Origin of the sequence: Cohnella suwonensis, assembly GCF_042655365.1 — a bacterium.
GTDB lineage: Bacteria > Bacillota > Bacilli > Paenibacillales > Paenibacillaceae > Cohnella > Cohnella suwonensis.
The window spans coordinates 135,512-193,182 of the sequence record NZ_JBHSMH010000113.1 but is presented as its reverse complement, the minus strand read 5'-3'; the positions used below and the strand labels follow the sequence as shown (position 1 = coordinate 193,182).

At 57.2% G+C, this 57,671-nt stretch carries 54 protein-coding genes (2 of these 54 running past the window's edge); all 54 read right to left on the bottom strand.

Annotated features, from left to right (window positions below; translation table 11 throughout):
* A protein-coding gene (locus tag ACFPPD_RS25670) for an FtsK/SpoIIIE family DNA translocase (protein WP_417286516.1) crosses the window boundary here: on the bottom strand, positions 1-1,977 show its 5' portion. 768 nt of this gene lie to the left of the window's left edge; 1,977 of the gene's 2,745 nt are visible here — the first part of the coding sequence; the start codon lies at positions 1,975-1,977; the stop codon falls past the left edge of the window.
* Between the two features lie 72 nt (positions 1,978-2,049).
* The gene (locus tag ACFPPD_RS25665) at positions 2,050-2,313 is read right to left on the bottom strand and encodes a YlzJ-like family protein (RefSeq protein WP_209746766.1); all 264 of its coding nucleotides are present in this window, start codon (positions 2,311-2,313) and stop codon (positions 2,050-2,052) included.
* Positions 2,310-3,089, bottom strand: coding sequence for a ClpP family protease (locus ACFPPD_RS25660; RefSeq protein ID WP_209746769.1), 780 nt, complete (start codon positions 3,087-3,089; stop codon positions 2,310-2,312). The genes ACFPPD_RS25665 and ACFPPD_RS25660 overlap by 4 nt, the downstream gene beginning before the upstream one ends.
* A gap of 122 nt (positions 3,090-3,211) precedes the next feature.
* Positions 3,212-4,891, bottom strand: coding sequence for a ribonuclease J (locus tag ACFPPD_RS25655; RefSeq protein WP_209746772.1), 1,680 nt, complete (start codon positions 4,889-4,891; stop codon positions 3,212-3,214).
* 365 nt (positions 4,892-5,256) lie between these two features.
* Positions 5,257-6,132, bottom strand: coding sequence for a 4-hydroxy-tetrahydrodipicolinate synthase (dapA, locus tag ACFPPD_RS25650; protein WP_209746774.1), 876 nt, complete (start codon positions 6,130-6,132; stop codon positions 5,257-5,259).
* Positions 6,133-6,146: 14 nt separating this feature from the next.
* The gene (gene dapG / locus ACFPPD_RS25645) at positions 6,147-7,379 is read right to left on the bottom strand and encodes an aspartate kinase (protein ID WP_209746776.1); all 1,233 of its coding nucleotides are present in this window, start codon (positions 7,377-7,379) and stop codon (positions 6,147-6,149) included.
* A gap of 72 nt (positions 7,380-7,451) precedes the next feature.
* Complete coding sequence (locus ACFPPD_RS25640) at positions 7,452-8,048, bottom strand: dipicolinate synthase subunit B (RefSeq protein WP_209746778.1); 597 nt, start codon at positions 8,046-8,048, stop codon at positions 7,452-7,454.
* Positions 8,045-8,944: a dipicolinate synthase subunit DpsA gene (gene dpsA, locus ACFPPD_RS25635; protein ID WP_209747086.1), complete on the bottom strand. Its 900-nt coding sequence runs from the start codon at positions 8,942-8,944 to the stop codon at positions 8,045-8,047. The genes ACFPPD_RS25640 and dpsA overlap by 4 nt, the downstream gene beginning before the upstream one ends.
* 139 nt (positions 8,945-9,083) lie before the next feature.
* Positions 9,084-9,527: a dUTP diphosphatase gene (gene dut / locus ACFPPD_RS25630; RefSeq protein ID WP_209746780.1), complete on the bottom strand. Its 444-nt coding sequence runs from the start codon at positions 9,525-9,527 to the stop codon at positions 9,084-9,086.
* Positions 9,490-10,770, bottom strand: coding sequence for a M16 family metallopeptidase (locus tag ACFPPD_RS25625; RefSeq protein ID WP_209746782.1), 1,281 nt, complete (start codon positions 10,768-10,770; stop codon positions 9,490-9,492). The genes dut and ACFPPD_RS25625 overlap by 38 nt, the downstream gene beginning before the upstream one ends.
* Positions 10,771-10,835: 65 nt before the next feature.
* A complete protein-coding gene (locus ACFPPD_RS25620) occupies positions 10,836-11,846 on the bottom strand; it encodes a polysaccharide deacetylase family protein (protein WP_209746784.1) in 1,011 nt (336 codons plus the stop codon).
* 284 nt (positions 11,847-12,130) lie between these two features.
* Positions 12,131-14,239, bottom strand: a complete 2,109-nt coding sequence (gene pnp / locus ACFPPD_RS25615; protein ID WP_209746786.1) for a polyribonucleotide nucleotidyltransferase — start codon at positions 14,237-14,239, stop codon at positions 12,131-12,133.
* 281 nt (positions 14,240-14,520) lie between these two features.
* A complete protein-coding gene (rpsO, locus tag ACFPPD_RS25610) occupies positions 14,521-14,790 on the bottom strand; it encodes a 30S ribosomal protein S15 (protein WP_209746788.1) in 270 nt (89 codons plus the stop codon).
* A 169-nt stretch (positions 14,791-14,959) separates the two neighbouring features.
* The gene (locus ACFPPD_RS25605; RefSeq protein WP_209746790.1) at positions 14,960-15,946 is read right to left on the bottom strand and encodes a bifunctional riboflavin kinase/FAD synthetase; all 987 of its coding nucleotides are present in this window, start codon (positions 15,944-15,946) and stop codon (positions 14,960-14,962) included.
* 18 nt (positions 15,947-15,964) lie between these two features.
* Positions 15,965-16,927, bottom strand: a complete 963-nt coding sequence (truB, locus tag ACFPPD_RS25600) for a tRNA pseudouridine(55) synthase TruB (RefSeq protein ID WP_378083833.1) — start codon at positions 16,925-16,927, stop codon at positions 15,965-15,967.
* Positions 16,924-17,910, bottom strand: a complete 987-nt coding sequence (locus ACFPPD_RS25595) for a DHH family phosphoesterase (protein WP_209746792.1) — start codon at positions 17,908-17,910, stop codon at positions 16,924-16,926. Before ACFPPD_RS25595 ends, truB begins: the two co-directional genes overlap by 4 nt.
* 330 nt (positions 17,911-18,240) lie before the next feature.
* A complete protein-coding gene (gene rbfA / locus ACFPPD_RS25590; protein ID WP_209746794.1) occupies positions 18,241-18,597 on the bottom strand; it encodes a 30S ribosome-binding factor RbfA in 357 nt (118 codons plus the stop codon).
* Between the two features lie 65 nt (positions 18,598-18,662).
* Positions 18,663-21,866, bottom strand: a complete 3,204-nt coding sequence (gene infB / locus ACFPPD_RS25585) for a translation initiation factor IF-2 (RefSeq protein WP_209746796.1) — start codon at positions 21,864-21,866, stop codon at positions 18,663-18,665.
* Entirely contained in the window at positions 21,859-22,191 is a 333-nt protein-coding gene (locus tag ACFPPD_RS25580) for a L7Ae/L30e/S12e/Gadd45 family ribosomal protein (protein WP_209746798.1), read from the bottom strand. Before ACFPPD_RS25580 ends, infB begins: the two co-directional genes overlap by 8 nt.
* A complete protein-coding gene (gene rnpM, locus ACFPPD_RS25575) occupies positions 22,175-22,495 on the bottom strand; it encodes an RNase P modulator RnpM (protein WP_209746800.1) in 321 nt (106 codons plus the stop codon). The genes ACFPPD_RS25580 and rnpM overlap by 17 nt, the downstream gene beginning before the upstream one ends.
* An 11-nt stretch (positions 22,496-22,506) precedes the next feature.
* Positions 22,507-23,604, bottom strand: coding sequence for a transcription termination factor NusA (nusA, locus tag ACFPPD_RS25570; RefSeq protein WP_209746803.1), 1,098 nt, complete (start codon positions 23,602-23,604; stop codon positions 22,507-22,509).
* Between the two features lie 38 nt (positions 23,605-23,642).
* Positions 23,643-24,104, bottom strand: a complete 462-nt coding sequence (gene rimP / locus ACFPPD_RS25565; protein WP_209746805.1) for a ribosome maturation factor RimP — start codon at positions 24,102-24,104, stop codon at positions 23,643-23,645.
* 211 nt (positions 24,105-24,315) lie between these two features.
* On the bottom strand, positions 24,316-28,647 hold the full coding sequence (locus ACFPPD_RS25560) for a PolC-type DNA polymerase III (protein ID WP_209746807.1): 4,332 nt from the start codon (positions 28,645-28,647) through the stop codon (positions 24,316-24,318).
* A 314-nt stretch (positions 28,648-28,961) separates the two neighbouring features.
* Complete coding sequence (gene proS / locus ACFPPD_RS25555; RefSeq protein WP_209746809.1) at positions 28,962-30,410, bottom strand: proline--tRNA ligase; 1,449 nt, start codon at positions 30,408-30,410, stop codon at positions 28,962-28,964.
* A 66-nt stretch (positions 30,411-30,476) separates the two neighbouring features.
* Positions 30,477-31,745, bottom strand: a complete 1,269-nt coding sequence (gene rseP / locus ACFPPD_RS25550; protein ID WP_209746811.1) for an RIP metalloprotease RseP — start codon at positions 31,743-31,745, stop codon at positions 30,477-30,479.
* Positions 31,746-31,828: 83 nt separating this feature from the next.
* The gene (locus ACFPPD_RS25545) at positions 31,829-32,974 is read right to left on the bottom strand and encodes a 1-deoxy-D-xylulose-5-phosphate reductoisomerase (RefSeq protein WP_209746813.1); all 1,146 of its coding nucleotides are present in this window, start codon (positions 32,972-32,974) and stop codon (positions 31,829-31,831) included.
* 400 nt (positions 32,975-33,374) lie between these two features.
* Positions 33,375-34,166 carry a phosphatidate cytidylyltransferase gene (locus ACFPPD_RS25540; RefSeq protein WP_209746815.1) on the bottom strand — a complete coding sequence of 264 codons (792 nt, stop codon included), beginning with the start codon at positions 34,164-34,166 and terminating at the stop codon, positions 33,375-33,377.
* A 4-nt stretch (positions 34,167-34,170) separates the two neighbouring features.
* Entirely contained in the window at positions 34,171-34,971 is an 801-nt protein-coding gene (locus tag ACFPPD_RS25535) for an isoprenyl transferase (RefSeq protein WP_209746817.1), read from the bottom strand.
* A 91-nt stretch (positions 34,972-35,062) separates the two neighbouring features.
* Positions 35,063-35,617 (bottom strand): ribosome recycling factor, encoded by a 555-nt coding sequence (gene frr, locus ACFPPD_RS25530; RefSeq protein WP_209746819.1) that lies wholly within the window; start codon positions 35,615-35,617, stop codon positions 35,063-35,065.
* The gene (gene pyrH, locus ACFPPD_RS25525) at positions 35,617-36,345 is read right to left on the bottom strand and encodes a UMP kinase (protein ID WP_209746821.1); all 729 of its coding nucleotides are present in this window, start codon (positions 36,343-36,345) and stop codon (positions 35,617-35,619) included. The genes frr and pyrH overlap by 1 nt, the downstream gene beginning before the upstream one ends.
* A gap of 170 nt (positions 36,346-36,515) precedes the next feature.
* Positions 36,516-37,166 carry a translation elongation factor Ts gene (gene tsf / locus ACFPPD_RS25520; protein ID WP_209746823.1) on the bottom strand — a complete coding sequence of 217 codons (651 nt, stop codon included), beginning with the start codon at positions 37,164-37,166 and terminating at the stop codon, positions 36,516-36,518.
* 114 nt (positions 37,167-37,280) lie between these two features.
* Entirely contained in the window at positions 37,281-37,979 is a 699-nt protein-coding gene (rpsB, locus tag ACFPPD_RS25515; protein ID WP_209746824.1) for a 30S ribosomal protein S2, read from the bottom strand.
* Positions 37,980-38,196: 217 nt separating this feature from the next.
* Positions 38,197-38,772: a hypothetical protein gene (locus ACFPPD_RS25510; protein WP_209746826.1), complete on the bottom strand. Its 576-nt coding sequence runs from the start codon at positions 38,770-38,772 to the stop codon at positions 38,197-38,199.
* Positions 38,765-39,352 (bottom strand): hypothetical protein, encoded by a 588-nt coding sequence (locus ACFPPD_RS25505; protein ID WP_209746828.1) that lies wholly within the window; start codon positions 39,350-39,352, stop codon positions 38,765-38,767. Before ACFPPD_RS25505 ends, ACFPPD_RS25510 begins: the two co-directional genes overlap by 8 nt.
* A 28-nt stretch (positions 39,353-39,380) precedes the next feature.
* On the bottom strand, positions 39,381-39,701 hold the full coding sequence (locus tag ACFPPD_RS25500; RefSeq protein WP_209746830.1) for a hypothetical protein: 321 nt from the start codon (positions 39,699-39,701) through the stop codon (positions 39,381-39,383).
* 29 nt (positions 39,702-39,730) lie between these two features.
* The gene (locus tag ACFPPD_RS25495) at positions 39,731-41,140 is read right to left on the bottom strand and encodes a FapA family protein (protein WP_209746832.1); all 1,410 of its coding nucleotides are present in this window, start codon (positions 41,138-41,140) and stop codon (positions 39,731-39,733) included.
* Between the two features lie 18 nt (positions 41,141-41,158).
* Entirely contained in the window at positions 41,159-41,947 is a 789-nt protein-coding gene (locus ACFPPD_RS25490; RefSeq protein WP_209746834.1) for a FliA/WhiG family RNA polymerase sigma factor, read from the bottom strand.
* Positions 41,948-41,963: 16 nt separating this feature from the next.
* Positions 41,964-42,398, bottom strand: a complete 435-nt coding sequence (locus ACFPPD_RS25485; RefSeq protein ID WP_209746836.1) for a hypothetical protein — start codon at positions 42,396-42,398, stop codon at positions 41,964-41,966.
* A 1-nt stretch (position 42,399) separates the two neighbouring features.
* Positions 42,400-42,891, bottom strand: coding sequence for a chemotaxis protein CheD (locus ACFPPD_RS25480; protein WP_378083819.1), 492 nt, complete (start codon positions 42,889-42,891; stop codon positions 42,400-42,402).
* Entirely contained in the window at positions 42,891-43,475 is a 585-nt protein-coding gene (locus ACFPPD_RS25475; protein WP_378083870.1) for a chemotaxis protein CheC, read from the bottom strand. The genes ACFPPD_RS25480 and ACFPPD_RS25475 overlap by 1 nt, the downstream gene beginning before the upstream one ends.
* Positions 43,476-43,512: 37 nt before the next feature.
* Positions 43,513-43,974 (bottom strand): chemotaxis protein CheW, encoded by a 462-nt coding sequence (locus tag ACFPPD_RS25470; RefSeq protein ID WP_209746841.1) that lies wholly within the window; start codon positions 43,972-43,974, stop codon positions 43,513-43,515.
* A gap of 30 nt (positions 43,975-44,004) precedes the next feature.
* Positions 44,005-46,092, bottom strand: coding sequence for a chemotaxis protein CheW (locus ACFPPD_RS25465; RefSeq protein WP_209746843.1), 2,088 nt, complete (start codon positions 46,090-46,092; stop codon positions 44,005-44,007).
* 40 nt (positions 46,093-46,132) lie between these two features.
* The gene (locus ACFPPD_RS25460) at positions 46,133-47,689 is read right to left on the bottom strand and encodes a protein-glutamate methylesterase/protein-glutamine glutaminase (RefSeq protein WP_209746845.1); all 1,557 of its coding nucleotides are present in this window, start codon (positions 47,687-47,689) and stop codon (positions 46,133-46,135) included.
* A gap of 61 nt (positions 47,690-47,750) precedes the next feature.
* Complete coding sequence (locus ACFPPD_RS25455; RefSeq protein ID WP_209746847.1) at positions 47,751-48,614, bottom strand: MinD/ParA family protein; 864 nt, start codon at positions 48,612-48,614, stop codon at positions 47,751-47,753.
* Positions 48,607-50,121: a flagellar biosynthesis protein FlhF gene (gene flhF, locus ACFPPD_RS25450; RefSeq protein WP_209746849.1), complete on the bottom strand. Its 1,515-nt coding sequence runs from the start codon at positions 50,119-50,121 to the stop codon at positions 48,607-48,609. The genes ACFPPD_RS25455 and flhF overlap by 8 nt, the downstream gene beginning before the upstream one ends.
* Positions 50,118-52,151: a flagellar biosynthesis protein FlhA gene (gene flhA, locus ACFPPD_RS25445; RefSeq protein ID WP_209746852.1), complete on the bottom strand. Its 2,034-nt coding sequence runs from the start codon at positions 52,149-52,151 to the stop codon at positions 50,118-50,120. The genes flhF and flhA overlap by 4 nt, the downstream gene beginning before the upstream one ends.
* A 23-nt stretch (positions 52,152-52,174) precedes the next feature.
* Complete coding sequence (gene flhB / locus ACFPPD_RS25440; protein WP_209746854.1) at positions 52,175-53,263, bottom strand: flagellar biosynthesis protein FlhB; 1,089 nt, start codon at positions 53,261-53,263, stop codon at positions 52,175-52,177.
* A gap of 30 nt (positions 53,264-53,293) precedes the next feature.
* The gene (fliR, locus tag ACFPPD_RS25435) at positions 53,294-54,079 is read right to left on the bottom strand and encodes a flagellar biosynthetic protein FliR (RefSeq protein WP_209746856.1); all 786 of its coding nucleotides are present in this window, start codon (positions 54,077-54,079) and stop codon (positions 53,294-53,296) included.
* A gap of 5 nt (positions 54,080-54,084) precedes the next feature.
* On the bottom strand, positions 54,085-54,354 hold the full coding sequence (gene fliQ, locus ACFPPD_RS25430; RefSeq protein ID WP_209746858.1) for a flagellar biosynthesis protein FliQ: 270 nt from the start codon (positions 54,352-54,354) through the stop codon (positions 54,085-54,087).
* Positions 54,355-54,387: 33 nt separating this feature from the next.
* The gene (gene fliP / locus ACFPPD_RS25425; RefSeq protein WP_209746860.1) at positions 54,388-55,134 is read right to left on the bottom strand and encodes a flagellar type III secretion system pore protein FliP; all 747 of its coding nucleotides are present in this window, start codon (positions 55,132-55,134) and stop codon (positions 54,388-54,390) included.
* Positions 55,131-55,673: a flagellar biosynthetic protein FliO gene (locus ACFPPD_RS25420; RefSeq protein WP_209746862.1), complete on the bottom strand. Its 543-nt coding sequence runs from the start codon at positions 55,671-55,673 to the stop codon at positions 55,131-55,133. Before ACFPPD_RS25420 ends, fliP begins: the two co-directional genes overlap by 4 nt.
* 27 nt (positions 55,674-55,700) lie before the next feature.
* Positions 55,701-56,063, bottom strand: coding sequence for a response regulator (locus tag ACFPPD_RS25415; protein WP_209746864.1), 363 nt, complete (start codon positions 56,061-56,063; stop codon positions 55,701-55,703).
* 21 nt (positions 56,064-56,084) lie between these two features.
* Positions 56,085-57,296 (bottom strand): flagellar motor switch phosphatase FliY, encoded by a 1,212-nt coding sequence (fliY, locus tag ACFPPD_RS25410; RefSeq protein ID WP_209746866.1) that lies wholly within the window; start codon positions 57,294-57,296, stop codon positions 56,085-56,087.
* Positions 57,286-57,671, bottom strand: partial view of a flagellar motor switch protein FliM gene (gene fliM, locus ACFPPD_RS25405; RefSeq protein ID WP_209746868.1) — the final stretch only. The gene runs 616 nt beyond the window's last position; only the last 386 of its 1,002 coding nucleotides appear in the window; its start codon lies beyond the right edge, outside the window; its stop codon occupies positions 57,286-57,288. Before fliM ends, fliY begins: the two co-directional genes overlap by 11 nt.

Genomic DNA, 57,671 nt, shown 5'->3' with positions numbered 1-57,671 from the left:
GATTTTCTTGAGCGCGAGGGAAGCGCGGCGAGGATCGGTCACGACCGGCGCGAGTAAGTGCGGAATGCCGTTGTACACGTTCAATTCGACCATCTTCGGGTCGATCATCAAGAACTTCACTTCGTCCGGCTTCGCCTTGTACAGCAAGCTCGTGATAATGCCGTTAATGCACACCGATTTGCCGGAGCCCGTCGCGCCCGCGACGAGCAGATGGGGCATTCTCGCCAGATTGCCGACGATCGGCTGACCGGAAATATCCCGGCCGAACGCAATCGTCAACTTAGCGCTCGACTCCTGGAACGGCTGCGTCTCCAGCACTTCCCGGAGCGTGACGACGCTGACTTCGTTGTTCGGCACTTCGATGCCGATCGCGGATTTGCCCGGAATCGGCGCTTCCATCCGGATATCCTTCGCGGCGAGGGCAAGGGCGATGTCGTCGGTCAAGCTGACGATCCGGCTGACCTTGACGCCGACGTCCGGTTGTAGCTCGTACCGCGTCACGGCGGGGCCGCGCGCGACGTCGAGCACTTTCGCCCGCACGCCGAAGCTTTCCAGCGTCGCTTCCAGCTTGCGCGCGGTACTCATATAATCCGATGCGTTGCCCGACTTGCCGCCTCCCGAAGGCTTGTCGAGCAAACCCGCTCCGGGGAGCTTATACGGTTTCTTGATCTTCTTCGGCTTGGCTGGTTCGGCGGATGCGAGCGCGGCGGTCGCGGCTATGCCGCCGGATGGCGCGCTCGCCGCGCCGACCGTGCCGGCCGTTCCCGCCGCGACGATCGGCAGCGCTTCTTCCCCTTCGAATTCGTCATCTGCGGACAAGCCGGCATCCGGCAAGTCTAGCGGTAACGTCTGCTGCTCCACTTCGCCGTCTTCCCCGTCTTCCCAATCCGGATACGTACCGGACGTGAAATCGGTAAAGCGCGGCTCGTTGCGCTCGTTCGCAGGCAATTCCGGGAAATCGTCGTCTTCGTCGTCCATGTCCGGTTGCATCGCATCCGCGGTAGCAGGCCCGGCTTGCGCCGGCGTTCCGGAACCGCGAAGAGGCTCTTCCCGCGTCCGGATATTCGCCGTCGGCGGAGCGACCTGCGCAGATGGTCTTCCCGAGTAAGAGACCGGCTCCTCGTCGTCCCAGTGCTCTTCCTGCGGCGCGTTCGTATCCCTCTCGGGCTGGCCGTGGAACAGTTGGAAGAACAACGGCGTCCGTCTCGGTCCCGGGACGAGCGCCGGCTCGTCCATGCCGTCGTCGTCGGGAACGGCCTGCGCGGGCGGCTGCGCCGCGGCTCCGCGACCCGATCTCCCTCCCGCGGGTTGCACGGGTATCGCCCTCGCGGACAAGAGCCTGCGTCCCGAAGAGAAGCGAGACGCCAGCACCGGCATGACCCTCTTCAAGAATAGGCGGATCGACTTTCCGATCTCGACGTATGAGCGGTTCGTGACGAGCATGACCGCGATCGCGATCTCGATGATCAAGACGAATTTCGCTCCATAGTACCCGAAGAGCCAGTAAAGGACGGAGTATTGCAACGCGCCTACGATGCCGCCCCCGACGTCGACCGCGAACATTTTTATGTTGCCTTCGGCCGGCGCCTGCCAAAGCATTTCCCTTAACTGCGACATCGTCTGGGTGACGATGTTCGACGGGGTCACGACGCCGAGCTGTCCGAGACTGTTGTCGATGGCGGCCATCGCGCTCCAGAGCGTCGCGACGAGGGAGACGAGAATGAAACCCGACCGCCTGGACGTCCAGCCCCGCGGCCAGCTTCTTTTAATCATGACGTATAAACCGACCCAGATGCCGGCAAGCGCTAACAAATAGTAATGTTTGCCCAGCAGAAAACCGAACAGCTTGGACATCGAGCGGCCCACGGCCGCTTCACCGGAGATGGCGATGACCGAAATCGTGATCAACACGATGCCGTATACTTCGTATTTCAAGCTCGAGGCGAACGAGGCCCGCTTTTTTTTCCTTTTGGCCAAATTTGCCACCTCCCGACTCAACATTATACCACAGTCGAAGGAAGGTTGGCAGTTCGTCCCGCCCTACGGGCCCTAGTCGGACAGACCCAAACCGGGACCCCCTTGCGGCGTGCCGGGGCCGTCCGGCAAGTAACCGATCGTTCGTCCGGGAGCGTACTCCGAACGCAAATAGAAATCGAGTGGAGCGTCGATCAGCCGGACGATTTTGCCGAGGCCGGGGCCGATCGGCTGCAATTGCATTTTCACGCCGCCGACCGTCGCCTCCACCGTCGCGGGCGGATCGTTCCACACGCCGTCCAGCACGAGTTCGAGCGGCATCGTCGTATGCAAGGTCATTCCGTTTTCACCTCTTCGGCGCTCGAAGATGACGTTTTGCGCTCTTTGATTCTTCTGTTCAGCTCTTTCAACGCGTCCCCGAGTCCGCCTACCGCGTCGATCAGGCCGTGCTTGACCGCATCGCCTCCGATGACCGTCGTTCCGATGTCCCGCGTCAGCTCGCCCGTTTTGAACATCAGTTGCTTGAACAACTCCTCCGTGATGCGGGAATGGCCGGTGACGAATCGCGTCACTCTCTCCTGCATTTTTTCCAAGTAATCGAACGTCTGCGGCACGCCGATGACGAGTCCGTTCATCCGGATCGGGTGAATCGTCATCGTCGCCGTCTCGGCGATGAGCGAGTAATTCGCGGACACCGAGATCGGAACGCCGATCGAATGGCCTCCGCCGAGCACGATCGTCACCGTCGGCTTCGTCATCGAACTGATCATCTCCGCGATCGCGAGCCCCGCCTCCACGTCTCCGCCTACCGTGTTCAGCACGATAAGCAACCCTTCGATTTTCGGATTTTGCTCCGCGGCGACCAATTGCGGAATGACGTGCTCGTATTTCGTCGTCTTGTTTTGCGGAGGAAGCATGAGATGCCCCTCGATCTGGCCGATGATCGTCAAGCAGAAGATGTTGCTTTCTCCCGACGGAACGGAAGTTTGCCCGAGCTGGACGATCGCCTCCGTCGCCGATACGGGCTTGCGCCCCTCGTCTTGTCCTCCCGGCGGTGCCGCCGACGGTTGCTGGGGCGGTTGTTCGGACGCGCCGTGCGTGAACGTTGCGCTCATGATGATGCCTCCTATGCTGTCTAGCTTGCCATAGTATGGACGGCGGGCAAAATAAAAAACCGTCCTCCGGCCGCTGAAGCGGTGGAAAACGGTTCGTTATGAGTGTGGTGTGAGGGGTGGCGCTACACTTCCATGATGATCGGCAAGATCATCGGTCTTCTTCTCGTTTGTTCGTAAAGGAAACGGCCGAGCGCGTCTTTGACGTTCGTCTTCAGCGACGCCCACTCGTTGACGTTGTCGTTCATGAGCTTATGCAGCGTGCTCGTGACGATCCGGTTCGCTTCCTCCAGCAATCCTTCGGATTCGCGTACGTAGACGAAACCGCGGGAGATGATGTCCGGTCCGGACAAAATCGTGCCGTCTTGCTTGCTGAGCGTCACGACGACGACGAGGATGCCGTCTTGCGACAGCAGCTTGCGGTCGCGCAAGACGATGTTGCCGACGTCGCCGACGCCGAGGCCGTCGATCAGGACGTTGCCGGCAGGGATTTTACCCGCTTTGCGCGCGGCGCCGTTCTGAATCTCGACCGTGTCGCCGATGTCGACGAGGAAAATATTTTCCTTCGGAATGCCGACGGATTCGCCGAGCAAGCCGTGATGGCGAAGCATGCGGTACTCTCCGTGGATCGGAATGAAATATTCCGGACGCATCAGGTTGAGCATCAGCTTCAATTCTTCTTGGCTGCCGTGACCGGAGACGTGAACGCCGGAAATCGAGCCCGGTCCGTAGATGACGTGAGCGCCGAGGCGCATAAGCTCGTCTACCGTTCGGCCGACGTAACGCTCGTTGCCCGGAATCGGAGTCGCGGCGATAATGACGGTGTCGCCCGGCAAGATGTCGACTTTGCGGTGCGTGGAACGCGCCATCCGCGTGAGGGCGGACATCGGCTCGCCTTGGCTGCCGGTCGACAGGATGACGACGCGGTCGGCCGGAAGCTTGTTCACTTCTTCCGGTTCGATCAGCATGCCTTCCGGAATGTTCAAATAACCGAGTTCGGAAGCAATGCTGACGACGTTGACCATGCTGCGTCCGACGACGGTCAGCTTACGGCGCGTTTCCGCCGCTGCGTTGATGACTTGTTGCACGCGATGGACGTTCGAAGCGAACGTAGCGACGACGACGCGCTGTTTGGCGGAACGGAACAGCGATTCGAATTCTTTGCCGATGTTGCTTTCCGAAGGCGTATAGCCCGCGCGTTCCGCGTTCGTGCTGTCGGACAGGAGCGCGAGCACCCCTCTGCTGCCGATTTCAGCCATTCGTTGCAAGTCGGCGAACTGGTCGTTCACCGGCGTATGGTCGAATTTGAAGTCGCCCGTGTGGACGACGTTGCCTTCCGGCGTTTCCAGGCAGACGCCGACGGAATCCGGAATGCTGTGGTTCGTGCGGAAGAAAGTCGCTTTGATCGTTCCGAACGTCAACTCCGAGTCTTCGTTTATCAGATGGCGTTTCGTATCGCCGAGCAATCCCGCTTCCTTCAGCTTGTTCTCGACGAGGCCGAGCGTCAGCTTCGTTCCGTAGATCGGCACGTTCAATTGCTTGAGCACGTAAGGCAAACCGCCGATGTGGTCCTCGTGTCCGTGCGTTAACAAAATCGCTTTCACTTTATCGCGGTTCTCGAGTAAGTAAGCGATATCCGGAATGACGACGTCGATGCCGAGCATTTCTTCTTCCGGGAACTTCAATCCGGCGTCAACGACGACGATGTCGTTGCCGTACTGGATGCAATACATGTTTTTTCCGATTTCTCCGACTCCGCCTAGCGCGAAGATGAGCAATTTATCTTGGTTGTTTTTCTTTGACACTACTAGAACCTCCTAGATCCATTCGACGCACCCGATCGATATGAAATTTTCAATTTGCTATTATTTACTAGCCGCACCCAATCACTCTCAATCATTATACATGAAGCAAATCAGGAAAAACAAGCAAAAACGCCTTCCAAAGTGCCCGGCCGGGGAGCGGATTCGCGCAGGGATCGGATGAACGAAAGCCCTTCTAAAGCCCGCCGAAAACGGATGAATGCCGAATCGCCGAATCGTCCCCCTTATCTTTCCCTTCCCCGCACAAGAGATTCCCGGGCCAATAAACGCGAAAAACCGGCGTCCGGAGGACGTCGGTTCCCTTCACGCGGCGACTGGGCGACGGAACGACCGGCAATACTCCTGAATTAACCGAGCAGGTTGCGAAGGAATTGCGCTTCCGCTTCCGTAGCGCCCACGAGCGGCAATCGGACGCCGCCGACCGGCAACCCGCGGAGGCCGAGCGCATACTTGACCGCAACCGGATTCGGCACGGGATTCGGGCAATTGAACAGCCCGTCGAACACAGGATACAATTCCGCATTGAGCGCGCGCGCGTCTTGAACGCGGCCGTCGAGATAAGCCGCCATCATGATCTTCATTTTGGCGCCGACGACGTGGCTGGCGACGCTGACGATTCCGTATCCGCCGACGGACAACGCCGGAAGCGTCAAGCCGTCGTCTCCGCTATAGAGCACGAAACCTTCGGGAGCGGCGCTGACGATTTCCGTCATCTGGCCGAGCGATGCGCATTCCTTCGTCGCGACGACATTCGGAATTTGCGCCAAACGTAGCGTCGTCGCCGTCGTCATGCTGACGACGGTACGGGAAGGCACGTTATAGAGGATGATCGGCAGCGAAGTCGCTTCGGCGATCGCGCGGAAATGCTGGTAGATGCCTTCTTGGCTAGGCTTATTGTAATAAGGAGCGACGAGCAGCGCGCCGTCGACGCCGACTTCTTCCGCTTTCTTCGTCAGCTGGACGGAATGGGCCGTCTCGTTGCTTCCGGTGCCCGCGATGATTTTGCAGCGTCCGGCCGCGTGCTTTACCGCGAAGCGGAACAACTCGACCTTCTCCTCGTCGGACAACGTCGGGGATTCACCGGTCGTTCCGGAGACGATGAGGCTGTCGGACTTCTGCTCTTCGATCAAATAGTCGATCAGTTTCCCCGTCGTTTCCCAGTCGATATTCAAGTTCTCGTCGAACGGCGTGACCATTGCTGTAATTAAACGACCGAAATTCATTTAGATATCCTCCTCTAAGTTCCCTGCGCTGGTGACAGATGCAAGCCGAACGCGGAGTGCAACGCTTGAAGCGCCTCCGCCAAGTTACGTTCGGCTATGAGCACCCAGATGGTGGCGTTCGAGTCCGCGGACTGGAAGATCGGTATGCCCGCGTTCGTCAACGCTTCCACGATTACGGCCATGACGCCCGGTTCCCCGTTCATTCCTCCGCCGATGACGGATACTTTGGCGCATCCGCGCCTGACGACGGGCTCGAAGTCCAATTGCCCGAGCAAGTCTACCGCCGTATCCGTATCGGCTTCCGATACCGTATAATGCACGCCCGTGGGCATGACGTTAATAAAGTCGACGCTGATGCCGTGCGTGGCCATCGCGCGGAATATCCGCAGCTGCAGGTCCGACGGCCCGTTGCCGTTGACGACGGCGAGTTGGGTAACGCCCCTGACGTGCGCGAGCCCCGTCACCGTCTTGTCGTACCAGATGCCTTGGCTTCTCAGCGACTTCGCGTTCGTGACGAGCGTGCCGACGCCGTCCGAGAACGTCGACCGGACGCGCACCGGAATGCCGGCTTTCATCGCGATCTCGACCGCTCTCGGGTGAATGACTTTGGCGCCGTTCTGCGCCATGTTGCATATTTCTTCGTAGCTGACCGCCGATAACGGCCTGGCGTCGCTCACCCACCTGGGATCCGCCGTCAAGATACCGTCGACGTCCGTGTAGATATCTACGATATCGGCGTTAAGCGCCGCGCCGAGCGCGGTCGCGGACGTATCGCTTCCGCCGCGGCCGAGCGTCGTCGTCTCTCCGCCCTCCGTGGCTCCTTGGAAGCCGGCGACGATGACGACCTGCTTGTCTGCGAGATGCTTCTGCATGCGGTCCGTCCGGATTTCGGAGATGCGGGCCGAGCCGAAGCGGCCGTCCGTGACGATGCCGGCTTGACCGCCGGTAAGCGCTACGGCCGGAATGCCTTCGGAGCATAACAGGCTGCATAACACCGTAGCGGAGATCAGTTCCCCGCACGAGAGAAGCAAGTCCTTCTCCCGCGGGGGCAACATGTCTCCGTTCGCGCGAACGAGCTCGAGCAAGGAATCCGTGGCGTAAGGTTCGCCGCTTCTCCCCATCGCCGATACGACGACGACGAGCCGGCTGCCGGCCTCGTGCTCCCGCGTAATATGACGGAGGACGTGCCGCCGACTCGATTCATCGGATAGCGACGTCCCGCCGAACTTCTGCACGATCAGGTCCATCTTCTCTTCCTCCGCTCATGCGATGAAGTGATCAACGAGGGGAACGAGATCGGATAGCTGCCGCGAATGATCTTACGCGTACAAGAAACGCTCGATGAGCATCGGTTGCAGTTGTTTGTTCTGAAGCGCCGCTTCGCAAGTTTCCATGACCAAGTCCATTCTCGCGACTAGCGAATTCGGCTTGGCGGCCGGATTGTCTTGCCCGAACGGCACGAAATAAACGTTCTTCATAATGAGCAGCTTGGCGATGTTCGCCGCGTTCAGGCCGAGTCCGTCGTTCGTCGAAATGGCGAGCACGAGAGGCCGCTGATTGCGCATTTGCGCCTTAGCGGCCATGAGGACCGGTCCGTCCGTCAGCGCGTTGGCAAGCTTGCTCGTCGTATTGCCGGTGCAAGGCGCGATTGCCATGACGTCCAGCTTCTTGGAAGGGCCTAACGGTTCGGCTTCTACTATAGAAGATATGATTTCATTACCGGTAATTTGACGCAAAGTTTGTTGCCAATGATTCGAAGCGCCGAACCGGGTATCCGTCGTCATGATCGTCTGAGACACGATCGGCACGACGTTCGCCCCCGCGTCGACGAACCGCTGGATTTGCGGCATGACTTCCTCGAGCGTGCAATGCGAACCGGATAACGCGTATCCGACCGTTAATCCTGTCCAGTTCATGGCTGATTCCCCCGTAGTCGGTCGTCTTCCAGAATGATCTGGGTGAGACTGTTCGCGATGATGCGACCTGCCGTCTTCGGCGCCACGATCCCGGGCAATCCGGGAGCGAGCATCGCTTTGATTCCGCGCTTCTCGGCGAAGCGGAAATCGGTGCCGCCGGGCTTGGAGGCAAGGTCGATAATACATGCGCGCAGGGGGAGTTGTGCGATCACTTGTGCTGTGACTATCATAGTCGGAATTGTATTAAAAATCAAGTCGATATTCCCCGCCTGGCGCGCCAATTCAGGCATATAGAACGGCTCGAAACCCATCTCGAAAGCTCTCGCGAACGACTCGTCTCGGCGTACCCCGACCTTCACTTTGGCTCCGAGCGCCTGAAGCGTTCGGGCCATCGTGAACCCCGTCCGGCCCAATCCGAGAACGATGCAATTCGACCCGTGGATCGTAATGTCGGTATTCTGGATCGCCATCATGAGCGCGCCTTCCGCCGTCGGGATGGAATTGTAGATGGCCACGTCGTCCCGTTCGAACAGCTCCGCGAGCCCGATGCGGTGTTTCTCGCACAGCTTTCGCAGGAATGGCTTAGCCATGCCCGTTATCACTTTGCCCGTTCTGGGCATGGCGGCGAGATGGGCGTCCGTCAGCTTGAGTTCCGCGTCGGAAAACAGAGCCGATATCGCCCCTTCGTCGTCCGTCCCTACCGCCGGCAGCACGAGCGCCGTCGCCTGACTCAGCAGAGCAGGCGTCCATTCGCCTTTGACGGCTCCGCTGAACGGAGTATCCAACCGGTCGAAGCCGACCATCGTCACCGTCGCGTCCAGCTCCGTCAGTCGTCGGATCACTTCCAGTTGTCGGGCGTCTCCGCCAGCGAGAACGATATGATGTCCCGTAAGGATCGTCGTCCCCTCCTTTCGGCATTGTTGCATAGATCATCGTATGCATGAGCCCAGTCCGGGGTGCCGGGAACGAAAAAACGCAACCGGTTCGGCTCTGCGCCGATCGGTTGCGTAGTCTGCTAATGACGATAATTGCGATTTACTTGCCGGTATGCCCGAAGCCGCCCTCGCCGCGAATGGTGTCGGACAGTTCTTCCACTTCTTCGATCGCGATTTGCGGCACCCGTTGGAATACCATCTGAGCGATCCGCTCTCCTCTTTCGATCGCGAACGGCTGCTGGCCGAGGTTCACGAGCAGCACTTTCACTTCGCCCCGGTAATCGGCGTCGATCGTTCCCGGGCTATTCAAGCAAGTAATGCCGTGTTTGTAAGCGAGCCCGCTCCGGGGCCGGATTTGCGCCTCGAGCTCCGCGGGCATCGCCATCGCGAATCCCGTAGGAATGAGCGCCCGTTCGCCGGGCGCGAGCACGACCGGCTCCGCGACGGCGGCATGCAGGTCGAAGCCCGCCGCCATATCCGACATCCGGCGCGGCAGCGCGACGTCCTCATTCCCCGGTAGTCTTTTCAACTGCACTGGAAACAATGAATTCCCTCCCGATTCCGGCGAGCGGCTTCTCGCTCGATCCGACGAGCGCGACCGAGCACGGTTGCGCCATGATCTCTTTCATGATAGCGTTCAAATGGGGCATCTCCACCTGGTCGATGCGCTCGAGCATTTCGTCCAGCGTATAATGGCGGCCGAGCATTAGCTCGTTCTTGCCGATCCGGTTCATCCGGCTGCTCGTGCTTTCCAAGCTAAGGATCAGGTTGCCTTTCAATTGCTCCTTGCCCCTCGTGAGCTCCGCTTCCGTCAACCCTTTGTCCGCGATCTCGTTCAGCAGCTCCATCGTGATTTCGTACACTTCGCGCGTCTGCTTCGGCGCCGTCCCTGCATAGACGGTGAACAAGCCGCTATCGGCGTAGGACGTATGGTAGGAGTAGACGGAATAAGCGAGGCCGCGTTTCTCCCTTACTTCCTGGAACAGATGGGAGCTCATGCCGCCGCCGATCGCGTTGTTCAGCAAGATCATCGCGTACAGGTTCTTCTCCTGAATGGAGTATCCGGGGAACGTCAGGCACAGATGGTTTTGCTCCGTCTTCTTCTTGTGGAACAGCGCGCGGGAATGGAACGACGGCACTTCGAGCGGCGTATCCGCACCATTCACGTCGAACGAACCGAAATGCTTCTCGAGCAGCTCGAGCACTTCTTCCCCGACGTTGCCCGCGAGGCTGACGACCGTATTGTCGATCCGGTAACGCTGGCCCATGTAGCCGCGCAGATCGGCGGAACTCATCGCGTTCAGCCGTTCCACCGTGCCGAGTATCGAATAGGCGAGCGGATGGCCGTCGTAAGCCGCCCTCGTCGCCAGGTCGTGCACCGTATCGTCCGGCGTATCCTCGTACATCGAGATTTCCTCGAGAATGACGTTCTTCTCTTTCGCGAGCTCGACGTCCGACATTTGCGATTCGAAGAACATGTCCGACAGAATGTCCACGGCGATCGGCAAATGCTGGTCCAGCACCTTCGCGTAATAACACGTGTATTCCTTGGCGGTGAACGCGTTCACGTTGCCGCCGATGCCGTCGAAGCGGTCGGCGATGTCCTTGGCGGAATGGCGTTTCGTCCCTTTGAACAACATGTGTTCGATGAAGTGGGAGATGCCGTTGTTGCTTTGATCCTCGTAACGGGAACCGGTTTTGACCCAAATGCCGAACGATACCGACCGACTCGTCGGTATCGATTCGATCATGACGCGCAATCCGTTTTTGAGTACGTATTTGTTCATCCGATTTCCCCCTTTGCCTCTTAAGGTACAGGCAGTAGTACCAATATATCAAATTACGACAACCGTCACAACCGAACGTCGGTCCTCTCCGACGACAGCGTCTCCGACACGGTCCCGGGGGTTAGTCCCTTGGCCCGTATCGCTTTGATCATCCCCGCGAGCGCGCCTCTCGACGTCGACGTCGGATGCATGAGAATGAGGCTGCCCGGTCCTACCTTGCGCGACACTTTCTCTACGACGGCGGACGGATCAGGCTTCATCCAGTCGATCGTATCCAGCGTCCACAACACGGTGCGCAGCCCGAATTCCGAAGCGACCTTCACCGTATTCGCATTGTAATACCCGGATGGCGGCGCGAACCACTCGTTGCGAACGCCCAACTTCTTCAGCAACTCTTCCGTTCTGCCGATTTCCTCGCGTTGGCGCGCGGCGCCCAACTTGCTCATATCGGGATGCGTGTACGCGTGGTTGGACACCTCGTGCCCCTGGGCGATAATCGCTTTCGCGGTATCCATATGTTTCGAGAGCCATGTCCCGTCGAAAAAAAACGTCGCCTTTACGCCCGCTTCTTTCAGAATATCGAGCATCGGCGCCAAGTATTCGTCTCCCCACGCGACATTGATCATCAACGCGACCGAAGGCTTACCCGCGTTGCCCTTGTAGATCGGTTGCACGGGCAAATCTTTAAGCGAGACTTTGGGCTTGATCGCTTTGTAAATCCACGGAAACCCTTTGTCTCCCGGAGACGCGCGGAGCGATTTCGCTTTGCCGTACGTCGCCTGCACGTCGACCGTCCTGCCGTCGTAACCCGGAATCGCTTTCCACACGCGGTCGATGACCGCGTCGACCGGCTGTTGCATGCGTTTATCCGCTTCGCTTTGAATATACGCAAGCAAGCGAGCGTCGTCCGATTCCGGTTCGGCGTTAGCGACCGCGATCACCGCGGCGTCCGCCGCTCCGCCTTGTTTAACGTCTTGAACGTATGAACGCAGGGGTCCATACGAACCCGCGAGCCATACCGCGCAACCGATCAACGCAAGCCCGGCCAGAAACCCGGCCGGCATTTTCTTCCTCATTCCGTTCACCCCGTCTTGTCCCGCGATCCCTGCCTCATCCTATGCCCGGAACGAGGTCATTATGTGTAAGCATCCCTAGAACCGAAGAGAATGATACGCAACGATCAAAAACGTCTTCGGCGCCATTTGGGCGCCGGAGTAGCTTTGCGTAGGTTATTCGGAGACGGATAAGCGTGAAACATAGACATTCCGAATAAAAACAAAAAGAGACCTCCCGATGAAGAGTCTCTATTGTGCGAACTATGAGGTTGAAACGGCTCGCGAGAAAAGCGAACCGCCGGGAATTACACCGACGGCTGCGCTTGCTCCGGATTGCCAAGCAATGCTTTGCGGGACAGGTTAACGCGTCCCATGTTGTCGATTTCGGTGACTTTGACCGTTACCGTATCGCCGATGTTCAAGACGTCTTCCACCTTGGCCACCCGCTCGTTCGCGACTTGGCTGATGTGGATAAGCCCGTCTTTGTTCGGAAGAATTTCGACGAAGCAACCGAATTTCTCGATCCGCTTGACCGTACCGGTATAGATTTCGCCGACGACGACTTCTTTGACGATGCCTTCGATAATCGCGCGGGCGCGTTGGTTCGCCGCTTCGTCGGCCGATGCGATGTACACGGTGCCGTCTTGCTCGATATCGATTTTGACGCCGGTGTCTTCGATGATTTTGTTGATGATCTTCCCGCCGGAACCGATAACGTCGCGGATTTTGTCCGGGTTGATCTTAAGGGAAATGATCTTAGGCGCGTATTTGCTAAGCTCTTTGCGCGGTTGTTGGATCGTTTCGAGCATTTTACCGAGAATGAACATGCGTCCCTGTCTCGCTTGCTCCAACGCTTCCGACAATATCGAGCGGTCGATGCCGTCGATCTTGATGTCCATCTGGATGGCGGTAATGCCTTCCGCCGTGCCCGCGACTTTGAAGTCCATGTCGCCGAGATGGTCTTCCATGCCTTGAATGTCCGTCAGGATGGACGTGTGGTCGCCGTCCTTGATGAGACCCATCGCCACGCCGGCTACCGGAGCTTTGATCGGAACGCCCGCGTCCATCATCGCGAGCGTGCTCGCGCAAATGCTCGCCTGGGACGTCGAGCCGTTCGATTCCAGCACCTCGGAAACGAGACGGATCGTGTACGGGAATTCCACCTCGGACGGAAGTACTTTAAGCAGCGCGCGTTCGCCGAGCGCGCCGTGGCCGATTTCGCGGCGTCCCGGCGGACGGAGCGGACGGGCTTCGCCGACGGAGAACGGCGGGAAGTTATAGTGATGCATGAAGCGCTTCGATTCCTGAGGGCTGATGCCGTCCAGAATTTGCACTTCGCCGAGCGGTCCGAGCGTACAGATGCTAAGCGCCTGCGTCTGGCCGCGCGTGAACAAGCCGGAGCCGTGCGTGCGGGGTAGAATGGAAACGTCGCTGGAAATCGGGCGGATTTCGTTCAGCGCGCGGCCGTCCGGACGCACTTTGTCGTGCGTGATCAAGCGGCGCACTTCGTTTTTGACGATATCGTAGAGCGCTTCTTTGACGTCTTTGAGCTTGGCGGGCGTTTCGGCGAATTGCACGGCGAAATGTTCGACCGTCTCGCCGTTGATCGCGTCGATCGCCTCTTGGCGGGCATGCTTCTCGGCGATGCTGACAGCTTGTACCAAGCGGTCCTTCGCGAACGCTTGCACGGCCGCTTCGATTTCCGCGTCTACGCTGTGAAGCTTCACGGCCATCTTCGGATTGCCGGCGACGGAGACGAGCTCGTCGATCTTGTCGACGATCTTCTTGATCTCGTCGTGACCGAACATGATCGCTTCGAGCATGACTTCCTCGGACACTTCGTTCGCTTCCGCTTCGACCATCATGATCGCGTCGCGCGTTCCCGCCACGACGACGTACAGGTCGGACGCTTCTTCTTGCGCTTGGGTCGGGTTCACGACGAATTGTCCGTCTACGCGGCCGACGATAACGCCTCCGATCGGTCCGTTAAACGGAACGTTGGAGATCGCCAGCGCCGCGGACGTTCCGATCATCGCCGCGATTTCCGGAGAGCAATCCTGATCGACGCTCAGGACGAGATTGACGATTTGCACGTCGTTGCGGAACCCTTCCGCGAACAGCGGACGAATCGGACGGTCCGTCAGACGGCTCGCTAAAATCGCTTTTTCGCTCGGGCGGCCTTCCCGTTTAATGAAGCCTCCCGGAATTTTGCCTACCGCGTACAACCGTTCCTCGTAGTTAACGGTCAGCGGGAAGAAGTCGAGATCTTTAGGTTCGTTCGAAGCCGTAACGGTAGACAGTACGACCGTTTCTCCATAGCGCACGACGATGGCGCCGTTCGCCTGCTTGGCCAATCGTCCCGTTTCCAAAGCGAACGGGCGGCCGCCAAGCTGCATTTCCACGCGTTGTTCCATACTGATTCCCTCCTTGTTTATAACCTTATGTACGAATATCGGACCGCTTCGGTTATCGCTTCCCCGCGCTTGTCCGATACTTCCGACATATACGGATTTCCGTCAGAAAACGGAATTTGCCGTATATGCCTCTTTCGACACTATTTCCATTATTTCCTGCCGGGAGTTTCTTAGGCAACTTCCATTATGAATAACGGAAAAAGCAACCTGATGCCGCCGATACGGGGCGTAGAGCCCCATATCGGCGCGTCCAGGTTGCTTTCGTCGGTAACGTAACCGAATTAACGGCGCAGTCCCAATTTCGCAATCAGGGCGCTGTAACGGCTAACGTCTTTGTTTTTCAAGTATGCGAGCAGCTTACGGCGTTGGCCAACCATCTTAAGCAAACCGCGGCGGGAGTGGTGGTCTTTCTTGTGCTCCCTGAAGTGTTGCGTCAGATTGTTGATGTTTTCCGTAAGGATAGCGATTTGGACTTCCGGGGATCCCGTGTCCGAAGCGTGAGTCTTGTGCTCGTTGATCAACTCTTGTTTGCGTTCCTGCGTCAATGCCATCCTTGGTCACCTCCTTCTTTCGTAATCGCCGTTGGCCAAGCGGGCGTCGGTGATGTCGCGTCGCCAAGCCAAGGTTCAGCGTTGCTCGCGTAGGGCGTGAGCCCGTCGACGGCAACGTTGTCTAGTATAGCATAGTACGGGGCGAACATTCAACAACCGATATCGCCCATTAAGATGGCCGCGAAGCTAACGCGAACAGCCTTCTGGCTTCGGACGCGTCGCTCGAGATTTGCTCGACCAGTTGTCCGACCGATTCGAACTTCTTCTCTTCCCGAAGGTAAGCATGGAAAGAGAGCGATAGTCTTCGTCCGTACAAATCTCCCGTGAAATCGAATAGATGCGCCTCCAGCTTAAGCGCGCCGCCAGGCGCGTCGAACGTCGGACGGAGCCCGACGTTCAGGACGCCTTCGTAGCTGCCTTCGGACGCGCCCGATTCGCCGGGCACGTCGATCCGGATCGCGTACACGCCCGATCGCGGGATGACGTAAGGTTGTTCCGGACTCAAGTTCGCCGTCGGGAAGCCGAGTTGCCGGCCTCTGGCGTCGCCGTGCACGACCGTACCCGCTATGGCATAGCATCGTCCGAGCAACCTGGAGGCTTCATGGCAATCGCCTGCCTGAAGCCGTTCCCGGATACGCGTGCTGCTGACTTTGTCTCCGTCGAGGAACACCGGGGATACGACTTCGACGTCGATAGCCCCTTCGCCGTATTCCCGAATCTTCTCCGCGTTGCCCGCTCCGCGATGGCCGAAGGCGAAATCGAAACCGACGGTCGTCGACTTGGCGCCGAGCGGGACGAGAATCGACTTGACGAATTGCTCCGCCGTCACTTCCGAGAACGCCTTGTCGAACCGAATGACGTAAGTCGCCTCGACGCCGATCTCGGCGAGCAAAGCGAGCTTGTCTTCCAGCGGAGTCAGCACCGTCTCGTAATGCGAGCCGTGCCCGAGCACGACGCGCGGATGCTGGCTGAACGTCATGGCCGCGGGCACGAGCCCCCGGCGGCGGGCGGCGGCGACCGCTTGCCGGACGACTTCCCGATGTCCGAGATGCATGCCGTCGAAAAACCCGATCGCCAGCGATACGCCTTGCCGTTTCGTTGCTCCTTCAGGCAGCCCTTCCGTGACGTGGGCTGCCGATAAATCGTACCGTTCCACCTGATGCCGACCTCCTGTTCAATCGGACGTTCCTCCGACCGGTTCCGGTTCCGAAGGATGGAACACTTTGACCGGACTGACCCGGACTCTTCTCTCGTCCAAAGAATATAAACCAAGGAAAGCGCCGTCCGAACGATATAGCTTCAATAGTCCTGGATTGGAAGGCTGGGGCTGCAGCTTCGCCGCGGAAATGCCCTTGCCCTGCAGCACGTGCAACGATTCCGGATAAATCGCGACCGCGGCGGGGACGTTCGTCAGCAAGCCGTCCGGAGACAGAAGCTTCTCCCGAAGTTCTCCGCTCGCGACGAGCGCCGGAATCTGCTCCAACGTCACGCATTGCGGCCGGCGAATGCCCGCGCTTTCGGTACGGACAAGCTCGGCCATCGCCGCGGGCACGCCGAGCTTGCGTCCGATATCGACGCAAAGCGTACGGATGTACGTGCCTTTGGAACAAGCGACCGAGAACGTCAGCTCGGGTCGGGTAACGCCTACGGTAACGTTCTCGACGTCAAGGGAATAGATCGTTACCCTTCTCGACGGACGTTCAACCGTTACGCCTTCCCTCGCCAGCTCGTACAGCCGCTTGCCTCCGATTTTGACCGCCGATACCATCGGCGGCACTTGATCGATCTCCCCGACGAACGACTTCGCCGCCCCGACGATCGCCTCTTCCGTCAGGAACGAAGCATCGCTTTCGTCGACGACGTTGCCCGTTAAATCTTCCGTATCCGTCGAGATGCCGAAGCGAAGCGTCGCCCGATACGTCTTGGGCAGCTCCTGCAAATACTCGACGAAACGGGTAGAACGTCCGATGCAGAGCGGCAGAACGCCGGTAACGGCGGGATCGAGCGTGCCCGTATGGCCGATCCGGCGCTCCTTCAGCATGCCCCGGGCTTTCGCCACGACGTCGTGCGACGTCCAGCCGGCGGGCTTCCATATGGCGAGCACGCCTTCCCATTGCGCTTGCTTCATATCGCTCATGCTTCATCCAACGCTTTCCGGACCTCTGCGACGACTTGATCGATCGCTTCCCTCAACGGAACGGTCACCCGTAACCCCGCGGCGCGGACATGTCCGCCTCCGCCGAACGCTTGGGCGACGGCCGCGACGTTCACTTTGCCCGCGGAGCGCAAGCTCGCCTTGACGGATGCGCCTCCGTTCTCTTTGAACAAAATGCCGACTTCCACGCCTTCGACGTTACGGGGGTAATTCACGAGCCCTTCCAGGTCTTCGTTCGTTGCTCCCGTCTGCTCCAGATCCTCGGAAGTCACCCAAAGCCATGCGATGCGCTGGTCTTCGCTGAACTCGAGACGGTTTAGTCCCCGCCGGATCATAGACAACTGTCCCGGCGTCATCCGCTCGAGCAGATGCTCCGCCAATTCCGGACCGTTAACGCCCGCTTCGAGCAGCCTCGAAGCCATAGCCATGACGACCGGGCTCGTATTCGAATAGCGGAATCCTCCCGTATCCGTCATCAATCCGGTATAGATGGCCGTCGCGACATCCTTGTCGATGGCGAGCCCGAATTCGTCGATCAATTCGAACAAAATCTCGGCCGTCGCCGCGGCGTCGAACTTCATCAGGTTCGCGAGACCGAAGCCGTCGTTCGTCGGATGATGGTCGATATTCAAAATGTCCGCGCCTGGAGCGAACCACGAAACCGTCCGTCCGACCCGGGCGTAATCCGCGCAATCGACGCAGATGACGCTGCGGTAAGTTTTTGCCGGCGGCTCCGCGTCGTCTCCCGACGCCACGATGGCGTCGCTTTTCCATAAATATCGAAGCTTCGAAGGCACGGGGCCTTCATTAAACATTGTATACCGCTTCCCCAGCTTACCGAGTAACCACCCCGTCGCCACGGTGGAGCTAATCGCGTCGCCGTCGGGCTGTACGTGAGAGACGATCAGAAAATCGTCCCTCTCGCGAATGAAGTCGGCCGCTTCCCGCAGAGCGTTGACCCACATGCCTGTTTCCCCCTAGCCAGTGTTCCGAAATACCGAGCAAAAAGGCCTTCTCCGTCTATGGATGCATGAATGCGATACCGAAGCCATTTTTGCGGCGGTTATACAGCAAAAGATAAGCGGGTAGCTTATCCTTTGCGAATAACCAAGCAAAAACGCCTTAGGCGATCTTAACGCCTAAGAAGCTTTGCGAAGGTAATTCAGGAATGGATAAGCGTGAAACTTATCCATTCTGAATTACCGAGTAAAACGGCATCGCCGGCCATCGGCCGGCTGCATGCGTAAGTATGGCGCGAAAGAACGGGACGGTTGCCCGCCTTCCGATCGCCCTTTCTAAGATTCGCGAGAATCTTTGTTGATTTGGTTCAGTAACGCTTCGATGTGGCTGCCATAAGCGATGGAGCTGTCGAACTTGAACTCCATGACCGGCGTATGGCGCAGCTTTACCCTGCGTCCAAGCTCCGAACGGAGAAATCCGTTCGCCCGGCCGATCGCTTTCAGCGTCTCCTCTTTCTGTTCCTCGCTGCCGAGAATGCTCAAGTACACTCTCGCGAGGGATAGATCGTTGGTGACGTCCACACCGGTGACGGTGATGAATCCGATCCGGGGATCTTTCAGCTCCGTCTGGATGATGGAGCTGATCTCCTTCTTGATCTGTTCGCCGACCCGCCCGACCCGGAATTTGGCCATGCTGATCCCACCTTATCTTGCTTGCGTGTAATAATCCGTTTTGCGCATTGCCGCGCGGCGTCCGCTTAACGTTCGACGGCTTCCATGACGAACGCTTCGATGACGTCGCCTTCTTGGAGATCGTTGAACTTATCTAGCGTGATGCCGCACTCGTAGCCTTCCGACACTTCTTTCACGTCGTCTTTGAAACGCTTGAGCGTGTCGATTTTGCCCGTGTAGACGACCACGCCGGCACGGGTAAGCCGAGCCTCGGCGTTGCGAGCGATTTTGCCGTCGATGACCATACAGCCGGCAATCGTGCCGACCTTCGTGACTTTGAACGTCTGGCGAACTTCCGCGTGACCGGTGACTCTTTCCTTGAATACCGGATCGAGCATGCCCTTCATCGCTTGTTCGATTTCCTCGATGACCTTGTAGATGATCGAGTGCAGGCGAACGTCCACTTTTTCCTGTTCCGCGATCAGTTGGGCGCGCGGCTCCGGACGGACGTTGAAGCCGACGACGATCGCGGACGAAGCGGACGCAAGAACGATATCGGATTCGGTAATCGCGCCGACGCCGTTGTAGATCGTGCGAACGCGAACGCCTTCGATCTCGATCTTCTCGAGCGAGCCTTTAAGCGCTTCGAGCGAGCCTTGAACGTCCGCTTTGAGGATGACGTTGAGCTCTTTGATGTCGCCTTCTTTGATTTTGCTGAACAGATCCTCGAGCGTAACCGTTTGGTTCGCCTTGATCTGCGATTGGCGCGTCTTGATCGAACGCTTGTCGGCGATTTCGCGCGCTTTGCGTTCGTCTTCGAACACCATGAACGGATCGCCCGCTTGCGGCACTTCCGTCAAGCCCGTGATCTCGACCGGCGTCGATGGACCCGCTTCCTTGATTCGGCGTCCGCGGTCGTTCGTCATGGCGCGGATACGTCCGAAGCAGTCGCCGGCCACGAAGGCGTCGCCCACTTTAAGCGTACCGTTCTGCACGAGAATACGGGCGACCGGTCCTTTGCCTTTGTCGAGCTCGGCTTCCATGACCGTACCGCGCGACCGTTTGTCCGGGTTCGCTTTGTAGTCGTTCATCTCGGCCACGAGTAGGATCATCTCGAGCAAGCCGTCCAAGTTGATTCGTTGCTTCGCGGATACTTCGACGAAAATCGTATCCCCGCCCCACGCTTCTTGCACGAGACCGTACTCGGTCAATTCTTGCTTCACTTTATCCGGATCCGCGCCCGGTTTGTCGATCTTGTTGACCGCGACGATGATCGGCACGTTCGCCGCTTTCGCGTGTGCGATCGCTTCCACCGTCTGCGGCATGACGCCGTCGTCTGCAGCGACGACGAGAATCGTAATATCGGTAACCTGGGCGCCGCGTGCACGCATCGTCGTGAACGCTTCGTGACCCGGAGTATCCAGGAACGTGATTTTTTTGTTGTTGATCTCGACTTGGTACGCTCCGATATGCTGCGTGATGCCGCCAGCTTCGCCGCTAGCGACTTTCGTCTCGCGGATAGCGTCGAGGAGCGTCGTTTTACCATGGTCGACGTGACCCATGATCGTGACGACAGGCGGACGGGAAATGAGATCGTCCGGGTTGTCGTTCTCTTCGATCGTCTCGAATTGCGTATCCTCGACGACGATTTTCACTTCGACCTCTACGCCGTACTCGCCGACGACGAGAAGGACCGTATCGAGATCGAGTTCTTGGTTAATCGTCGCCATGACGCCCATCATGAGCAATTTCTTGATCACTTCGGACGCGTCTTTATGAAGAAGCTTCGCCAATTCGCCGACCGTCATATTGCCTCGGACGATGACTTTCTTAGGCGTGTTGTCGATTTTCTCGCGCGGAGGCATATTGCCTTTGCGGGCGTTTTTGCCGCCCTTGCCTTTCGGGCCTCTGAAGTTGTTTCTTCCGTCCTCGAACCGGCTATTGTTCTCTTTCCGTTTGCCGGCCGCTGCGCCCGGAGCGCCCGAACGGTTGAAGTCGTCGCGTTTGCCGTCCGGACGGCCGCCGCGAGCTCCCGCGCCCGCAGCCGAAGAGCTGCGGCCCGCGCCGATGCCTTGACCCGGACGGCTAGGCGCCGCGCTGCTCGTTCCGCCGCCGAAGCCGCCTCCTTGAGGGCGAGGAGCGCCGCCGAAACCTCCGCCTTGCGGACGCGGAGCGCCGCCGAAGCCGCCGCCTTGCGGACGATTGCCCGCGTAGCCGCCTTGACCGCCGCCTTGCGGACGGTTGCCCGCGTAGCCGCCTTGACCGCCGCCTTGCGGACGGTTGCCTGCGTATCCGCCTTGACCGCTGCCTTGCGGACGGCTACCCGCGTAGCCGCCTTGACCGCTGCCTTGCGGACGGTTGCCCGCGTAACCGCCTTGACCGCCTTGACCGCCTTGACCGCCTTGACCTTGCGGACGGTTGTACCCGCCTTGGCCGCCCTGACCGCTGCCTTGCGGACGGTTGCCCGCGTAGCCGCCTTGACCGCCTTGACCTTGCGGACGGTTGCCCGCGTAACCGCCTTGACCGCCTTGGCCTTGCGGACGGTTGCCGTCGCGGTTATACCCGCCTTGACCGCCTTGGCCTTGCGGACGGTTGCCGTCGCGGTTGTACCCGCCTTGACCGCCTTGACCTTGCGGACGATTGCCGTCGCGGTTGTAGCCGCCTTGACCTTGCGGACGGTTGCCGTCGCGATTGTAGCCGCCTTGGCCGCCTTGGCCGCCTTGGCCTTGCGGACGGTTGCCGTCGCGGTTGTAGCCGCCTTGGCCGCCGTTCGGGCCGCCGCCTTGCGAAGCCGAAGGCGCCGGAGCGGCGGAAACCGCAGGAGCCGGATTCGCGGACGCAGCCGGTACCGAAGCCGCAGGAGCGGAAGCCGCAGGAGCAGCCGGTGCCGTCGCCGCTGGAGCCGGATTCGCAGACGCAGCCGGTGCCGAAACCGCAGGAGCGGAAGAAACCGACGCGGCAGGGCGGGATTGCGATCCGTTGCCGCTGTTGCCTGAGCCCGCGTTAGAAGAAGCTCCGCCTTGCGGACGACGATCGCCCGATTGCGCGCCGGAAGAAGACGCAGGCTTGGAAGCTTGCGCCATCTTGGCTGCCGCGTTCGCTTTCACGTCGCGGAAGAACTTCTCCACCGCGTTCGTCATGCCGTCTTCCATGACGCTCATGTGGTTGTTGACCGGCATATTCTGCCGTTTCAATATCGTAATGATTTCTTTGCTGCTCATGTTGAGCTGCTTTGCGTATTCGTAAACCCTAAGCTTATCTTTGTTGTCCGTCTGATCTTGTTTACTCAATATTCTCCACCTCCGAGTGTTGAACCCAACCGGCGGTTAGCATGTCGGCGAAACCCCGATCCGTGACCGCGAACAGCACGCGTTCGGGCTTGCCGACCGCGGATCCGAGTTCGTATCTGGTATAGCCGATAAGCAATCGCACGCCGTAACTGTTGCATTTATCTTTTACTTTTTTCGTCGTATTGTCCGATGCGTCTGCCGCGAGCAGCACGAGCTTCGCTTCCCCCGAGCGGATCGCTTTCAGCACGATTTCCTCGCCGCTGATCAACTTTCCGGCTCTCGTGGCGAGGCCTAGCCGCGACAACGCCTTATTCGCCGTCTTCATCGTCGTCCGTCATCTCCTTGTTCGCTTGGAACTCGTCTTCGACTTTCACGAAGTCGGCTTCCAGGCGATCGTATATATCGGCGGAGACGGGAACTTTGAGCGCGCGCTCGAACGCCTTCGATTTCTTTGCCAGCTTAAAGCAAGAAACCTTGCCGCATAAATAAGCGCCCCTGCCGGGTTTCTTGCCCGACAAGTCGATCTGAATTTCCCCTTGCGGGGATCGGACGACGCGGATCAATTCTTTTTTCGCCATCATCTGCTGGCAAGCGACGCACTTGCGCTGCGGAATTTTTCTAGGTCTCACGGGGATCCCCCTCAGTCGATGGAGACGCTGTCCTGGTGCATCGTCGCTCCGCTCGTTTTCGGACGGCCGTATTCCTGCTCCGCCTGCGTCTCGCTCTTGATATCGATTTTCCAACCGGTCAGCTTCGCCGCGAGGCGGGCGTTCTGGCCCTTGATGCCGATCGCGAGGGAAAGCTGGTAATCCGGAACGATGACCCGCGCCATTTTCTCCGCTTCGAATACGATGACTTCCAGCACTTTGGAAGGGCTAAGCGCGTTGGCTACGTATTCGTCGACCGCCTCGGACCATCTGACGATGTCGATCTTCTCGCCCTTCAGCTCCGTGACGATCGATTGGACGCGAGCGCCCCGTTGACCGACGCAAGAGCCGACCGGATCGACTTCCTCGTTGCGGGAATAAACCGCGATCTTCGAGCGGAAGCCCGCTTCGCGCGCGACAGAACGAATTTCCACCGTGCCGTCGAAAATTTCCGGGACTTCAAGCTCGAACAGTCTTTTCAGCAGCCCTGGATGAGTGCGGGAAAGAATGATTTGCGGGCCTTTGCTCGTGTTCTCGACTTTCGTGATGAACGCTTTGACGCGGTCCAATTGCTTGAACTTGTCGGTCGGCATGAGCTCGGTGAGCGGCAGAGCCGCTTCGACTTTGCCCAGATCGACGTACAGGTTGCGCAAGTCCATCCGCTGGATGATGCCGGTCACGATGTCTTGTTCCTTGTCCACGTAAGCGTGGTAGATCAACCCGCGTTCCGCTTCGCGAATGCGCTGCGTGACGACCTGCTTCGCCGTTTGCGCGGCGATGCGGCCGAAATCGCGAGGCGTTACTTCGATCTCCGCGATGTCGTCCAGCTGATAGTGGGGATTGATCGAACGGGAAGCTTCCAAGGAAATTTCCAAGCGCGGATCCAGCACTTCTTCGACGACCGTTTTGCGCGCGTATACTTTAATTTGCCCCGTTGTCCGATTAATGTCCACGCGAACGTTCTGAGCCGTATTAAAATTACGCTTATAGCTGGAGATGAGTGCCGCTTCGATAGCCTCGATCAGGACGTCCTTGCTGATGCCCTTATCGCGCTCGATTTCGGACAGCGCTTCGATAAACTCCATGCTCATTTCAACATCATTCCTCCTCATATACGCGACAAAAATATTTAGAAAACGATGGCCAGCCGCGCGGAAGCCACTTTGTCGTAAGGAATGGCATGCTTGCGCCGCCCTACCGTCACGTTCAGCGTCGTCCCGTCGAATCCGTCCAAGCGTCCTTCGAACTCTTTCGCTCCGTCGATTTTCTCGTAGGTCGTCACGAATACGTGCTTTCCGACCGCTTTCGCGACGTCCTCGGCTTTCTTGAGCGGCCTTTCGGCGCCCGGAGAGCTGACTTCCAAGAAGTACGCTTCCTCGATCGGATCCAGCTCATCCAATTTCGCGCTGACGAACTCGGAAACGATGCCGCAATCGTCGATGTCGATGCCGCCTTCCTTGTCCACGTAAACGCGCAGAAACCAGTTGCTGCCTTCCTTCACGTACTCCACGTCCACCAGTTCGAACCCGTTCTCTTCCATATAAGAAGAAGAAAAGTTTTCCACGATGGACTTGATTTGCGTCGAATTCAAATGGGTTGACCTCCCGATGCTACAAATGGATTGCCTCTCCGTTCCGCATACCCTTCCATTTCGCATAACGCAAAATAGCCGCAGACAAAACGGAAAGAGTGGGTTTCCCCACTCTTCTGCAGACAGTGTTATCCACATGATTACCAAAAATAATATAACATAATCTTGACGAGGCTGGCAACTACAACTTTCCTGCTCTTCCGCCGCTTCCCTAGAACAGCATGAGCTGGTTGGATTCCGGCAAGCCGCGGAACGTGCCGAGACCGGTCAACAGCTCGACGATCGTTTTGCTCGCTTTGGACCGTTGCTGGAAGTCTTCGATCGACAGGTAATCGCCGTCTTCCCGGGACGCCGCGATGTTGCGCGCCGCGTTCTCCCCGACGCCCGCGATGGCGCCGAACGGAGGAATAAGGCTGTCGCCGTCGATGATGAACCGGGTCGCTTCGGACCGGTAAAGGTCGACCGATTTGAACTTGAACCCGCGCGCCGTCATCTCCAGCCCCATCTCCAGAATGGAAATCATGTTTTTCTCTTTCGTCGTCGCCTGGAAACCCTTCTCCTCGATTTCGAGAAGCATTTTCAGAATCGCGTCGTAGCCTTGGCAGAACAGCTCGACGTCGAAGTCGGCGGCGCGTACCGAATAATAAGTCGCGTAATATTGGATCGGATAATACAATTTGAAGAATGCCGTCCGAACGGCCGAGATGACGTAAGCCGAAGCATGGGCTTTCGGGAACATGTACTCGATGCGCAGGCAGGAATCGATGTACCATTGCGGCACTTTGCACCTTTTCATTTCCTCGATCCACTCCGGCGTCAGCCCTTTGCCTTTACGGACGCTTTCCGTAATCTTGAACGCGAGCGACGCGTCCATGCCCGCCTTATAAATAAGAAACAACATGATGTCGTCCCGGCAACCGATAACGGTCTTGATCGTGCAAGTGCCGTTCTTGATCAGTTCTTGCGCGTTGCCGAGCCATACGCCCGTTCCGTGGGACAGACCCGAGATTTGAAGCAAGTCGGCGAACGAGGACGGCTTCGTCTCCTCGAGCATCTGACGCACGAACCTTGTGCCCATCTCCGGCACGCCGAACGTCGCGACGTTCGAGCGGATCTTCTGCGGCGATACGCCGAGCGCTTCGACCGAGTTGAACAAGCTCATGACTTTCGGGTCGTTCATCGGAATCGTCGTCGGATCGATGCCGGTCAAATCCTGCAGCATCCGCATCATCGTCGGGTCGTCGTGCCCGAGAATATCGAGCTTGAGCAAATTCGCTTCGAACGCGTGGTAATCGAAGTGCGTCGTTTGCCATTCGGAGTTTTTGTCGTCGGCCGGGTACTGTACCGGCGTCACGTCTTCGACGTCGATATAGTCCGGAACGACGACGATGCCCCCGGGATGCTGGCCGGTGCTGCGCTTGACGCCCGTGCAACCGGCGGCGAGCCGGTTCAGCTCCGCTCCGCGCCACGATTTGCCGTGCTCTTCTTCGTATTTCTTCGTGAAGCCGAATGCCGTCTTCTCCGCGACCGTGCCGATCGTGCCCGCGCGGAACACCCTTTTTTCCCCGAACAGCACTTTCGTGTAGTTATGGGCGTGCGGTTGATAATGGCCCGAGAAGTTCAAGTCGATATCGGGAACTTTGTCTCCCTTGAATCCGAGGAACGTCTCGAACGGGATATCCTGCCCTTCTCCCCGCATGATCGTGCCGCAGTGGGGACACGTCTTGTCCGGCAAGTCGAAGCCGCTCGGCACGCTGCCGTCGAGGAACCATTCGCTGTGCTTGCATTCGGAATTGCGGCACAAGTAATGGGCGGGGAGCGGATTGACTTCGGAGATGCCGAGGAACGTCGCGACGACGGAAGAGCCGACCGATCCCCGCGAACCGACGAGATATCCGTCTTGGTTCGATTTTTTAACGAGCTTCTCGGATATGAGATAGTTGGCCGAGAATCCGAACTTGATGATCGGAACGAGCTCCTTCTCGAGCCGCGCGGTCACGACTTCGGGCAACTCTTCTCCGTACATCGATTTCGCCGTCTCGTAACACGTGGATCGGATCTCCTCGTCGGCACCGTCGATGATCGGGGAGAACAACCCGTTCTCCGCGGGACCTCCCTTGCTAGGGAACATATCGAACGGTTCGAACCGGTCCGCGAGCTCCGACGTGTTCGTCACGACGACTTCCCGCGCCTTGTCCGCGCCGAGAAACTGGAAGGCTTCGAGCATTTCCGCCGTCGTGCGGAAGTGGGCGTCCGGCTTGCGCTGGTCTTTGAGCGGGCTGAAGCCGGTAATGCCGTGAATCGTAATATCGCGGAATATTTTCTCTCTCGGAATCAAGTAATGGACGTTGCCCGTCGCGATGACAGGCTTCGTCAGCTTCTCGCCGATGCGCACGATCCGGCGAAGCGCTTCTTCGAGCGCGGCCCGGCTCGAGACGAGCCCCTTGTCCAGCAAATGCATGTAAAAGTCGATCGGTTGGATTTCGAGCACGTCGTAGAATTCCGCGATTTCTTCCGCTTCCTCCAGCGACTTGTTGAGCACCGTCTCGAACAATTCGCCCTTTTCGCAGCCGGAGATGACAAGAAGGCCTTCGCGATGCTCCACGAGTTTGCTCTTCGGAATGCAAGCCATCCGGTTCAAATACTCGGTATGCGACAACGAGATCAGCTTGAACAAATTTTTCTTGCCGACGGCGTTCAGCGCGTAGATGCCGCAATGGAACGGACGCGTCGTCTTCCAGCTGTTGACGTTGACCTCGTTCAGTTGGCGAAGCTCGGTCACTCCCCGATCGAGCGCGTCCTTCAGCAAGCCGATCAAAATGCCGCCGAGAGCGATCGTGTCGTCGATCGCCCGGTGATGGTTCTCGAGAGAAACCTTGTACAGCGATGCGAGCGTGTTCAATCGGTGGTTCTTCATCGTCGGGTGGAGAAATCGGGCGAGCTCGAGCGTGTCGAGCGCCGGATTCGGCAATGGCGGCTCCCCGATTCGCTTCAGGTTTTCCTGGATAAATCCGATATCGAAGCGCGCGTTGTGCGCGACGAGAACGGCGTCTCCGACGAATTCGACGAACTCTCTCAGCTTCGGCTCGAGCTCCGGCGCGTCCCGTACCATGTCGTCGGTGATGTTCGTCAACTGCTGAATGTTATACGGAATCGGCTCGTGCGGGTTGACGAACGTCGAGTATCGATCCGTTTCCTGCCCGTTCTTCATTTTGATGCCCGCAAGCTCGATGATTTTGTTGTCCGTGACCGACAATCCCGTCGTCTCGATATCGAACACGACGTATTCGGCGTCGGTCAAGCTTTGCTCGCGGGGCTGGATGACCATCGGCACCGCGTCGTTGACGACGTTCGCTTCGACGCCGAACAACACCTTGATGCCGTGCTTCTTGCCGGCCTTCGCCGCTTCCGGGTAGCACTGAACGTTCGCGTGGTCGGTGATCGCGATCGCCTTGTGCCCCCATTTGGCCGCCGTCTTAATATAGACGTCCACCGGCGTGACCGCGTCCATCGTGCTCATCGTCGTGTGCAGATGAAACTCGACGCGTTTCTCATCGGCCGTGTCCTTCGGCTCGGGGGGCGCGACGATTTCGCGGATGTCGTTCGGGAACATGACGAGTTCCGGCGGATTGAGAAACCGGTCGTATTCGATTTTGCCCCGCAGCTTTACCCATTTGCCGTTCGCGAGCAGGCTAAGCATCTTAATATCTTCTTTGTTTTTGCCGAACACTTTGCAAGACAGCGAATCGGAGAAGTCCGTTACGGAAAAAGTGAACAGCGTGCTGCCCGTCCGAAGCTCCTTCGTCTCGAGGCCGAACACCGCCCCCTGCACGGTCACTTTCTTCTCTTCCTCGCGTATTTCCTGAATCGGCATCGCCGGTTCCTTGATTTCGTAACCGTGCGCGAGCACCTGCGGCGGTTCGCCTTCCTCGACCGGCGTTTCTTCCCGCGCGCTCGCCATGATCTGCTCGATCGCGGCCCGGTTCTCCTGTTCGATCTTCTGCGCGAAATCGTTATACGTGTCCGGCTTCGTCTCGCCGACCGTCATCTTGATTCGCAGCGAGCGGTCGAACCTCATCTCGTAATATCGTACCGCCTGCGTGTCGAGCTCCTTCTTGCGCGCGAGTCCGAGATTCGTCTCGTTCAGAAGCGCGATCGTAACGATATCCTTGTCGAACTCGAGCTCCGCTTTGGCCAACCAGCCGTTGACGGAGGCGACCTCGCGCTGCATCCATTCGATGAAGAGCGGCCAATATTCCCGCACGATTTGCTCCGTCGTCACTTGGCTTCCGTACCGCAACACGTGGGTAATGTCTGCGACATGTCCGAGCTTCGCCTTCACCCGCTCGACGAATCCCGCGTAGATCGTCTTCGGAAGCAACGCCTCTTTGGCCGTATGTATCGTCCACTCTTTGCGCGACCGGCTGATTTCCACCTTCTCGATCTGCCCGTCACGAAAATGCTGGCTTAGCCATTCGGTCGGCAGTTCGGCCTGCTGCAGCAGCACCTCGAATCTCTTGCGTCCGTCGTTCGTCGGCTGCATCGCTTCATTCCTCTCTCCTCGTCCGTGAACCCCGTAAATAGAAAAGCTTCCGTGAAAAAGCCCGGAAGCTATCGTTTGCGCTTTGTCTATTATTTTAACTGAACGGGGGCTTACCTTCAATAGAGAAGGCGGGGCAGAACCTCTTAACGATGGAAGTTTTGACGTGGGAAGTATCTCCTTCCGGCCGCGGGTTGCAATCTTGAACTCTGAATTTGTAAACTCGCGACAAGGAGAGTTCAAGATTGCAAAGGCGGACACTTCGTTCCTCCAGGAGATACATCCCCCTCTTTCACCATCGAATGAAAGGCACAAGATTAATAAGCCCTCGCGAATACGACCGTATGCTTCGACTCTTCTCCGCAGACGAGGCACTTCGTCTTCGTTTCGGAAGGCTCGAACGGAATGTTCCGGCTCGTCGCGCCGGTTTCCGTCTTCACCTGCGTTTCGCAAGCGTCGGAACCGCACCATCCGGCCAGCGCGAATCCGCGTCTCTCCTCCATCGCGGACTTGAACTCGTCCAACGTGTCGACGGAGAAGAAGTTTTCCTCGCGGAAGCTCTTCGCGCGATCGAACATCTCGGCGTGGATTTGCTCGAGCATCGCTTGAACTTCGACCACGATGTTGTCCAGCGGAACGGATTTCTTTTCTCCGGTCACGCGGGAGACGAGCACGCATTGTCCGTTCTCCAGGTCGCGCGGTCCGAGCTCCAAGCGTAGCGGAATGCCTCTCATCTCGTACTCGTTGAACTTCCAGCCCGGCGACACGTCCGCCCGGTCGTCGACGCGGACGCGGACGCCCGCCGCCTTCAGCTGAGCGAACAGATCGTCCGTCTTCCCGATAACGACTTCGCGCGTCTTCGGAGGACCGATCGGAATCATGACGACTTGCGTCGGCGCCACTTTCGGCGGCATGACGAGACCGCGGTCGTCGCCGTGCACCATGATCAGCGCGCCGATGAGGCGCGTACTCACGCCCCAGGAGGTCGTATGGCAATATTGCTGCGTGTTCTCACGGTCGAGATATTTGATGTCGAACGCGACGGCGAATTTCGTGCCGAGGTAATGGGACGTACCGGCTTGAACCGCGCGTCCGTCCTTCATCATCGCCTCGATGGAATACGTGTCGACCGCGCCGGCGAATCGCTCCGAAGGCGTCTTTTGGCCGCGGATGACCGGAATCGCGAGCACGCTCTCGACGAATTCGGTGTAGACGTCCAGCATTTGCATCGTCTCGCGGCGGGCATCCGCCTCGTCCTCGTGCGCCGTATGCCCCTCCTGCCAGAGGAACTCGCTCGTCCGCAGGAACGGGAGCGTTCTTTTCTCCCAACGGACGACGTTCGCCCATTGGTTGATCAACATCGGCAGATCACGGTATGAGTTGATCCATTTCGCGTACATATGCCCGAACATCGTTTCCGAGGTCGGCCGAATCGCCAGCTTCTCTTCGAGCGGCTCGCCGCCCGCCTCCGTTACGAAAGGAAGCTCGGGATTAAATCCCTCGACGTGCTCCTTTTCCTTCTGGAAGAAGCTCTCCGGAATGAACAGCGGGAAGTACGCGTTGCGGTGTCCCGTTTCTTTGAACCGGCGGTCGAGATCTTTCTGGATGTTCTCCCACAGCTCGTAGCCCTCCGGACGGAAGACGATACACCCGCGAACCGGCGAGTAATCCATCAACTCGGCCTTCTTGATGACGTCGATATACCAACGGGAAAAATCTTCGCTCTGGGGCGTAATTTCCGTAACGAACGCTTTATCCTTCGACATGACGGTTTCTCCAACTCCTACGTAAAATCTTGCGATACGCTTATGCGCCGTTAGGCCGCAAGCGGTTTAATCCCTGACCAAGCCGATAATATCGTTGTAAGTGACGACGATCATGAGCAGCATGAGCATCGCGAAGCCGATCAAGTGCACCATGCTTTCGCGGTTCGGATCGATCGGCCTGCCCCTCACCGCTTCCAGTCCGAGGAACAGCAAACGGCTGCCGTCGAGCGCGGGAATCGGCAACAGATTAAAGATGCCCAAGTAGAGACTGAGAATCGCGGCCCACCTTGTCAAATCCGGAAGGCCTTCCTTTGCGATCTGCACGGTCATTTGAGTCGTCTTAACAGGTCCTCCAAGATCATCTAACTTCACTTCGCCGAAAACGATTTTGCGGAAACCTTGGAAAATCATTTCGGTCGTATACTTCATCGCCTCTCCGGACAATCGAATGGTTTCCAACGTTCCCGTCTTCCGATACTCACCGACAAATGCTATTCCGATCAGGCCTGTCTTTGCATCCGGGGTAATTTTTAATGTCAATAACTTGCTGTCCCGATCAACTACCCAAGTCATTTGTTTGCCGGGGGATGATTTGATTTGAGCGATGGCGCTTTCGACATCCCCTCCTATTTCTTGCCCGTTGATCGATTTCACCCAATCATCGCTATGGAGTCCGCCGCGATCTGCCGGTCCTCCTCCGCTGATTTGGGAAACGAACACCTTTGAGGAAGTTTCAGAAGGCACGCCTTGCAAAACGAAATACAAGCCGAACAACACGAACGCGAGAAGGAAGTTCATGACCGGACCGGCGACGATCGAAAGAGCTCTCTTGCCTACCGGCTTATGTCCGAACTGGCGGTCCAGAGGCGCGATCTGCGTCTCCCGGCCTCTCGCGATGACGAGCGCCTGCGGATGGACGGCATACTTCTCGATTTCCCCGTCTACGTCCAGGGCGATGAACAATTTGTTCTCCAAATCGATCGACGTTACTTCACCGCTGAAGACGCCCGTGCCGGACCTTTCGTCCAGCTTATCCAAGTAAATTCTCGTCACGAGACCGTCTTTCGCGCGTACGGCGAGCGTCTGCCCGGTCTGCACTTCGACGATCTCGGGATCTTCCCCCGCCATGCGGACGAATCCGCCGATCGGCAGCAATCTTAACGTGTAACGGGTTTCCCCGCGTTTGATGGAAAAAAGCTTCGGACCGAAGCCGATCGCGAATTCGCGCACGAGAATGCCGGCCCTCCGCGCGAAGTAGAAATGTCCCCATTCATGCAGCGAGACAAGCAAGAAGAACATGAGCACGGTCAATAACGCGACCTGGATATTTCCCATCATTTCAACCCCTTCATACCGAGCGAACGGCTGTCCTTAGATTAACATTATTCTCCGAGCCGTTACAAGAGAATACCCGGCGCCTAAACTTCGCTCGCGGACGCCTCCGAACGGGCCCATGCGTCCGTCTCCAATATCGTTTCCAGGTCGGGGGCGGGGATGCCGGCATGCTTGGAAAGCACGTTTTCGATGATGCTCTCGATGGCGAGAAAAGGGATTTCCTTGCGCAGGAAGCGGGCGACGGCCACTTCGTTGGCGGCGCTGTAGACGGTCGTCGCCGTGCCGCCGCTTCGTCCGGCTTCGTACGCGAGCCGCAGGCACGGGTAGCGATCGAAGTCCATCGGCTTGAAGTTTAACGTGCCTTGTTTGAGCAGATCCAGAGGCGACGCCGGCGATACCGCGCGTTGCGGATAAGTAAGCGCGTATTGAATCGGCACGCGCATGTCCGGATTGCCGAGCTGAGCCATGACGCTAGTGTCGACGAATTCGACCATCGAATGAACGATGCTTTCGGGATGGAGCATGACGTCGATCCGATCGTAAGGCAAGCCGAACAGCCAATGGGCCTCGATGACTTCGAGCCCCTTGTTGACCATCGTCGCCGAATCGATCGTGATTTTGGCGCCCATGCTCCAGTTCGGATGCTTCAAGGCGTCTTCGACCGTTACGCCGGCCAGCGCTTCCCTGCCCAGATGGCGGAAGCTGCCGCCGGAGGCGGTCACGATCAGTCTGCGGATAGCCGAGACGTCTTCGCCGTTTAAGCATTGGAAAATGGCGGAATGCTCGCTGTCGATCGGAAGAACGGACACGCCTTTGCTCTTGGCCTTGTCCATGACGAGATGGCCGGCCGTGACGAGCGATTCTTTGTTCGCGAGCCCGATGTCGGCGCCCGCCTCGATCGCGGCCAGCGTCGATTTGAGCCCGAGGCTTCCGACGAGCGAACAGACGACGTAATCCGCCCCGGAACGGGACGCGATTTCCGTCAATCCCGACTCGCCGGACAGAACGCGCACGCCGGACGGCACTTCCGCGCGAATGCGATCCGCCAGCGTCTCGTTGCCGGCGGATACCCATTTCGGCTTAAACGCCCGGACTTGCTCGAGCAGCAGGTCGACGTTGTTCCCGGCCGCCAGTCCAACGACTTCGAACTCGTCCGGCATCCGGGAAACGACGTCCAACGTCTGCGTCCCGATGGAACCGGTGCTTCCTAGTACCGCGATTTTTCTCATAGTCGTTCCCCCGCTTGCTAGAGGTGGTTCAAAAAGTCCGATTTTGATCACGAAGTAAATTCGAGAAGCTGTTTCGACGTCGAATCTTGAATTCAGCCGGGACTTCCGGTACTCACGTAGGTTTGCCTACGCTCCGTTCCTCATTCCCTAGCTACTTTCAATCTTCTCGGTGCTGAAAACCGAACTTTTTGAACTTTATTTGTTGTGGTGGTTCAAAAAGTCCGATTTTGATCACGAAGTAAATTCGAGAAGCTGTTTCGACGTCGAATCTTGAATTCAGCCGGGACTTCCGGTACTCACGTAGGTTTGCCTACGCTCCTTTCCTCATTCCCTAGCTTCTTTCAATCTTCTCGGTGCTGAAAACCGAACTTTTTGAACTTTTGTTATGTAATTAATTGAGCTACATCGTCAGCAACCCGAGCATATGGACGAGCGGGAACACGATCAGCCAGCTATCCGTCCGGTCGAGCACGCCGCCGTGGCCCGGCAACAGCTGCCCGGAGTCCTTGACGCCGCGGAATCGCTTGTACGCCGACTGGACGAGATCCCCCAGCTGTCCGGCGACCGAGGCCGTCAAGCCGATGAGGGCAGCTTGTCCGTATCCGAGCCAATCCGATTGGACATACGCGAATGCGAGTCCGACGACGATGGCGATGACTAGACCGCCGAGCGCGCCTTCGATCGTCTTGTTCGGGCTGATCGACGGCCACAGCTTCGTCTTGCCGATCGCCTTGCCGACGAAATAAGCGCCGGCGTCGGATGCCCAGATGCAGAAGAACGTGAGCGCCGACCAGAAGATCCCGTGCTCGAGATCCCTCGTGACCGCCATGTAATGAAACCCCGTACCGACGTATATCGCCCCTAGAAACAGCACGCTCGCATGCTCGAGCTGTATGCGGTTTTTGCTGAACACCGTCGCGCTAAGCAACAAGAACATCAGCACCCACGCCGCCGACTCGAACGAAGGCGTTTCCCAATCGAACGGTAGCCGAGGAAGCGCGATAAGCGCGACGGCCGCGAACCCGATCAGCACGTCAAGCCTCGTCCAGCGCTGTCCGTTCAGTCTGGCGTATTCCCAGTAGCCGATCAACGCAAGCAATAATAGGAGTCCGGTATAATACCAGCCTCCCGCGAGAAGCAAGCCGATAAAAGCCGCGCCGGCGACGACGCCGGTCACGATCCGCTGACCCATGGTGTCAAAGCCCCCCGTAACGACGCGCGCGCCTCTGATATTCGCGAACGGCGTCGTATAGATGTTGTTCGTCGAACTCCGGCCAGTACATGTCCGTGAACCAGAACTCGCTGTAGGCGAGCTGCCAGAGCATGAAGTTGCTCAATCTCAGCTCTCCGCTCGTGCGGATCAGCAAGTCCGGATCCCGAAGGCCGCTGGAAAGCAATTGCCCGCATATATCGGCTTCTCCGATGTCCTCCGGGTTCAGCTCTCCGGCGGCGGCTTGCTTCGCGAGCGCCTTGACCGCGTCGACGATCTCGAGACGGCTGCCGTAGTTCAACGCGAAATTCAAAATAAGGCCGGTATTGTTCTTCGTCCGTTCGATCGCTTCCTCGATGGCGGCAAGCGTATGTACGGGAAGAAGCTCGCGCCTCCCCATCATGCGGACTTGGACGTTGTTCTCGATCAACTCGCCCAGCTCCAGCGAGAGGAATTCCTGGGGAAGCTTCATAATATATTCGACTTCCGATTGCGGCCTCTTCCAGTTTTCCGTGGAGAACGCGTACAACGTCAGCACTTTGACGCCGATACGGTCGGCCGCCTTCGTCACGCGTTTGACGGCCTTCATCCCGTTATGGTGTCCCGCCACCCTCGGCAAGCCGCGGGCTTTCGCCCAACGGCCGTTGCCGTCCATGATGATGGCGACGTGTTCCGGCACGTTGTCGCCCTCCGGAAGGGCTTCCGACTTCACTTGCGTTTGCCGAAGGCCTTCGTCCGTGAAGACGCCGAACTTCAGCTTGCGGAGCCATCTGCCGATCCCACTCATTGCCGTTCCCCCCAAAGGCGGGCAACCCTACTCCGCCGGTTCAACAAAAGAGAATAAACCCCACCTTTCGGAGGGGCCTTGCGCTCGAGAATTACACTTCCATGATTTCTTTCTCTTTGGCAACAAGAATCTTATCCACTTCGGCAACGTATTTGTCGGTCATTTTCTGTACGTCTTCCTGATGGCGGCGGGACTCGTCCTCCGAAATCTCGCCCTTTTCTTTTTTCTTGATGTCGTCGTTCGCGTCGCGGCGAATGTTGCGGATCGCGACCTTCGCTTCCTCGCCGAATTTCTTCGTCGACTTGGCGAGCTCCGCGCGTCGCTCTTCCGTCAGCGGCGGTACGACCAGGCGGATAATGGTTCCGTCGTTCGCCGGCGTCAGGCCGACGTCGGATTTCATGATCGCTTTTTCGATCGCGCCCAGAGCCGTTTTGTCCCATGGCGTAATGATGATCGTCCGGGAATCCGGCGTATTGACCGAGCCCATCTGGTTGATCGGCGTCGGCGTTCCGTAATAGTCCGCTTGGACGCGGTCCAGCATCGCGGCCGATGCTTTGCCGGCGCGCAGCGTTTGGAGGTCGCGCTTCAACGCGCCGAGCGCCTTCTCCATGCGTTCTTCAGCGTCTTTCTTGATCGCTTGCGGCATTAGTCTATGCTCCCCTTTACGATCGTGCCGATCTTCTCGCCCAGGACGGCACGTTTAATATTGCCTTTCTCGGTAATCGCGAATACGAGAAGCGGGATATTGTTGTCCATGCAGAGAGAGGATGCGGTCGAGTCCATGACGCCCAAGTTTTTGTTCAAGACGTCCATGTACGTCAGTTGCTCGTATTTCTCCGCCGTCGCGTCCTTGAAAGGATCCGCGCTGTATACGCCGTCGACTTTGTTTTTTGCCATCAGAATCACTTCAGCTTCGATTTCCGCCGCGCGAAGCGCTGCCGTCGTATCGGTCGAGAAGAACGGATTGCCCGTGCCCGCCGCGAAAATGACGACGCGTCCCTTCTCCAAGTGACGAATCGCGCGCCGGCGAATGTAAGGCTCGGCGATTTGTTGCATCGCGATCGACGTCTGAACGCGACTCGGTACGTCCATCTGTTCGAGCGCGTCTTGAAGCGCCAGGGAATTCATGACCGTCGCCAACATGCCCATGTAATCGGCCGTCGCGCGGTCGATGCCCTTCTGGCTGCCTGCGATGCCGCGCCAGATGTTGCCGCCGCCGCACACGATCGCCACTTCGACGCCGAGCTCGATCACTTCCTTGATCTGCTCCGCGATCGACAGGATCGTCGTCGCGTCGATACCGTAACCGTTCGGTCCGGACAACGATTCGCCGCTTACCTTCAGTACTACACGTTTAAAGACGGGACGTTCCAAATTGTTGTACCTCCAACCGTTCTGATGGTCAAGCAAACACGCTTTCGCCGTCCACGGACGGCGAATCAGCTTTGCGTTGCGTTCGAAGGGGTATAAGCAGTCAAACCTATACGCTCCGAACGGTTAAAAAAGAGGGAACACGCCGTGTTCCCGAAAGGGTAAAACCGATCTTATTGTTTAACTTGCGCCATGACTTCCTCGACGAAGTTGTCTACTTTTTTCTCCAGGCCTTCGCCCAGCTCGTAACGAGTGAATCTGCGGATGGAGATTTTCTCGCCGATCGCGGCGATTTTCTCGTTCAACAGCGTCGTGATCGTTTTGTCTTGGTCCTTCACGAACGCTTGCTCCATGAGGCAGTTTTCCTCATAGTATTTTTGCATGCGGCCTTCGACCATTTTGTCGACGATTTTCTCCGGTTTGCCTTCGTTCAGCGCTTGGTTGCGGAGAATTTCTTTTTCTTTGTCCAGCTCGGCTTGGGACACTTCTTCGCGGCTCAGGAACTTAGGGTTAGCCGCGGCGATTTGCATCGCGATGTCTTTAACGAACGAACGGAATTGCTCGGTTTTGCCGACGAAGTCCGTTTCGCAGTTGACTTCGACGAGAACGCCGATGCGTCCGCCTGCGTGGATGTAAGACTCGACGATGCCTTCGGTTGCGACGCGGTCGCCTTTTTTAGCTGCGGCGGAAAGTCCTTTTTCGCGAAGCAGCTCGGCTGCTTTCGTCAAATCGCCGTTTGCTTCCTCGAGCGCTTTTTTGCAATCCAGCATTCCTGCTCCCGTTCTTTCGCGGAGCGTTTTCACGTCTGCTGCGTTAACTGCCATGTGGATTCCTCCTAGAGTTAGGCCGATTCGGCCGTCTTATGTTTTTTGGAAAAAAAGGGCGGTGAGAAGGTTCTCTTCTGACCACCCTTTACCGTTAGCTGTATGTGGCGGCGATTAAGCCGTCGTTTCTTCGCCTTGGCGGGATTCAATGATCGCGTCAGCCATCTTCGCCGTCAAGAGTTTAACGGCGCGGATCGCGTCGTCGTTACCCGGAATGACGTAGTCGATTTCGTCCGGATCGCAGTTCGTATCGACGATGCCGACGATCGGGATGCCCAATTTGCGAGCTTCCGCAACCGCGATGCGCTCTTTGCGCGGGTCGATGATGAACAGAGCGTCAGGCAGCTTGCGCATATGCTTGATGCCGCCGAGGAATTTCTCGAGGCGCTCTTTTTCTTTGCGAAGGATGATGACTTCTTTTTTCGGCAGCACTTCGAAAGTGCCGTCGTTTTCCCATTTGTCCAATTGGTGCAAACGGTCCGTACGTTTTTGGATCGTCGAGAAGTTCGTCAACGTACCGCCCAACCAACGTTGGTTGATGTAGTATTGACCGGAACGCTCGGCTTCCTCTTTAACGGAATCTTGCGCTTGTTTTTTCGTTCCGACGAACAGCATCGTGCCGCCGTTTTCGGCCAGTTGGCGAACGAAGTTATACGCCTCGTCTACCTTCTTAACCGTTTTTTGCAAATCGATAATGTAAATGCCGTTACGTTCAGTAAAGATGTACTTATCCATTTTCGGGTTCCAACGACGTGTTTGGTGACCGAAATGTACCCCTGCTTCAAGCAGTTGTTTCATGGAAATGACTGCCATCTTCCTGCACCTCCTAATGGTTTTGGTGAATCTCCGCCGCCTTTCGCGTTTTCCGCCAAAGCTCGCCGTCGAACCGGAAAGCACCGTTGTCGGAATTGAAAAGCGTGTGTTTTTTACACCGAGAAATACTATACCATATCCAACACTATCGTGCAATGGGACGCTCTCGAAACATGTAAAAACAGTCGGAGATCGGCTGCGAGACGCCGAATCGATGTTATCTTTTTTTGCGGACGAGCTCCGCGATAATCTGATCGTAGGTCGGTTTACCCGTGAAAATCGCGTTGCCGACGTTCATCTTTTTGGCGATCGGGCGGGCCCGCTCGACGAAATCCTTCGCGTCGTCCACGATGCCGAGCTTTTTCAAACCGTTCGCGACCTCCGTCAGCGACATGCCCGCGCCGATGTACAAAGTCGCTTTGTCGTTCGATTGAGAGGTTACCGGCTCGTCCGGCGGATTAGGCGCCGCTGCGGACGGCGACGGCGACTCTGAAGCCGGCGCTGCCTCCTTCTCGGGGCTTGGCGAAGCCGAAGGCTGTTCGGCCTTGCCTGCTTCTCCCTGGGCTCCCGTCTTTGCGGCAGTTGCCGCTTCCTCTAACCGCTGCTGCAATTCTTCATCGGTCAACAACACAAGCCCGTTTTTCTCCGCTTGGACGTTGAGTTGCTCGCGGGTCAAAGCGACGTCCGCGACGCTTTCCGTCTGGTCCTTGGCGAACGTAATCAATTGGAGCATCGACGACCCGAGCATGATGCCGATGCCGAGCCCGATCAGCCAGTTCCGGTGTTTACGCATGCTGTTGTTCCTCCCGGCGCGCGAGCTGCAAAATCAATTGCACTTCGCCTTTGTTCATGCCGAACTCTTTGGCGATCTGATCGACCGATTTTCCGTTGTCGTGCATCGCGAACAGCTCCGGGTATCTGCCTCGAAGGGTAAGCGGCACGATCGTTTCCGCAGGTGCATCCGGTTCCGCGAGCGGACTCTTCTCGGTCGCAGCCGGCTCCGCAAGGCGAGCCTCGGGCTCTCCCCCTGTTTCGGCGATTACCGCTTCCGGTTCCCGAGATTCGACCGAAGACGCGACAAAAAGCTCCTGCTGAGGAGCGCCCGCCGAACGACGTACCCATGATTCCATTACATGTTCGAGATCGACGATCCGGCGTCCGAGACGCGACACGGTGTCGTCTTGCTCCCTTTTGAATTTCGCTACCGCGTCCACGAGTTCGCGGTTCTCGGCTTCGAGATCCTCCAGCAACTGGCTGTAGGCTTCCTCGCTTACGAACGACGATTCTTTTTCACGGCCCGGCGTCTTCGGCATCATCCACGAATAACCGGCGATCGCCGCTCCGAACAACACGATGCTTATCCAAGGACTCACTTGTAATCCCCTCTCTTGCCCACGCGCGTCAGCCCATGAAGTCGATATGCTTGCCTTTGTACGGGTGCTCCGCGGCTTTCGGCCCTTCGGCCTCTTCGTCGCCCGGATTGTTCTTCGACTTCGATAATTGCCGGCGATCCCGCTCCCGGGGCTGTCGGTCCGAAATCGTATCGTTCGTCGCCGACTCCGTCTTGCCGCTTCGATGCGCTTCATGCTCCGCAGCTTTGACGGCCTGCTGGCCCAGCATCGATTGCTCGGTCGCCGAACGTTGCTGCTGTTGTTGCTGCAATGGCGACATTTCCATCGCCCGAGGAAGCGAAGCCTGCAAATCGATCGATTTGTAGCTCAAGGCCGTTCACCTCGCCTATCGGATGTCCGTCAATACGGAACCATCATGATTTCGCCTTCGGAGAACCGAAGAGACACTCGTTGAGCCGCATCCTTGATGAAACGCGTGTATCGGCCGATAACGATTTTCGTGCCTCCCCACAACGTGTGAACGGCATCCACTCTCGCCGTCGTCGCGTCTTCGAGCGTTTTTTCGATTTCGAGGATACGCTCCTTCGCGATTCGCAAATCTTCGGCCGCTTGCCGCTTCGTCGACGTCAACTTGACCCTGAGCGCCAATTTGTCGGCGGTCAATTGTCCGATCGACGCCATCTGATCGAGCATCGAGAGAGCTTTCTCCGTCTTATCCGCGTTTTCGGCTAATTGCCGCATTGTTGTCCTCAGATCGTTAAGCTCCTGCCGTAGCTCCGGACGGACGCCGACTTCGACGACGGTCGCCGTCGACATCGAGTTGCCGATCATCCGGGCCGTCACCCGGTCGCCGGCTTGTACGATACCGCCGACGATCAGTCCTTTGGCTCCGAGGCATTTGACGGATTTTCCCGCGCGGACGTTGGAATGCATGATGCTTTGCGAGACGATGACTTCTTCTCCCGCCATCACGTTGCCTTCCTGAACGAAGGAACAACGAACATTACGTCCGGCTTTCACTAGACCCTTGTTGCTGCCGATGATGCCTCCGGAAATTTCGATCGAACCGTCCGATTCGACGTCCGCGCCTTCGATGCCGCCGGTCACGCGAATGTCTCCGGACGCCTTCACGCGGAACCCCGTCAAAATGTTGCCCCTCACGACGACGGTACCGACGAAATCGATATTGCCGATATTATAGTCGACGTCCCCGTTCACTTCGAAAACGGGGAAGACGTTCAGCTTTTCCTTTTCCGTCTTCGTGACCATGCCGTCGATCGCGGCGTACATGCCGATTTTCTCCGGGTTGACGACGACGTTCTTGCCGACTTTGAATTGAACGTCTTTTCCTTCTTTAGGAGGAATATCGTCTCCGGTAACCGCCTTGCCCGGAACGCCGGGCTGCGCGGGCATCCGTTCGGCGATCAATTGCCCCGCCTTGACGTTCGGCAGCTGCGTGACCTCTTTATAGTCGACCGTGCCATCCTCGCGTTCCAACGGACGGCGTTCCTCTTCGCTATTCTCGCCAACAAGCACTTTGACGTAGCCGTCAACGCCCGCTTGAGGGGACGTGCCGACGGCTATGAGATTTTGCGAGAAATAGAAGTCTTGAGGTCTCTTCGCGATCAGAGCGATCGTATCCGATTGGAGCCCGAATTTCACGCCTTGCGAATGAAAAAATTGTTCCAGTTCGCGAGGCGTGAATTTCAGTTCTCCTTCGACTTTCTTGAAAATGAGAAACGCGTTAAGCTTGTCGTCTGATATCGCGATTTGCAAACTCTCCGCAATCGGCAGGCTTTGGTCCGGCATTAGTAAAAGCCCCTTTCCTTATCCATTGTATAGAAGCTGCTCCCTATGCTTCGAGAGCGCGCCTCTCAATCTCAGGATCGCCTTCGAATGAAGCTGGGAGATTCGCGACGGCGACAAACTCATGACTTCCGCGATCTCGCTTAAAGACAAGTCCTCGTAATAGAACAAAGAGACGACGATTCTTTCCTTGGCCGTCAGCTTCTCGATGCCGATCTTGAGGGAATCCTTCAAATACGTTTCGTGAACCTTCGATTCGGGATTGATCGCTTTATCGTCGACGAGCAAAGTCAGACGCGTCTCCGATTCCTCGTCCCGGATCGGGTCTTCGAGAGAGAAGACCGCGGCGACGGCGACCTCCTGCAGCATTTGTTGAAAGTCCTTTTCGCTTATGTTCAAATAGGCGCATATTTCGTCGTCGGAAGCAGAACGCAACAGTTTCTGTTCCAGTACTGCATAAGCGTCTTCCATTTTTTTCGCTTTGTCACGAACGGAGCGCGGCACCCAGTCGCCTTGCCTGAGGCCGTCGATGATAGCCCCGCGGATTCTCCAGGAAGCGTACGTTTCGAATTGCAGCCCGCGACGGTAATCGAACTTCTCGATCGCGTCGATCAAGCCCATCGAGCCGTTGCTGACCAGATCGTCCTTCGTTACGTTTTTCGGCAACCCGGCCGCCATTCGGCTGGACACATAGTCCACGAGCGGCAAATAAAGCTCGATCAGGGTGTTTCTCGCATCCGCATCTTTGTTTTCTTTCCAACGCTGCCATACCTCTTGATGGGATAACCGGGAACGCGTTTGATCGGCCATCGCTGCTTCACCTTCCTTATTCGTCCGTCAGGCGCCGAATCGCCTGAACCACTTCCTCCGGATCCGGGTTGTCGAGCGACACTAACCGTTTCGGCTGCAACGGTTGGAAGCCGCCTCCGGCGCTGCCGGAATCAGGCTTTCCGCCCGCCCATTGCTCTTTCAGTAAATCCGTCAACGACTCCCCTTCGTCGGGGGTAGAGACGTCGAAATTCGTTCCGCGCCCGTTAGGTTCCGGGGACGGGTCTTCCTTCGCCTCCATCCTATTGGCGGCCGGGCTCAACGCTTGCGGGAGCACGACCCGCACGACGGCCGCGATCGCCGTAAAAACGAGAAAAGCGTACAAGCTTCGCGTTAATGTCGTTCCGAACGGATTGTTCGACAGCGAAAACATAAAAGTAAGCAACGCGCCGAACGCGCCGAAACCGACGATGAACCGCCAGGAACGTTTCATTTCAAATCTCCTTTACTCCGAACTGCACGCTCCGGATCGTGAATATTCCCGTTCCGGTGCTCAGTTCGACCGTTCTTCCGTAGTTCCCTCCGGTATCTTCCGCGATCAAGGAAATGGAAAAGCGGTCGAGCATTTGTTTTGTCGCCTCTACGTTGCGCGGTCCGATTCTCATCGAATCGCCGCCCATGAACGCGAACATCTGAGCGCCTCCCGCCATTTTGGCGACGAGCCTTCCCGGCGACGCTCCCATTTTCTTCAGCCGGTCGAGCAGCTCGGGGAGGGCCGTGTCGGCGTATTTGGCGACGTTCAGCTGATCTCCCCTGGCGATATCGGACGACGGAAGCATAATATGGGCCATGCCGCCGATTCTCAGAACGGGGTCGTACAACGTAAGTCCGACGCACGAACCGAGCCCCGTCGTCTTGATCACCGCTCCTCCTTCGGCAGTGTTCAAGTCGGCCATACCGACTTTGATCAATGTGCCTTCGGTCATCAGAGCGGCACTCCCAACGCGCGGAACAGCCTATCGAAAGATTCCGGATCCGGAATAAGGAAAAACTGTCCGTCGGCTTCCTGCTGCCCTTCCAGGAAAGTCGTGTCGATCAACAGCGCGTCGTCGCCCATCGTACCGAATTGCAGCATCCCGTAGCTTAGAATCGCGCCCGCCATGTCTACCGCCAAGGAAGGGACGGTAGGCGACATGTTCAATCCCGTAAAATCGGCGAGGGACGATAAATAAGAACCCGCCAAGATGTTTCCGATTTCATTCAACGCCGAGAGTTCCAACTCGCTGTACATGTCGTTCTCCGCGGCGGCGAAGCCGAGCAAGCCTTGCAATATCCTTCTGGCTGGTTCCCGGTTAATGATGAAAAACATATTGCCGGGAGCGTCGCCTTCCACCCGGAGGAAAATCGCGATGACGACGGCTTCGCTGCCGCCGACCCGATCCGCGATCGCTTCGAAAGGAAGAAGACTGACCGTCGGAACCGCCATGTCCACCGGTTTGTTTAAGAGAGTCGAAAGCGCCGTCGCGGCGTTGCCCGCGCCGATGTTCCCGACTTCCCTGAGCACGTCCATCTTGAAATCTGCGTCGTTCTGAAAGAGGCTCACAGGCTTATTCCCCGATTTGTTCCAATTGAATGATTTCGTTGCGGTTAAGCACTTCGATCAAATTCAAGAGGATGAGCAGACGGCTCTCTCCGATCTTGGCGACCCCGCTAATGTACTTCGCTTTAATGCCCCCGACCACTTCGGGCGGATTCTCGATCGCATCGCTCATGACGTCCATGACGTCGTTCGCGGAGTCGACGATGAATCCGACTTCCAAATCGTTCGCGGCGACGATAATGATCCGCGAGTTGTCCGTGAATTCCGTCTCCGCCAAGCCGAATCGGCCACGAAGATCGATGACCGGGATGACGATGCCGCGCAAATTCACGACGCCCTTGACGAACGGCGGCGTCTTCGGCACCCGCGTGATCGGCATCATTCGTTCGATCGTGCGGACCTTGTCCACTTCGATCCCGTACTCCTCGTGTGCCAACGTAAATACGATGACCTTCAATTCCTCTGCCATGAATGAATTCCTCCTCGAGAGTCCGGTCTATTATTTAATCAATGAGTTAGGATCGATAATAAGCGCCACTTGTCCGTCGCCGAGAATGGTCGCTCCCGAAACGACGCCAAGATTGCCGGCCAAATACTTGCCGAGCGGCTTAAGAACGATCTCGCTTTGTCCGATAAACTCTTCCACGAGCACGGCCGCCAGCTTGTCCCCTTTGCGAACGATGAGCATTTCGGTTTCCGTCTCGTCGTCGTCGCGATAATCCGGCGAATCTACCAATTGCGCGAGCGACAGTACCGGTACGATGCTCTGACGATATTCGATAATCCGGTTGCCGTGGAGCAGGCGGATATCCGAGCGTTTGACGGCGCCCGTTTCCACGATCGACGAAAGCGGGAACGCGTACTTCTCGCCGCCGAGCTTGACGAGCATCGCCGCGATGATCGAAAGCGTAAGCGGCAGTTGGATGGAGAACTTCGTTCCGGTTCCGAGATTGGACGTGACCGATACGTGCCCGCCTAGCGTCGCGATCTTCGATTTGACGACGTCAAGACCGACTCCCCTGCCGGAAATGTCGGATATTTTATCCGCGGTGCTGAATCCGGGAGCGAAGATGAGCATGTTGACTTCGTCGTCGCTCAGCTTTTTGGCTTCCTCGGCCGTCAGCACGCCGCGCTTGATCGCCGTCTCGAGCACTTTCGGGCGATTGATGCCTTTACCGTCCTCTTCGATCTCTATGAAAACGTGATTGCCGCTATGATAGGCTCGCAAATACACCGTTCCGACTTCCGGCTTGCCGAGCTTCGCCCGTTCGGCGAACGGCTCGATGCCGTGGTCGACCGCGTTGCGAATCAGATGGACGAGCGGATCGCCGATTTCGTCGATGACCGTTCTGTCGAGCTCGGTCTCCGCGCCGACGATGACGAGATCGACTTTCTTGTCGAGTGACTTCGCCAAATCCCGGACCATGCGAGGGAAACGATTGAACACGCTCTCGACAGGGACCATCCGAAGCTTCAGAACGATATTTTGCAAATCCGCGCTGACTCGCGCCATATGCTCGACCGTCTCCGTTAAATCGTTGCGGCGCACTTCCGAAGCGAGCTGCTCCAACCTTACCCGGTCGATCAGCAACTCGCTGAACAGATTCATTAGCGTGTCGAGCCGCTCGATATCGACGCGGATCGTGCGCGGTGCGTTGCCTCCGCCGGTCGCGGCAGGCGCGGCGGCGGGAGCGCGCGCAGGCGCTTGGCCGGCAGGCGCGGAAGGCGACGACGCAGGCTCCGCCGTCGCGGACGCCGCGACTTCTTGGGCGGCGGCCGCCTCTTCGTTGTCGCTTTGTTGCGTATTGGCGAGTTCGGATAAAGAATCGCGGTCGACGGACGTGAACGTCGCCGACTCGATCTCCGATACCCGGGAAACTTGATCGCTTAGCGAGGTTTCGTCTGCTTTCGTTATGTAATACACCGAGAAACTCCGGTCGAATTGCTCTTGTTCGATTTCTTGTACGGACGGGAACGCCTTGACGACTTCGCCGTTGCGTTCCAGCACGTCGAACACCATGTACGCGCGGGCGGCCTTGAGCAGGCAGTCTTCCCGCACCTTTACTTCGATATAAAAGGCTTTGTGCCCGGATTCGACCGATTGGCTCAACACGGACAGCTGGTACTGGTCGAGCGTCAGCGACGCGGATAACGCAGGTTTCGAAGCCGGGGCCGCCGTGCCGGTTCCCTGAGAGGTTCCGCCGACATCGCCTTTCACGATCCCTTTCAACCGCTGCACGAGCTCCTCGACGTCCCCTTTGCCGGTCCCGCCGCCTACGATGTCTTGAACCATCGCTTCTAAAGCGTCCAAACACTTGAAGAGCGTATCGAAAATATGGCCGTTCATTTGGAGCTTGCCGTTACGCACGAGATCGAGCACGTTTTCCATGTCGTGCGTAAGCGCGGCGAGATCTTCGAACCCCATCGTCGCCGACATTCCTTTTAACGTGTGCGCGGACCGGAAGATCACTTGAACGATGCCGATATCCTCCGGTTGCTGCTCCAGCCGAAGCATATTTTCGTTCAGCGACTGCAGGTGATCGTTGGACTCGTCGATAAAAATGGACATGTACTGATTCATTTCCACTGGCCGGACACCTCCTCGTAGGCTAGCTAACGCGAGTAATTTAGGCTTTTCGGGTATTCACTTCCCGGACGAGCGCCGGGGCGATACCTTGTAGCGGAAGCACGTGGGACGCGGCGCCAAGCTCGATCGCCGAGCGAGGCATGCCGTACACGACGCACGTCTGTTCCGATTCCGCGATCGTCGTCGGGGCGCCGTCGTCCCGAAGGGCCTTCATCCCCTTCGCTCCGTCGCTACCCATCCCGGTCATCAGAACGATATGCCTTTTCAATTGCTTCTGACCGATCAACGATTCGAACAACACGTCGACGGAAGGCATATGTCCGCTTCTCGGCCCCTCGTCCGACAACCGGATTTTGTATTTCCCCGCGGCGTCCTTGGCGAGCGACATGTGTCTGCCTCCCGGCGCGATGTAGGCGGTCGCGGTCTCGACGGCTTCCCCGTCCGTCGCTTCCCTGACGTGTATACCGCAAAATTGATCCAACCGCTGGGCGAGCGAATGCGTGAATTTCGGCGGCATATGCTGCACGATCAAGATCGGAGCCGGGAAATCCGCGGGAATGCCGGTCAACACTTCGTGAAGCGCTCTGGGACCTCCCGTCGAAGTACCGATGGCTACCACTTGAGTAAACGCGGTAGTCGGCTTCGGGATCGCCGTCGGCGCGGAGGAAGGCGTTGACGGCTTCGGCGCTTCGGGAAGTTGCCGGGGCGCTCTCTTGTCTGCCGGCGGCGTGACCGGAGCAGAGACGGCGGGTTTCGACGGCTTCGTCTCTTTCGAGTCCTTCGGCTTCGGAATCCCGATCGCCGGGATGGCCTTCGTCAAGCCCGGGAGAGGAACGACCGGCGGGTTCGATTTCGACGGTGCGATTTCTTCAACCGGCTTTCGGGCGTCCGGTTTGGCGAAGTCCGCCGAGGACGACGAATCGATCTTCGGTTCCGCCGATCGTCCGGACTCGGCCGACGGAGCCAACGCGCCTTCGACTGCGCTCCCGGCATTCGAATGACCGGAAGACGGCGACGATAATGCGGGTTTCGCCTTGCCGATCACGCGATTCGGAAGCGACGGCTTCGACGGTTTCCTTTCGGATTCCGATTCGCGTCGAGACGTCGTCTCCGTTTCACCCGGCGCGGCGGCGGGTTCGGCCGGTTTCATCGGCATTTCCTCGACGGCCGGGTGCAGATGATACGTCTTGCGGCTCATCGTCTCGAGCGCGATATGAAGCTTCTCCAGCAATTGCTCGCGGACTTGATGGATATCCAGCTTGACCGCGCCGTCCGGCTTGCGCACGAAATCCACGGCGCCGTATTGAAGCGCTTTGATCGTGTCCCTCGTTCCGTTATCCGTGACGGCCGATAACATGATGACCGGAGTGGCCCTCGCTTCCATAATTCGCTTAAGCGCTTCGATACCGTTCATGTGCGGCATTTCCAAATCCATCGTGATAATATCGGGCTGAAGCTTAAGCGCCAACTCTACGGCTTCTTGACCGTTGGATGCCGTCGCCAGCACCGTGAAGGCAGCATCAGCATCGATGACGTCACTGAATACTTTTCGCATAAATGGGGAATCGTCGACGATCAACACTTTGAATTCCGGCATTTTTGCGCCCCTCCCGTTAGATCTAGTTGTTTGGACTGATGCGGCCGTGATGCCTTCGGTACTAACTCCACAATTTCTTTATTTTATTGAGGAAACCGGACAAGCCTTTCGGCTGCTGTTCCCTCTCTTCAAGCAGGAAACGCGAGGCGATTCTATCGATGCCCTTCGCCGCTTCGCTATCCGGAAACGCCACGGAAAGCGGCGTTTGGCGTTTGACCGCCTTCATGACGTTCGCGTCGTCGGGAATGTAGCCGAGAACCGGTATGTCCAATCCCAAATACTTGCCGGCGACCTGGCGGAAGTTGTCGGACGTTTGCCGGCCTTCCCGCTCGTCCGCCACCCGGTTCACGACGAGCTTGAACGCGGGATCGTGTCCCATCGTCTTCAGCATTTTGACGAGCGCGTAAGCGTCAGTGATGGCCGTCGGCTCCGGCGTCGTGACGACGATCGTCTCCTCCGAAGCCGTAATGAATCTTACCGTTTCCTTCGATAAGCCGGCCCCCGTGTCGAACAATATAAAGTCGACGTGACCGTGAAGCTTGCCGATCTGCTCCGAGAAATATTCCAGCTGTTCGTCGCTGAGACGGACCAAATCTTGGAAGCCCGATCCGCCTGCGATAAACTGCAAGCCTCCGGGACCGATTTGGATGATTTCCCAAATCGATTTCTCTCCCTTGAGCAAGTGGATCAAGTTGTATTTCGCCGGCGTTCCGAGCAACACGTCGATGTTCGCGAAGCTGATGTCCGCATCGAACACGAGAACGCTATATCCCCGGTTTTGAAGCGCCATCGCGAAGTTCAGACTGAAGTTCGACTTGCCTACGCCGCCCTTGCCGCTCGTGACGGTGACGATCCTCGTCGTTCTGGCCGAACGCGGATCCTTCGAATGGACGAGGTGCCGGAGAGCTTGCGCTTGATCAATCATCGCCCGGTTCCCCCAGAAGGCGGTTTACGATGTCCTCCGGCTCGAAAGGCCGAATGTCGTCGGGCACCGCTTGACCGCAAGTGTAGTAAGAAATCGTCAAGTCGAATTCCTTGGCCAAGTTCACGATGGCTCCGTAAGAATCCGTCTCGTCGAATTTGCTTAGCAACAGTTGCTTAACCCCGTATTTCATGAACTGCGAAACGACGAGCTTCATGTCCGCGTATTTATGGGTCATGCTGAGCACGAGGACCGTTTCCGTCCGATCGCCCGGAGCGAGCAGGCTGTTGACTTCCGAGACGAACAGCTCGTTGCGGTAATTCCGTCCGGCCGTATCCATGAACAACAAGTCCCGATCGGCTAACTTGGCATAAGCCCGGGCCAGTTCTCCCGGAGAGAACACGACTTCCAAAGGCAGGTTCAAAATGTCCGCGTACGTTCTGAGTTGATCTACCGCCGCGATCCTGTAAGTATCCGCCGTGATGAACCCGACGTTCCTTCGCCGAACGAAAGCTTGCTCGGCGGCCAGCTTCGCGATCGTCGTCGTCTTGCCTACGCCCGTAGGACCGACGAAATGAACGACTCTCGTATCCTGTTCGATGCCCTGGCCCTTGATGCCGCAGATCCAAGAAAACAAAACTTCCCGGGCAGCTTCATATGCGGCCGCGTTGCCCGCTTCGTCGGCGCCGCTCAATCTCGCGTTCGTTTCCTCCGCGAATTGTTCCACGAACGAAGGCTCCACGCCCTGTTCCGCAAGCCTTTTGCTCCACTTCATGACGGAAGCGGGCATCGTACGGAACGTTTGCTGCTTCGTCAGCTTCGCCATCATTTCTTTCATGGAGCGTAACTCCTGCAACAGCGCTTCGGACTCGGCGACGCCGCCCCCGGTTCGTTCCAGAACGGCCGTTCTCGTACCCGGATTGGAGGAATGAGGCTCGGCGTTCATTTCTGTTCCGTACTGCCGAGATTCCTGCGCGGTGTCGTTCGGAGCGACGAAACGTTCCGTGGCCGCCGCGAATCGATTCGCGGCCCCTGATGGTGGACTCGCGGTATCGGGCTCTCGTTCTTTCGTCGCGATCGCCTGCGCGATGACGCTCGCGATCGATTCGGCTCTCTGGGTACCCGACTTCGCCGTTTCCCTTGCGGGAGGAAGCGTATTCGGACCACGTCCGCTGTCGGAGAACGGCGCTTGGACGTACCGATCCCGAATGGCGCTCGGCGGCAATGGAGTCGCCGCTGTCGAAGAGGGTTCAGGGAACGGTACTTGAGCCGGGAATTCTTCCTTCCTTGGCTCCGACGGACGCGTAAACGCGGGTTTTCTCGCCGGCGGTTTCTTCGACGATTCGTCGACGGCTGCGATCACCTCCACCCTTTTCTTGCGGAACATACCAAGAAATCCGCCTACGCGGATTTCTTTCGTATTCAAGATGACCGCATCGGAGCCGAGCTCGGCGCGTATTTGCTGCACGGCTTCGGGCAATTGGTCCACGATATAACGTTTTACCTTCATGCGCTCACCACCCCGACGCTTTGGACTTCGATGCTAGGCTCGAGCTCGCTGTACGAAATAACGGGTACGTCTTGCATGCTTCTTTCGAGCAGCTGGCGCAAGTACATCCGGATCGTCGGAGAAGTGAGGACGATCGGTTGTTGGCCGGTTTGCACGAGCCGGTTGACTTGCTCCGTCAAGCGCTGGTAGATGCTTTGGGAGGAAGCCGGGTCCATCGCCAGGTAACTCCCTTGATCGGATTGTTGGACGGCTTCCGCGATTTTCTTCTCGACGGCCGGGCTGAGCGTGATGACCTTAAGCGGCTCGTCCGAGTTCGCGTATTGCTGGGAGATCTGGCGGGACAAGCTTTGCCTCACGTATTCCGTCAGCACGTCCGGATCTTTCGTGAACTTGCCGTAATCCGCGAGCGTTTCGAATATGGTGACCAGATCGCGGATCGAGATCTTTTCCTTCAGAAGCTTGGAAAGCACTTTCTGAACGTCACCGACGCCGACGATCGACGGAATGAGTTCCTCGACGAGCGCGGGATACGTTTCCTTGACGCTGTCGACGAGCGCTTTCGTTTCTTGCCTTCCGATCAGCTCGTGCGCGTACTTCTTGATGACTTCCGTCAAATGCGTGGCGACGACCGACGGCGGATCGACGACCGTGTATCCGGCCATTTCCGCTCGTTCCTTCGTCGCTTCGTCGATCCAGAGCGCCGGCAATCCGAATGCGGGCTCTTGCGTTTCGATCCCGGTTACGGAATCGTCGTCGAAGCCCGGACTCATCGCCAAGTAGTGATGAATTAACAATTCGCCGCGCGCCACCGTATTTCCTTTCATTTTGATGACGTATTCGTTCGGTTTTAGTTGAATATTGTCGCGAATTCGGATAACCGGGACGATCAAGCCCATTTCCAAGGCGCATTGCCGTCGAATCATGATGATTCTGTCGAGAAGATCGCCGCCTTGTTGCGTATCCGCCAGCGGGATGAGTCCGTACCCGAACTCGAATTCGATTGGATCGACTTGAAGGAGGCTGATCACGCTCTCCGGACTTCGCACTTCCTCGATCTGCTTTTCTTCGACGAGAAACTCTTCCTCTTGCAGCTGGCGGTTCAAGTTCCGCTGCAGCCGGTATCCGGCGATGGCGAGCACGGCCGCGTAAGGCAGCGTCGTTAACAACGGAATCGGCGTCGCGAGACCAAGCAAAGTAACCGTGCCGGCGACGATATACAGCAACTTCGGATAACGAAGCAATTGCTTGCTCAGATCGTCGGCCATATTGCCGTCGGATGCCGCCCTCGTAACGATAATGCCCGCCGCCGTGCTGATCAACAGCGCCGGAATTTGGCTGACGAGACCGTCGCCGATCGTCAGAATCGAATATTTCTCGAGCGATTCCATCGCCGTAAAACCATGGAAAACCATGCCGACGATAAATCCGGCGATCAAGTTGATCATGACGATAATGATCGACGCGATCGCGTCCCCTTTGACGAACTTGCTCGCGCCGTCCATCGCGCCGTAGAAGTCGGCTTCCTTTTCTATTTTCTCGCGGCGTTCGCGCGCCTGCTGCTCGTTGATGAGCCCCGCGTTCAAGTCGGCGTCGATACTCATTTGCTTGCCGGGCATCGCGTCGAGCGTGAACCTCGCGCCGACTTCGGCGACGCGTTCCGAGCCTTTCGTGATGACGATAAACTGCACGACGACCAGGATAAGGAACACGACGAAGCCGATGGCGATCTCCCCGTTGGCGACGAACCGCCCGAACGTCTCGACGACGTGTCCCGCGTCCGCTTTGGAAAGAATGAGCCGGGTCGTGGATACGTTCAAGGCTAGTCTGAAAACCGTCGTGATCAAAAGCAATGTCGGGAAAATCGAGAAATGGAGTGCGTCTTGCGTATTCATCGCTATCAACAAAATCATTATGGCGACGGAGATGTTAATGATGAGCAGAATATCCAGAAGCCCTTTGGGAATCGGAACGACCATCATCAGGACGATGCCGATGACGCCGACTAGAATGCTTAAGTCCCGGATTTTCATGAGCCGTCCCTCCCCGTCTTTCGTTATCGCCGGCCTTTAAGCCGGTATACGTATGCCAGCACTTCCGCGACCGCTTGGAAGAGATCCCCGGGAACGCTTTCCCCGATATCGGTCCTCTCGAAAAGCGCGCGGGCGAGCGGCTTGTTTTCCATCGTTATGACGTCGTTCTGCTTCGCGATTTCCCGGATCCGCAGCGCCAAGTAATCTTGTCCTTTGGCGATGACGGTCGGGGCGTCCATCTTCGAAGCGTCGTATTTGAGCGCGACGGCGAAGTGCGTAGGGTTCGTGATGACGACGTCGGCTTTCGGTACTTCCTGCATCATGCGCATAAGCGCCATCCGCCGTTGGCGTTCCTTGATCTTTCCTTTGATCAGCGGATCGCCCTCCATGTTCTTATGCTCGTCTTTAATGTCTTGCTTGCTCATTCTGAGGTTTTTTTCGAATTCGAATTTCTGGTACATGAAGTCTCCGATCGCGAGCACGAACAACAATGCCGCAACGAAGATACCCAGTTTTACCGTAAGACCCCCTACGAAAGAGAAGATGTCCTGGACCGGCATGTTCGCTAGTTGCAAGAAATTCCGGCGTTCGGACCAAAGAATCGTATAGACGATCAACCCGACCGTTAGGAGCTTCAGCATGCTTTTGGAAAATTCGACAAGCGAACGGGGACCTAAAATGCTTTTCGCGCCGCTGAGCGGATTCAGCTTACTGAACTTCGGTCTGATTGGCTCTAGCGTAAATAACCAGCCAATCTGGACGTAATTGCTTCCGAACGCGACCAGCAAGACGATCGCGAATATCGGAGAGAGGACGATCAATAGTTGCACCGCGTAACTTCCCAATAGCTTGAGCGTGTTCGCAGCCGTTACTTCCATGTTCAAGCGATGATACAGAACATCGCTGAACATCGTCATCAATTGCTTCTGCATGAACGGACCTAGCATAATCAAGCAACAGATGCAGGCGAGCAAAATGAGAGAACCGGCGATTTCCGCGCTTTTGGCCACTTGGCCTTTGTTGCGGCTGTCCTGGCGCTTCTTGGGCGTCGCCTTCTCCGTCTTCTCGCCGGCAAAGAGCTGCAGGTCCAACCTCAGGCGATAACGGGGCATGACGCCTCCTCCTTTATCGTGCGCCTTCTTTCAGGAGGTTGATTTCATAATAACGAACAACTTCTCCAGCGCTTTAAACATATGGTCGAATACGAGCTGGAATAGGACGCTGAACCCTGGCAACAACAGAATGAGCATCGCGAGTCCGATGAGAATTTTAACGGGAACGCCGATGACGAAGACGTTATATTGAGGCGCAGTTCGCGCGAGCAACGCCAGTCCGAAATCCACCAAAAACATCGCTACGACGATCGGCGCGGAAATCTGCAGGGCTAGCATGAACGTGTCCGAGAACGTGCGCGTCAGAAACTCGGTGATGTTTCCGCCGTAATAGATCGAGAACAGTTGATTGTCGAGCGGTAACCACTTGTAACTATCCATGATCGCCGATAACAAATAGTGATGACCGTTCAAGGACAAGAATACGAGAGTCATGAGCATGTACTTCAAGTTGCCGAGCATCGGAGCGGAGACGCCGGTCAGCGGATCGACGATATTCGCGATACCGAATCCCATTTGCATGTCCATCAACGCGCCGGAAGTCTGAACGACCGTAAAGAACAGGTAGGACGTGTAGCCGATAATGAGCCCGGCGAACACTTCCCGCACGACGGCCAGTATGTATGTCGCGTCCGCCGTTACTTTCGTATCGAAGCCGATCGTCAGAAAAACGATCAGCGATACGAAAAACGCCAGCCCGATTTTGATCATCGCGGGAAACGTCCGGGACGAAAAAATCGGCGCAACCACAAAAAACGAGGAAATTCGACAAAAAACAAGCAGAAAAGCAGGAAACAGATCCGTGATTTGCTCCATCGTCATCACCGGATGTAACTCGAGAGGTTACCGAGCAGCTGGCTGGTAAAATCGATCATCATGTTCAAAATCCACGGACCGAACAGCAGCAAGGCAACGAAAACGGCGACGATTTTCGGAATGAACGCGAGCGTCTGCTCCTGAATTTGGGTGGTCGCTTGAAAAATGCTGACGAGAAGGCCCACGATCAAGCCGATGCCGAGCATCGGCGCACTGACCTTCAATACCAAATACATAGCCTGTCCCGCCAGACCGATGACGAATTCGGCGCTCATGCGCTCCCTCCTACGTTACGATTACGCTTAGCTTCAAGTGCTGAAGCTGGTCAACAGCGATTTCACGACAAGGTACCAACCGTCGACGAGCACGAACAGCAAGATCTTGAACGGCAGCGAAATCATTACGGGCGGCAGCATCATCATGCCCATCGCCATTAGCGTGCTTGCGACGACCATATCGATGACGAGAAAAGGTATAAAGATCATGAAACCCATTTGGAACGCCGTTTTCAATTCGCTGATGGCGTAAGCCGGAACGAGCACGGTGATGGGAATATCTTTGTACGTCTCCGGTTTTTCGGTTTTCGTATAGTTCATGAACAGCAAGAGGTCTTTCGGCCGGGTATGCTTATACATGAACTCCTTCATCGGAATCGAAGCTTTCTGCAGCGCTTCCGTTTGGGTGATTTGGTTCGCCAGATAAGGCTTCAAAGCCGTCTCGTTCACTTGGGAGAACGTCGGCGCCATGACGAACATCGTCATGAACAGGGCCAGACCGATCAACACTTGGTTCGGAGGCATTTGTTGCGTGCCGAGCGACGTGCGCACGAAGCCGAGTACGATGACGATCCGCGTGAAGCTGGTCATGAGAACGAGAATGGCAGGCGCAAGGCTAAGAATCGTGATGAGTAGCAGCAACGATAACGCGTCCGCGCCCACCGGCTCGCTCCCGTCGCCCAGCGTCACGCCGACGATCGGTTCCGCATACGCGGACGCTTGGAAAGCGAGAAATATCGCTTGGAGCGCGACAAAGCTGTAGATCAGTTTTTTTCTCATGGTTTATCTGGCCGATCTTCGGATCGTCCGTCCTCCATCAATTGCTCCACCCGCTGCCTTCTTTCGGAAAGCTGGCGAAGCCTGGCTTCGAGCGTTTGTTCGAATGGTCCGTTGCCTCTAGGTTGCGAGGAAATCTTCTCCTCGCCCTGCGGCTGGTTACGTACCGTCCACTTGCGAAGCCATTCCGGCAATGCGGTGCCCGCGTTCGCGGAAACGGCGTCATGCTCGGCCAGCAACGCGGCGACCGCTTCGGGCTCCGTTATCGATTCGAGCAGCGTAATGTCCTCCCCGACTCCCAGCACGTAGATTCTGCCGTTCCATTCCACGATCTGCATCGACTTGTTCGTGCCGAGCGAGAATCCGCCGAGCGAACGAAGAGCCCGATTCATTCCCCATCCGCGATTGCGTTTGGAGAAAAACCGCAGAAGCAGCACGATCAACGCGACAATGACGCCGAGCACGAACAATACCCATATCAAATCCCACGCCGAGTAGTCTCCCGAATACTGGATTTCCTCGGCCAACCCGTAAGTACGCATGAATTCTTCAACGCTCCTTGCCGTATGTTACCCGAGGGTTTTCTTGATCGCTTCGATGACGCGGTCGGCTTGGAACGGCTTGACGATAAAATCTTTCGCGCCCGCTTGGATCGCGTCGATAACCATCGCTTGTTGGCCCATCGCGGAGCACATGATGACTTTCGCGTTCGAATCCAGCTTGCGGATTTCCTTCAGCGCCGTAATGCCGTCCATTTCCGGCATCGTAATGTCCATCGTAATGAGATCCGGTTGCAAATCTTTATATTTTTCGATCGCTTGCGCGCCGTCTTGCGCTTCTCCTACTACCTCGTAACCATTTTTCGTCAAAATGTCCCTGATCATCATGCGCATGAACGCTGCGTCGTCTACGATGAGTATACGGTTTGCCATTTCAATTTCCTCCCGATGAGCTTATTGGATTTTTTGTACCCGATCCCACTGGCTAACGATGTCGGTCACGCGTACGCCGAAGTTTTCGTCGATGACGACGACCTCGCCCTTGGCAATCAATTTGTTGTTCACTAAGATGTCTACAGGCTCGCCTGCCAGTTTGTCCAACTCGATGATCGAGCCTTGGGACAGCTCCAAAATATCCTTGATTTGTTTTTGGGTACGGCCTAATTCTACCGTGACCTTGAGAGGAATGTCGAGCAATAGATTTAGATTCGTCTCTTCGCCTTGAGGAAATCCGGAACCTTGGAAATTCGCGAATTGCACGGGATTCACGTTCACGTTCCGGTTTACGCCTCCCAGGGTCTGAGGATGAGACGGCATCTGTACCGGGTAGCTCGGCATCTGCGCGGCCATAGGCGGCGCATGGTGGACGGGCGGCGCCTGATGAACCGGCGGCGTAGGAGCGGCGTGAGACGTCTGAGCCTGCTGCGGAGCCGGTTGGGACACTGCCGCGGGAACGGGCTCCGGCGCGGACGAATCGCCCATCAAGGAGCTAACCAATTCTTTCGCGAACGGCACGACGAGCAATTGCATGATCGACGAATCGATTAAATCCCCGATTTTCAGACGGAACGATATTTTCACGAACACGTTATCGGCGGGAAGGTTGCTGACGCCCGCGTTGTTGCGCACGTCCATGATGTCGATGCCCGGAGGAGAAATGTTGACCATCCGGTTGAAAATCGTCGACATCGACGTCGCCGACGAGCCCATCATCTGGTTCATCGCTTCCTGGACGGCGCTGATATGTATTTCGTTAAGTTCCTCGGAGGTGACGTTGCCTTCTCCTCCAAGCATCAAATCCGCGATCACTTGAGCGTCATGGGACTTGATCACCAAGGAGTTGATGCCTTCGAAACCGTCGACGTAGCTGACGTGAACCGCGACGTGCGGTTTCGGAAACTCGTTCTCGAACTGGTCGCGCGCGATGGCCGATACGGTCGGCGTCGTGATGTCGACCTTCCTGCCGAGCAGCGTCGACAACGCCGTTGCGGCGCTTCCGAAAGTGATGTTGCCGATTTCTCCGAGCGCGTCTTGCTCCAACGGGGTCAAGAAGTCGTCGATCGACTGGACGCCTCCCGAAGCCGGAGCGGATTCGCTGTCCCCGCCGGAAGATTGCCGCAGCAACGCGTCAATTTCTTCTTGGGATAAGTAGTCTTTACTCGTCATGGATTTCATCTACCCCTTCGCTGACGATCTCCTCGATCTGGATCGCCAATTTGTCTCGTACGGTACCGGGGCTGGCGATGAACTTTACTTTCTCCCCGACTTTGACTTCCAATCCTTCGCCCGTCGGTTTTTGCAAGGCGATGACGTCGCCGACCGACAAGCTCAGAAACTCCCTGATGGAAATTCTGGACATCCCGAGCTCCGCGATAATCGGCAGTTTTGCTTTGTTAAGCCGTTGCTCGAGCATGTGCTGCTCTTCGGGCGCCCTCGTTTTTTTCTGGGAGACGAACCAATGATGGACGGATAGCTTCGGCATGATCGGCTCGATGACGACGTGAGGAATGCAAAGATTGATCATCCCGGTCGTCTCGCCGA

Excerpts from the sequence above, each read along its gene's own strand:
- ACFPPD_RS25545 (WP_209746813.1), bottom strand. The coding sequence starts at position 32,974 with ATGAGAAAAATCGCGGTACTAGGAAGCACCGGTTCCATCGGGACGCAG.
- pnp (WP_209746786.1), bottom strand. The coding sequence starts at position 14,239 with ATGGAACAACGCGTGGAAATGCAGCTTGGCGGCCGCCCGTTCGCTTTG.
- ACFPPD_RS25640 (WP_209746778.1), bottom strand. The coding sequence starts at position 8,048 with ATGAACTGGACAGGATTAACGGTCGGATACGCGTTATCCGGTTCGCAT.
- ACFPPD_RS25540 (WP_209746815.1), bottom strand. The coding sequence starts at position 34,166 with ATGGGTCAGCGGATCGTGACCGGCGTCGTCGCCGGCGCGGCTTTTATC.
- ACFPPD_RS25625 (WP_209746782.1), bottom strand. The coding sequence starts at position 10,770 with ATGAACAAATACGTACTCAAAAACGGATTGCGCGTCATGATCGAATCG.
- ACFPPD_RS25665 (WP_209746766.1), bottom strand. The coding sequence starts at position 2,313 with ATGACCTTGCATACGACGATGCCGCTCGAACTCGTGCTGGACGGCGTG.
- frr (WP_209746819.1), bottom strand. The coding sequence starts at position 35,617 with ATGCCGCAAGCGATCAAGAAAGACGCTGAAGAACGCATGGAGAAGGCG.
- dapG (WP_209746776.1), bottom strand. The coding sequence starts at position 7,379 with ATGGACCTGATCGTGCAGAAGTTCGGCGGGACGTCGCTATCCGATGAA.
- ACFPPD_RS25510 (WP_209746826.1), bottom strand. The coding sequence starts at position 38,772 with ATGCGTAAACACCGGAACTGGCTGATCGGGCTCGGCATCGGCATCATG.
- fliP (WP_209746860.1), bottom strand. The coding sequence starts at position 55,134 with ATGAGAAAAAAACTGATCTACAGCTTTGTCGCGCTCCAAGCGATATTT.
- ACFPPD_RS25485 (WP_209746836.1), bottom strand. The coding sequence starts at position 42,398 with ATGAAACGTTCCTGGCGGTTCATCGTCGGTTTCGGCGCGTTCGGCGCG.
- ACFPPD_RS25420 (WP_209746862.1), bottom strand. The coding sequence starts at position 55,673 with ATGCGTACTTACGGGTTGGCCGAGGAAATCCAGTATTCGGGAGACTAC.
- fliQ (WP_209746858.1), bottom strand. The coding sequence starts at position 54,354 with ATGAGCGCCGAATTCGTCATCGGTCTGGCGGGACAGGCTATGTATTTG.
- flhB (WP_209746854.1), bottom strand. The coding sequence starts at position 53,263 with ATGCCCCGTTATCGCCTGAGGTTGGACCTGCAGCTCTTTGCCGGCGAG.
- nusA (WP_209746803.1), bottom strand. The coding sequence starts at position 23,604 with ATGAGCATGGAGTTTATCGAAGCGCTGTCCGAAATCGAGCGCGATAAG.
- ACFPPD_RS25535 (WP_209746817.1), bottom strand. The coding sequence starts at position 34,971 with ATGAGTGGGATCGGCAGATGGCTCCGCAAGCTGAAGTTCGGCGTCTTC.
- ACFPPD_RS25595 (WP_209746792.1), bottom strand. The coding sequence starts at position 17,910 with ATGTGGGTCAACGCTCTGCGGGAAGCGGCCGACTTCATTCGCGAGAGG.
- rseP (WP_209746811.1), bottom strand. The coding sequence starts at position 31,745 with ATGGGAAATATCCAGGTCGCGTTATTGACCGTGCTCATGTTCTTCTTG.
- ACFPPD_RS25415 (WP_209746864.1), bottom strand. The coding sequence starts at position 56,063 with ATGGCAAACCGTATACTCATCGTAGACGACGCAGCGTTCATGCGCATG.
- rbfA (WP_209746794.1), bottom strand. The coding sequence starts at position 18,597 with ATGGCCAAATTCCGGGTCGGGCGGGTCGGCGAACAGATCAAGAAGGAG.
- ACFPPD_RS25490 (WP_209746834.1), bottom strand. The coding sequence starts at position 41,947 with ATGGCCGATCAAACGCGTTCCCGGTTATCCCATCAAGAGGTATGGCAG.
- flhA (WP_209746852.1), bottom strand. The coding sequence starts at position 52,151 with ATGAAAATCCGGGACTTAAGCATTCTAGTCGGCGTCATCGGCATCGTC.
- flhF (WP_209746849.1), bottom strand. The coding sequence starts at position 50,121 with ATGAAGGTAAAACGTTATATCGTGGACCAATTGCCCGAAGCCGTGCAG.
- dapA (WP_209746774.1), bottom strand. The coding sequence starts at position 6,132 with ATGAATTTCGGTCGTTTAATTACAGCAATGGTCACGCCGTTCGACGAG.
- ACFPPD_RS25580 (WP_209746798.1), bottom strand. The coding sequence starts at position 22,191 with ATGAAGACGGCGAATAAGGCGTTGTCGCGGCTAGGCCTCGCCACGAGA.
- ACFPPD_RS25560 (WP_209746807.1), bottom strand. The coding sequence starts at position 28,647 with ATGCAGCCGACGAACGACGGACGCAAGAGATTCGAGGTGCTGCTGCAG.
- ACFPPD_RS25620 (WP_209746784.1), bottom strand. The coding sequence starts at position 11,846 with ATGAGGAAGAAAATGCCGGCCGGGTTTCTGGCCGGGCTTGCGTTGATC.
- ACFPPD_RS25460 (WP_209746845.1), bottom strand. The coding sequence starts at position 47,689 with ATGCCGGAATTCAAAGTGTTGATCGTCGACGATTCCCCATTTATGCGA.
- ACFPPD_RS25470 (WP_209746841.1), bottom strand. The coding sequence starts at position 43,974 with ATGGCAGAGGAATTGAAGGTCATCGTATTTACGTTGGCACACGAGGAG.
- truB (WP_378083833.1), bottom strand. The coding sequence starts at position 16,927 with ATGAGCGATATGAAGCAAGCGCAATGGGAAGGCGTGCTCGCCATATGG.
- ACFPPD_RS25480 (WP_378083819.1), bottom strand. The coding sequence starts at position 42,891 with ATGACCGAAGGCACATTGATCAAAGTCGGTATGGCCGACTTGAACACT.
- ACFPPD_RS25475 (WP_378083870.1), bottom strand. The coding sequence starts at position 43,475 with ATGGACGTGCTCAGGGAAGTCGGGAACATCGGCGCGGGCAACGCCGCG.
- rpsB (WP_209746824.1), bottom strand. The coding sequence starts at position 37,979 with ATGGCAGTCATTTCCATGAAACAACTGCTTGAAGCAGGGGTACATTTC.
- ACFPPD_RS25660 (WP_209746769.1), bottom strand. The coding sequence starts at position 3,089 with ATGAGCGCAACGTTCACGCACGGCGCGTCCGAACAACCGCCCCAGCAA.
- fliY (WP_209746866.1), bottom strand. The coding sequence starts at position 57,296 with ATGACGAGTAAAGACTACTTATCCCAAGAAGAAATTGACGCGTTGCTG.
- ACFPPD_RS25455 (WP_209746847.1), bottom strand. The coding sequence starts at position 48,614 with ATGATTGATCAAGCGCAAGCTCTCCGGCACCTCGTCCATTCGAAGGAT.
- proS (WP_209746809.1), bottom strand. The coding sequence starts at position 30,410 with ATGTCGAAGGATAAAGCGTTCGTTACGGAAATTACGCCCCAGAGCGAA.
- rpsO (WP_209746788.1), bottom strand. The coding sequence starts at position 14,790 with ATGGCATTGACGCAGGAACGCAAACAAGAGTTGATCAACGAGCACAAG.
- tsf (WP_209746823.1), bottom strand. The coding sequence starts at position 37,166 with ATGGCAGTTAACGCAGCAGACGTGAAAACGCTCCGCGAAAGAACGGGA.
- ACFPPD_RS25495 (WP_209746832.1), bottom strand. The coding sequence starts at position 41,140 with ATGCCGGACCAAAGCCTGCCGATTGCGGAGAGTTTGCAAATCGCGATA.
- fliR (WP_209746856.1), bottom strand. The coding sequence starts at position 54,079 with ATGGAGCAAATCACGGATCTGTTTCCTGCTTTTCTGCTTGTTTTTTGT.